The organism is Streptomyces sp. NPDC005931, from assembly GCF_042871235.1.
GTDB lineage: Bacteria > Actinomycetota > Actinomycetes > Streptomycetales > Streptomycetaceae > Streptomyces.
On sequence record NZ_JBIAIG010000002.1, the window covers coordinates 432,476 to 489,017 of the forward strand.

Annotated in this window: 50 protein-coding genes, 1 tRNA gene and 1 pseudogene (2 of these 52 cut by a window edge); 28 read left to right on the forward strand and 24 right to left on the reverse strand. The window is 71.6% G+C overall.

Annotation, left to right across the window (positions count from 1 at the left end; all coding sequences use genetic code 11):
* The 4 genes in view from ACFYOV_RS05950 to ACFYOV_RS05965 are tightly spaced (at most 14 nt apart) and all read left to right on the forward strand, a layout consistent with a single transcriptional unit that may run on beyond the window.
* A protein-coding gene (locus ACFYOV_RS05950) for a hypothetical protein (protein ID WP_184764307.1) crosses the window boundary here: on the forward strand, positions 1-148 show its 3' portion. The gene continues 14 nt to the left of window position 1, outside the view; 148 of the gene's 162 nt are visible here — the last part of the coding sequence; its start codon lies beyond the left edge, outside the window; its stop codon occupies positions 146-148.
* Positions 145-783, forward strand: coding sequence for an aminodeoxychorismate/anthranilate synthase component II (locus ACFYOV_RS05955; RefSeq protein ID WP_389083301.1), 639 nt, complete (start codon positions 145-147; stop codon positions 781-783). Before ACFYOV_RS05950 ends, ACFYOV_RS05955 begins: the two co-directional genes overlap by 4 nt.
* Positions 780-1,922, forward strand: a complete 1,143-nt coding sequence (locus ACFYOV_RS05960) for a class E sortase (RefSeq protein WP_389083303.1) — start codon at positions 780-782, stop codon at positions 1,920-1,922. The genes ACFYOV_RS05955 and ACFYOV_RS05960 overlap by 4 nt, the downstream gene beginning before the upstream one ends.
* Before the next feature lie 14 nt (positions 1,923-1,936).
* Complete coding sequence (locus tag ACFYOV_RS05965) at positions 1,937-2,692, forward strand: class E sortase (protein ID WP_389083306.1); 756 nt, start codon at positions 1,937-1,939, stop codon at positions 2,690-2,692.
* Positions 2,693-2,751: 59 nt separating this feature from the next.
* Here the strand turns inward: ACFYOV_RS05965 and pknB are convergent, their stop codons facing one another.
* From pknB to ACFYOV_RS05995, 6 genes are all read right to left on the reverse strand, one after another.
* The gene (gene pknB, locus ACFYOV_RS05970) at positions 2,752-4,758 is read right to left on the reverse strand and encodes a Stk1 family PASTA domain-containing Ser/Thr kinase (protein WP_389083308.1); all 2,007 of its coding nucleotides are present in this window, start codon (positions 4,756-4,758) and stop codon (positions 2,752-2,754) included.
* 169 nt (positions 4,759-4,927) lie between these two features.
* On the reverse strand, positions 4,928-6,403 hold the full coding sequence (locus ACFYOV_RS05975; protein WP_389083311.1) for a penicillin-binding transpeptidase domain-containing protein: 1,476 nt from the start codon (positions 6,401-6,403) through the stop codon (positions 4,928-4,930).
* Positions 6,400-7,845 (reverse strand): FtsW/RodA/SpoVE family cell cycle protein, encoded by a 1,446-nt coding sequence (locus tag ACFYOV_RS05980; RefSeq protein WP_389083314.1) that lies wholly within the window; start codon positions 7,843-7,845, stop codon positions 6,400-6,402. The genes ACFYOV_RS05975 and ACFYOV_RS05980 overlap by 4 nt, the downstream gene beginning before the upstream one ends.
* 27 nt (positions 7,846-7,872) lie before the next feature.
* Positions 7,873-9,411: a Stp1/IreP family PP2C-type Ser/Thr phosphatase gene (locus tag ACFYOV_RS05985; protein WP_389083316.1), complete on the reverse strand. Its 1,539-nt coding sequence runs from the start codon at positions 9,409-9,411 to the stop codon at positions 7,873-7,875.
* 140 nt (positions 9,412-9,551) lie between these two features.
* Positions 9,552-10,064 (reverse strand): FHA domain-containing protein, encoded by a 513-nt coding sequence (locus tag ACFYOV_RS05990; protein WP_389083319.1) that lies wholly within the window; start codon positions 10,062-10,064, stop codon positions 9,552-9,554.
* A 10-nt stretch (positions 10,065-10,074) separates the two neighbouring features.
* Positions 10,075-10,932, reverse strand: a complete 858-nt coding sequence (locus ACFYOV_RS05995) for an FhaA domain-containing protein (protein WP_389083321.1) — start codon at positions 10,930-10,932, stop codon at positions 10,075-10,077.
* A gap of 532 nt (positions 10,933-11,464) precedes the next feature.
* On the opposite strand from ACFYOV_RS05995, the gene ACFYOV_RS06000 reads away from it, so the two are divergent.
* Positions 11,465-11,548 (forward strand) — tRNA-Leu (locus ACFYOV_RS06000).
* A gap of 211 nt (positions 11,549-11,759) precedes the next feature.
* Here the strand turns inward: ACFYOV_RS06000 and ACFYOV_RS06005 are convergent.
* The 6 genes from ACFYOV_RS06005 to ACFYOV_RS06030 all read right to left on the reverse strand — a co-directional run bounded on the left by ACFYOV_RS06005 (position 11,760) and on the right by ACFYOV_RS06030 (position 17,754).
* Complete coding sequence (locus ACFYOV_RS06005) at positions 11,760-12,284, reverse strand: hypothetical protein (protein WP_389083323.1); 525 nt, start codon at positions 12,282-12,284, stop codon at positions 11,760-11,762.
* Positions 12,242-12,673, reverse strand: coding sequence for a hypothetical protein (locus ACFYOV_RS06010; protein WP_389083326.1), 432 nt, complete (start codon positions 12,671-12,673; stop codon positions 12,242-12,244). Before ACFYOV_RS06010 ends, ACFYOV_RS06005 begins: the two co-directional genes overlap by 43 nt.
* Positions 12,674-12,938: 265 nt before the next feature.
* Entirely contained in the window at positions 12,939-14,000 is a 1,062-nt protein-coding gene (locus ACFYOV_RS06015) for a PucR family transcriptional regulator (protein ID WP_389083329.1), read from the reverse strand.
* A gap of 88 nt (positions 14,001-14,088) precedes the next feature.
* Entirely contained in the window at positions 14,089-15,381 is a 1,293-nt protein-coding gene (locus tag ACFYOV_RS06020) for a hypothetical protein (RefSeq protein WP_389083331.1), read from the reverse strand.
* A gap of 220 nt (positions 15,382-15,601) precedes the next feature.
* The gene (locus ACFYOV_RS06025; RefSeq protein WP_389083333.1) at positions 15,602-17,134 is read right to left on the reverse strand and encodes an SPFH domain-containing protein; all 1,533 of its coding nucleotides are present in this window, start codon (positions 17,132-17,134) and stop codon (positions 15,602-15,604) included.
* Between the two features lie 104 nt (positions 17,135-17,238).
* Complete coding sequence (locus tag ACFYOV_RS06030; RefSeq protein WP_389083336.1) at positions 17,239-17,754, reverse strand: hypothetical protein; 516 nt, start codon at positions 17,752-17,754, stop codon at positions 17,239-17,241.
* Positions 17,755-18,162: 408 nt separating this feature from the next.
* On the opposite strand from ACFYOV_RS06030, the pseudogene ACFYOV_RS06035 reads away from it, so the two are divergent.
* From ACFYOV_RS06035 to ACFYOV_RS06065, 7 genes and pseudogenes are all read left to right on the forward strand, one after another.
* Positions 18,163-19,062 (forward strand): annotated as a pseudogene (locus tag ACFYOV_RS06035) (NAD-binding protein); the annotation flags it as partial.
* Between the two features lie 679 nt (positions 19,063-19,741).
* Positions 19,742-21,274, forward strand: a complete 1,533-nt coding sequence (locus ACFYOV_RS06040) for an alanine/glycine:cation symporter family protein (protein ID WP_389083338.1) — start codon at positions 19,742-19,744, stop codon at positions 21,272-21,274.
* 569 nt (positions 21,275-21,843) lie between these two features.
* On the forward strand, positions 21,844-23,169 hold the full coding sequence (nhaA, locus tag ACFYOV_RS06045; RefSeq protein ID WP_389083340.1) for a Na+/H+ antiporter NhaA: 1,326 nt from the start codon (positions 21,844-21,846) through the stop codon (positions 23,167-23,169).
* Between the two features lie 576 nt (positions 23,170-23,745).
* Complete coding sequence (locus ACFYOV_RS06050) at positions 23,746-24,144, forward strand: hypothetical protein (protein WP_389083342.1); 399 nt, start codon at positions 23,746-23,748, stop codon at positions 24,142-24,144.
* Complete coding sequence (locus ACFYOV_RS06055) at positions 24,132-24,611, forward strand: hypothetical protein (RefSeq protein ID WP_389083345.1); 480 nt, start codon at positions 24,132-24,134, stop codon at positions 24,609-24,611. Before ACFYOV_RS06050 ends, ACFYOV_RS06055 begins: the two co-directional genes overlap by 13 nt.
* 199 nt (positions 24,612-24,810) lie before the next feature.
* On the forward strand, positions 24,811-26,190 hold the full coding sequence (locus ACFYOV_RS06060) for a TrkH family potassium uptake protein (protein WP_389083347.1): 1,380 nt from the start codon (positions 24,811-24,813) through the stop codon (positions 26,188-26,190).
* The gene (locus ACFYOV_RS06065) at positions 26,183-26,902 is read left to right on the forward strand and encodes a potassium channel family protein (RefSeq protein ID WP_389083349.1); all 720 of its coding nucleotides are present in this window, start codon (positions 26,183-26,185) and stop codon (positions 26,900-26,902) included. The genes ACFYOV_RS06060 and ACFYOV_RS06065 overlap by 8 nt, the downstream gene beginning before the upstream one ends.
* 302 nt (positions 26,903-27,204) lie before the next feature.
* Here ACFYOV_RS06065 and ACFYOV_RS06070 read toward each other — a convergent pair whose 3' ends face one another.
* The 3 genes from ACFYOV_RS06070 to ACFYOV_RS06080 all read right to left on the reverse strand — a co-directional run bounded on the left by ACFYOV_RS06070 (position 27,205) and on the right by ACFYOV_RS06080 (position 29,787).
* On the reverse strand, positions 27,205-27,570 hold the full coding sequence (locus ACFYOV_RS06070) for a hypothetical protein (protein ID WP_389083351.1): 366 nt from the start codon (positions 27,568-27,570) through the stop codon (positions 27,205-27,207).
* Between the two features lie 286 nt (positions 27,571-27,856).
* Entirely contained in the window at positions 27,857-28,792 is a 936-nt protein-coding gene (locus ACFYOV_RS06075) for an NAD-dependent epimerase/dehydratase family protein (protein WP_389083353.1), read from the reverse strand.
* Positions 28,789-29,787 (reverse strand): ScbA/BarX family gamma-butyrolactone biosynthesis protein, encoded by a 999-nt coding sequence (locus ACFYOV_RS06080; RefSeq protein ID WP_389083355.1) that lies wholly within the window; start codon positions 29,785-29,787, stop codon positions 28,789-28,791. Before ACFYOV_RS06080 ends, ACFYOV_RS06075 begins: the two co-directional genes overlap by 4 nt.
* A gap of 224 nt (positions 29,788-30,011) precedes the next feature.
* Here ACFYOV_RS06080 and ACFYOV_RS06085 point away from each other — a divergent pair, with 224 nt between their 5' ends.
* From ACFYOV_RS06085 to ACFYOV_RS06100, 4 genes are all read left to right on the forward strand, one after another.
* The gene (locus ACFYOV_RS06085) at positions 30,012-30,677 is read left to right on the forward strand and encodes a ScbR family autoregulator-binding transcription factor (protein ID WP_389083357.1); all 666 of its coding nucleotides are present in this window, start codon (positions 30,012-30,014) and stop codon (positions 30,675-30,677) included.
* 357 nt (positions 30,678-31,034) lie between these two features.
* On the forward strand, positions 31,035-32,474 hold the full coding sequence (locus ACFYOV_RS06090) for a DUF2252 domain-containing protein (protein ID WP_389083358.1): 1,440 nt from the start codon (positions 31,035-31,037) through the stop codon (positions 32,472-32,474).
* Between the two features lie 323 nt (positions 32,475-32,797).
* The gene (locus ACFYOV_RS06095; protein ID WP_389083360.1) at positions 32,798-33,640 is read left to right on the forward strand and encodes a hypothetical protein; all 843 of its coding nucleotides are present in this window, start codon (positions 32,798-32,800) and stop codon (positions 33,638-33,640) included.
* Positions 33,641-33,867: 227 nt separating this feature from the next.
* Positions 33,868-34,197 carry a rhodanese-like domain-containing protein gene (locus tag ACFYOV_RS06100; protein ID WP_389084078.1) on the forward strand — a complete coding sequence of 110 codons (330 nt, stop codon included), beginning with the start codon at positions 33,868-33,870 and terminating at the stop codon, positions 34,195-34,197.
* A 69-nt stretch (positions 34,198-34,266) separates the two neighbouring features.
* Here the strand turns inward: ACFYOV_RS06100 and ACFYOV_RS06105 are convergent, their stop codons facing one another.
* The 5 genes from ACFYOV_RS06105 to paaA are packed head-to-tail and all read right to left on the reverse strand — an operon-like array spanning position 34,267 to position 37,883.
* A complete protein-coding gene (locus ACFYOV_RS06105) occupies positions 34,267-35,325 on the reverse strand; it encodes a 2Fe-2S iron-sulfur cluster-binding protein (RefSeq protein ID WP_389083362.1) in 1,059 nt (352 codons plus the stop codon).
* Entirely contained in the window at positions 35,325-35,864 is a 540-nt protein-coding gene (gene paaD / locus ACFYOV_RS06110) for a 1,2-phenylacetyl-CoA epoxidase subunit PaaD (RefSeq protein WP_389083365.1), read from the reverse strand. Before paaD ends, ACFYOV_RS06105 begins: the two co-directional genes overlap by 1 nt.
* A complete protein-coding gene (paaC, locus tag ACFYOV_RS06115; RefSeq protein WP_389083367.1) occupies positions 35,858-36,592 on the reverse strand; it encodes a 1,2-phenylacetyl-CoA epoxidase subunit PaaC in 735 nt (244 codons plus the stop codon). The genes paaD and paaC overlap by 7 nt, the downstream gene beginning before the upstream one ends.
* Positions 36,589-36,876, reverse strand: a complete 288-nt coding sequence (gene paaB, locus ACFYOV_RS06120) for a 1,2-phenylacetyl-CoA epoxidase subunit PaaB (protein WP_389083369.1) — start codon at positions 36,874-36,876, stop codon at positions 36,589-36,591. The genes paaC and paaB overlap by 4 nt, the downstream gene beginning before the upstream one ends.
* Positions 36,873-37,883 carry a 1,2-phenylacetyl-CoA epoxidase subunit PaaA gene (paaA, locus tag ACFYOV_RS06125; RefSeq protein ID WP_389083371.1) on the reverse strand — a complete coding sequence of 337 codons (1,011 nt, stop codon included), beginning with the start codon at positions 37,881-37,883 and terminating at the stop codon, positions 36,873-36,875. The genes paaB and paaA overlap by 4 nt, the downstream gene beginning before the upstream one ends.
* A gap of 546 nt (positions 37,884-38,429) precedes the next feature.
* Here paaA and ACFYOV_RS06130 point away from each other — a divergent pair.
* The 3 genes from ACFYOV_RS06130 to ACFYOV_RS06140 are packed head-to-tail and all read left to right on the forward strand — an operon-like array spanning position 38,430 to position 41,444.
* Positions 38,430-39,317 (forward strand): DUF5819 family protein, encoded by an 888-nt coding sequence (locus ACFYOV_RS06130; protein WP_389084080.1) that lies wholly within the window; start codon positions 38,430-38,432, stop codon positions 39,315-39,317.
* Positions 39,314-40,561, forward strand: a complete 1,248-nt coding sequence (locus ACFYOV_RS06135) for an HTTM domain-containing protein (RefSeq protein ID WP_389083374.1) — start codon at positions 39,314-39,316, stop codon at positions 40,559-40,561. Before ACFYOV_RS06130 ends, ACFYOV_RS06135 begins: the two co-directional genes overlap by 4 nt.
* Positions 40,562-40,571: 10 nt before the next feature.
* On the forward strand, positions 40,572-41,444 hold the full coding sequence (locus ACFYOV_RS06140) for a TrmH family RNA methyltransferase (protein WP_389083376.1): 873 nt from the start codon (positions 40,572-40,574) through the stop codon (positions 41,442-41,444).
* 59 nt (positions 41,445-41,503) lie between these two features.
* On the opposite strand, the gene paaN is transcribed toward ACFYOV_RS06140, so the two are convergent.
* Positions 41,504-43,195, reverse strand: coding sequence for a phenylacetic acid degradation protein PaaN (gene paaN, locus ACFYOV_RS06145; RefSeq protein ID WP_389083379.1), 1,692 nt, complete (start codon positions 43,193-43,195; stop codon positions 41,504-41,506).
* Positions 43,196-43,354: 159 nt separating this feature from the next.
* On the opposite strand from paaN, the gene ACFYOV_RS06150 reads away from it, so the two are divergent.
* Positions 43,355-44,890: a 3-hydroxyacyl-CoA dehydrogenase gene (locus ACFYOV_RS06150; protein ID WP_389083381.1), complete on the forward strand. Its 1,536-nt coding sequence runs from the start codon at positions 43,355-43,357 to the stop codon at positions 44,888-44,890.
* Complete coding sequence (locus tag ACFYOV_RS06155; protein ID WP_389083384.1) at positions 44,887-45,477, forward strand: TetR/AcrR family transcriptional regulator; 591 nt, start codon at positions 44,887-44,889, stop codon at positions 45,475-45,477. The genes ACFYOV_RS06150 and ACFYOV_RS06155 overlap by 4 nt, the downstream gene beginning before the upstream one ends.
* Before the next feature lie 263 nt (positions 45,478-45,740).
* On the opposite strand, the gene ACFYOV_RS06160 is transcribed toward ACFYOV_RS06155, so the two are convergent.
* On the reverse strand, positions 45,741-46,223 hold the full coding sequence (locus ACFYOV_RS06160) for an Lrp/AsnC family transcriptional regulator (RefSeq protein WP_389084082.1): 483 nt from the start codon (positions 46,221-46,223) through the stop codon (positions 45,741-45,743).
* A gap of 188 nt (positions 46,224-46,411) precedes the next feature.
* Between ACFYOV_RS06160 and pdhA the strand changes: the two genes are divergently transcribed.
* The 6 genes from pdhA to ACFYOV_RS06190 all read left to right on the forward strand — a co-directional run bounded on the left by pdhA (position 46,412) and on the right by ACFYOV_RS06190 (position 53,599).
* Positions 46,412-47,554 carry a pyruvate dehydrogenase (acetyl-transferring) E1 component subunit alpha gene (pdhA, locus tag ACFYOV_RS06165; protein WP_389083386.1) on the forward strand — a complete coding sequence of 381 codons (1,143 nt, stop codon included), beginning with the start codon at positions 46,412-46,414 and terminating at the stop codon, positions 47,552-47,554.
* Complete coding sequence (locus tag ACFYOV_RS06170) at positions 47,551-48,555, forward strand: alpha-ketoacid dehydrogenase subunit beta (protein WP_389083388.1); 1,005 nt, start codon at positions 47,551-47,553, stop codon at positions 48,553-48,555. Before pdhA ends, ACFYOV_RS06170 begins: the two co-directional genes overlap by 4 nt.
* On the forward strand, positions 48,555-49,979 hold the full coding sequence (locus tag ACFYOV_RS06175) for a dihydrolipoamide acetyltransferase family protein (RefSeq protein WP_389083391.1): 1,425 nt from the start codon (positions 48,555-48,557) through the stop codon (positions 49,977-49,979). The genes ACFYOV_RS06170 and ACFYOV_RS06175 overlap by 1 nt, the downstream gene beginning before the upstream one ends.
* 73 nt (positions 49,980-50,052) lie before the next feature.
* Entirely contained in the window at positions 50,053-51,024 is a 972-nt protein-coding gene (locus ACFYOV_RS06180) for an NTP transferase domain-containing protein (protein ID WP_389083393.1), read from the forward strand.
* On the forward strand, positions 51,024-52,505 hold the full coding sequence (locus ACFYOV_RS06185) for a molybdopterin molybdotransferase MoeA (RefSeq protein WP_389083396.1): 1,482 nt from the start codon (positions 51,024-51,026) through the stop codon (positions 52,503-52,505). The genes ACFYOV_RS06180 and ACFYOV_RS06185 overlap by 1 nt, the downstream gene beginning before the upstream one ends.
* On the forward strand, positions 52,502-53,599 hold the full coding sequence (locus ACFYOV_RS06190; RefSeq protein WP_389083398.1) for a potassium channel family protein: 1,098 nt from the start codon (positions 52,502-52,504) through the stop codon (positions 53,597-53,599). Before ACFYOV_RS06185 ends, ACFYOV_RS06190 begins: the two co-directional genes overlap by 4 nt.
* 34 nt (positions 53,600-53,633) lie before the next feature.
* Here ACFYOV_RS06190 and ACFYOV_RS06195 read toward each other — a convergent pair whose 3' ends face one another.
* Both ACFYOV_RS06195 and ACFYOV_RS06200 read right to left on the reverse strand, forming a co-directional pair.
* Positions 53,634-54,482 (reverse strand): ABC transporter permease, encoded by an 849-nt coding sequence (locus tag ACFYOV_RS06195; RefSeq protein ID WP_389083402.1) that lies wholly within the window; start codon positions 54,480-54,482, stop codon positions 53,634-53,636.
* Positions 54,479-55,513, reverse strand: coding sequence for an ATP-binding cassette domain-containing protein (locus ACFYOV_RS06200; protein ID WP_389083404.1), 1,035 nt, complete (start codon positions 55,511-55,513; stop codon positions 54,479-54,481). Before ACFYOV_RS06200 ends, ACFYOV_RS06195 begins: the two co-directional genes overlap by 4 nt.
* A 211-nt stretch (positions 55,514-55,724) precedes the next feature.
* Between ACFYOV_RS06200 and ACFYOV_RS06205 the strand changes: the two genes are divergently transcribed.
* Positions 55,725-56,542, forward strand: partial view of an NAD(P)H-quinone oxidoreductase gene (locus tag ACFYOV_RS06205; protein WP_389083407.1) — the 5' portion only. The gene runs 166 nt beyond the window's last position; only the first 818 of its 984 coding nucleotides appear in the window; the start codon lies at positions 55,725-55,727; its stop codon lies off the right edge, out of view.

Here is a 56,542-nt window from a genome sequence, read left to right on the forward strand (position 1 = left end):
CTGGCGGCATCTGCCGGGGAACGGATGGGTGCGGGCACTCATCTCGCTCGTGCTGATCATCGCTGTGGTCTACATCCTGTTCCAGTACGTCTTCCCGTGGGCCGAGCCGCTGCTGCCCTTCAACGATGTGACGGTGGACAACCAGTGAGCGCACGCATTCTCGTCGTCGACAACTACGACAGCTTCGTCTTCAACCTGGTCCAGTACCTGTACCAGCTGGGCGCCGAGTGCGAGGTGCTGCGCAACGACGAGGTGTCGACGGCACACGCACAGGACGGATTCGACGGCGTGCTGCTGTCCCCCGGCCCCGGGACCCCCGAGGAGGCCGGCGTCTGCGTGGACATGGTGCGGCACTGCGCGTCGACCGGGGTGCCGGTCTTCGGTGTCTGCCTCGGCATGCAGTCGATGCAGGTGGCCTACGGCGGGGTCGTGAACCGCGCCCCCGAGCTGCTGCACGGCAAGACCTCCCCGGTCGAGCACGAGGGCAAGGGCGTCTTCACGGGCCTCCCTACACCGTTCACGGCGACCCGCTACCACTCGCTCGCCGCCGAACCGGCCACCGTACCGGCCGAGCTGGAGGTGACCGCCCGGACGCCCGACGGCATCGTGATGGGCCTGCGCCATCGCGAACTGCCGGTGGAGGGCGTGCAGTTCCACCCCGAGTCGGTGCTGACCGAACACGGACACCGGATGCTGGCCAACTGGCTGGTGGAGTGCGGCGACCAGGACGCGGTGGCGAGGTCGGCGGGGCTCGCCCCGGTGGTGGGCAGGTCCACGGCGTGACCGCGCTGCGCCCCGAGCGCGAGTCCGGCGCGGATGTCCACGGCGGCGTCGGCGACCAGGGCACCTCGTACGGAAGCGGGCCGTACGGGGCACCGGGTGCGTTCAGGGAGCGGCAGGGCGTGGAGGCGTACACGGACTGGGGAGGCGCCGAGCCGCGCACCCCGTACCCGCCGGACCAGGGGCGGGGGACGACCGCGCCCGAGCCTGTCCCGGACGACGAGACGGTCGCCCTGCGGATCCCCGACCCGCCCCGGAGCGTCGCGCGTGCGGCACCCGCACCGGCACCCGGAGGACGGGCGGAGCGCAGGAAGGCCGCGAAGAGGCGTCAGGGGCGCCGTGGAGGCTCGCACAAGTCCTCCCGGGCGGCGGGGGCCCCCGGGACGGCAGTGGGCGGTGAGGGGGCGCCAGGAGCGTCCGGCGCGCCCCTGTCGCGCGTGGAGGCCCGTCGGCAGGCCCGGGCGCGCAGACCCGGCCCCGCAGTCGTCGCGAGCCGGGCGATCGGCGAGGTGTTCATCACCACCGGTGTGCTGATGCTGCTCTTCGTCACCTACCAGTTGTGGTGGACGAACGTCCGGGCGCAGGCCCAGGCAGGCAAGGAGGCCAGTGACCTCCAGAACGACTGGGCGAACGGCAAGCGCAACCCGGGCGCCTTCGAGCCGGGGCAGGGCTTCGCCCTGCTGCACATCCCCACGCTGGACGTGGTGGTGCCGATCGCCGAGGGCATCAGCAGCAAGAAGGTCCTCGACCGGGGCATGGTGGGCCACTACGCGGAGGGCGCGCTCAAGACGGCGATGCCGGACGCGAAGACCGGCAACTTCGGGCTGGCGGGCCACCGCAACACCCACGGGGAGCCCTTCCGGTACATCAACCGGCTGGAGCCGGGCGACCCGATCGTGGTGGAGACGCAGGACAAGTACTTCGTCTACAAGATGGCGTCGATGCTGCCGGTGACCTCGCCGAGCAATGTGAGCGTCCTCGAGCCCGTCCCGAAGGGCTCGGGCTTCACCGCACCGGGCCGCTACATCACGCTGACCACCTGCACGCCGGAGTTCACCAGCAAGTACCGCTTGATCGTCTGGGGCAAGATGGTCGAGGAACGGCCGCGCAGCAAGGGCAAGCCGGATGCGCTCGTCAGTTAAGGGCGGATGAAAACGTGGCAGCGACCACCGACGACACCGAACAGCACACCGGCAGGCGCGGTTCCCCGCCGCCCCGGACAGGCCGGCGCATGGGCCCGGTCGCCATGGTGGTCAGCTTCTTCGGGGAACTCCTCATCACCGCGGGCCTGGTGCTGGGCCTGTTCGTCGTCTACTCGCTGTGGTGGACGAACGTCCTCGCCGACCGGGCTGCGGACAAGCAGGCGGACAAGGTCCGCGACCACTGGGCCCGGGAGACCGACGGCGACGGACCGGCGTCCTTCGACAGCAAGGACGGCATCGGCTTCCTGCACGTGCCCGCCATGAGCGGCGAGGAGATCCTCGTCGAGAAGGGCACGACCATGAGGGTCCTCAACGACGGCGTGGCCGGCTATTACACGGACCCGGTCAAGGCGGCCCTCCCCACGTCCGGCAAGAAGGGCAACTTCTCCCTCGCGGCGCACCGGGACGGGCACGGGGCCAAGTTCCACGGCATCCACAGGATCGAGAGGGGCGACGCGATCGTCTTCGAGACGAAGGACAGGTGGTACGTCTACAAGACCTACGCGATCCTTCCCGAGACCTCGAAGTACAACGTCAACGTCCTCCTGCCGGTCCCGAAGGAATCGGGCCGGAAGAAGGCGGGGCACTACATCACCCTGACGACCTGCACGCCGGTGTACACGAGCAGGTACCGCTACGTCGTATGGGGCGAACTGGTCCGTACGGAGAAGGTGGACGACCGGCGGACGCCGCCGAAGGAACTGCGCTGACGGAAGAGTCCCGGAACCCCAAGGGTCCCGGGACTCACTCCCCGCGGAGCGCAGGAGGCTCAGTCCTCGCGCGACTCGCCCGTGAGGCCGCCGAAGATGCCGCCGTCGCCGCCCCCGCCGTTGCCGCCCTGGTCGGCGGTGAACAGGGTGACCGCCGTGCCCTTCTGGACCTGGGTGCCCTGGGGCGGGTTGGAACCGAAGACGCGGGAGTTGGGATCCTGCGAGCCGGCCACGCTGCCCACGCTCAGTCCGGCCTCCTGGAGCATCTTCTGGGCGTCCTTGAGGGTCTGGCCGTTGACGTTCGGGACCGCGACCTGCTCGTCCTGCTGCTTGGCCTTGCCGATCTGGATGGTCACCGGCGAGTTCTTGGCGAGCTGGGAGCCGGCCGGCGGGTCCGTGCCGACGACCTTGCCGGCCAGGTTCGGGTTGTCCGTCTCCACCTCGACGCAGTTGCCGACCAGTTCGTTGGCCGTCATCTGGGCCTTGGCCTCGTCACAGGTCTTGGTGCTGACGTCGGGCACGGTGGACTTCGCCGCCGCCTTGGCGATGATGAGGGTGATCGTCGATCCCTTCTCCACCTCGTCGCCCGTGGTCGGGTTCTGCTCGAGCACGGTGTTCGCCTCCTCGGGAGACTCACGGGTCTCCGTCCGGACCTCGAACGCGTACTTGTCGCCCTCCAGCTTCGCCTTGGCCTCGTCCAGGCTCAGGCCGGTCACGCTGGGCACTGTCACCTTCGGCGCCCCGGTGGACACCACCAGGTTGACGGTGGATCCCTTCTTGACCTCGGTGTTGGGCTTGGGGTCCTGGTCGCAGATCTTGCCCTTGCTCTCGGTCTCGCAGGGCTTCTGGGTGAACTCCACCTGCAGGTCGCCATTCTCGGCGAGCCGCGTGGCGTTGGCCTTCGTCTCACCGATGAAGTTCGGGGTCGCGACGGTGTCGTTGCCCACGCCGCCGTCACCGCTGAACGCCCAGCGGCCGATCAGGATGGCGCCGATCAGCACCAGGACGCCCGCCACGACCAGCAATATCGTCGAGGTGTTGTTCTTCCGCTGGCGGCGGCGGTCGGGGCGGTCGTCATAGCCGTAGCCGCCGCCGTCCGGGTTCATGGGCGGGAGCATCGACGTCGGTGCCCCGGCACCCGCGTCCGAGCGCAACGCGGTCGTCGGCTGGTCGTCGGGGTAGCCGCCATAGGCCGCGGCCCCCATCGCGGCGGTGGCCGCGACCGGCTGGCCGTCGAGGCAGGCCTCGATGTCGGCGCGCATCTCGTCGGCCGACTGGTACCGGTAGTCCGGGTCCTTGACCAGCGCCTTCAACACGATCGCGTCCATCTCGGGCGTGATCTCGGGGTCGAAGACGCTCGGCGCCTGCGGTTCCTCCCGCACGTGCTGGTAGGCGACCGCGACCGGAGAGTCGCCCACGAACGGCGGGCGCACGGTCAGCAGCTCGTACAGCAGGCAGCCGGTGGAGTACAGGTCGGAGCGGGCGTCGACCTGCTCGCCCTTGGCCTGCTCGGGCGAGAGGTACTGGGCGGTGCCGATGACGGCGGCCGTCTGCGTCATCGTCATGCCGGAGTCGCCCATGGCGCGGGCGATGCCGAAGTCCATCACCTTGACCTGGCCGTTGCGCGTCAGCATGACGTTGGCCGGCTTGATGTCGCGGTGGACGATGCCGTTGCGGTGGGCGTACTCCAGGCCCTGGAGGATGCCGATGGTCATCTCCATGGACCGCTCCGGCAGCAGCTTGCGGCCGCTGTGCAGGAGCTCACGGAGCGTGGAGCCGTCGACGTACTCCATGACGATGTACGGGATGGAGACCCCGTCGATGTAGTCCTCGCCCGTGTCGTAGACCGCGACGATCGCGGGATGGTTGAGCGAGGCGGCCGACTGGGCCTCCCGGCGGAACCGGGCCTGGAAGGACGGGTCGCGCGCGAGATCGGCGCGCAGCGTCTTCACTGCCACGGTGCGGCCGAGGCGGGTGTCGTGCGCGAGGTAGACCTCCGCCATGCCACCGCGACCGAGCACCTGGCCCAGTTCGTACCGGCCGCCGAGGCGACGCGGCTCTTCCATAGCTACCTACCAGCCCTCTCCGTCGGTCCCGGGCGGCACGCTCGTGCCGCCGGAGGCTGCCGTCCGGGCCTACCGTACCCGGCTCGCTTTGTATGACCTGGCCAAGTACGTCAGCCGATACAGGACCGGTACCGCAACGTGCACCGATGTGAAGCAGACGTGATCCGGGTCACTGCTTGCCCTTGATGACCGCCTCCATCACGCTCTTCGCGATCGGTGCCGCGAGGCCACCGCCGGAGATGTCGTCACGGTTGGCGTTCTGGTCCTCGACCACGACCGCGACGGCGACCGGCGAGCTGCCGTCCTCCGCCTTGGCGTAGGAGATGAACCAGGCGTACGGCTTCTCGCTGTTGTCCACACCGTGCTGGGCGGTACCGGTCTTGCCGCCCACCGTCACGCCGTCGATCCGCGCGTTCCGGCCGGTGCCCTCGTTGACGACGGTCTCCATCATGTCCTGGAGGATCTGGGCGTTCTCCGGCGACATCGGCCGGCTCAGCGTCTCCGGCTCGGTCTTCTCGATCGGATTGAAGTCGCGGCCCTGGAGCTCGTCCACCATGTACGGCTTCATCAGCTCACCGTCGTTGGCGACGGCCGCGGCGACCATGGCCATCTGGAGCGGGGTCGCGGCGGTGTTGAACTGGCCGATGGAGGACAGCGCCGTCTGCGACTTGTCCATGTCGTCGGAGAAGACGGAGGCGGTGGCGCGGACCGGAGTGAACTGCTCGGAGTTGAACCCGAACTTCTCGGCCTGCTCCAGCATCTTGTCGTTCTCCAGGTCGGCGCCGACCTTGCCGAACACGGTGTTGCAGGAGTAGCGCAGGGCGATCCGCAGCGAGGCGTCCTCGCACGGGATGTTGCCCTCGTTCTTCAGGGGCGTCCTGGTGCCGGGCATGATCCACGGCAGCGGGGTCTCCGTCTTCTCGTCTGCGGACTTGTAGAGACCGTTCTCCAGGGCCGCGGCCGCGGTGACCACCTTGAAGGTGGAGCCCGGCGGGTAGGCCTCGCGCAGCGCCCGGTTGAGCATCGGGTCGTCCGTGTTGTTCTTCTTCTGGAGCTTCTGCCACGCCTTGCTGTCCGTCGAGGTCGAGTTCCCCGCGAAGGAGCCGGGGTCGTACGACGGGTAGGAGGCCAGGGCGAGGATCTTGCCGGTCTTCGGCTCCAGCGCGACGACAGCGCCCTTGCCGCGCGACTCAAGGCCCTCGTAGGCGGCCTTCTGCGCGGCGGCGTCGAGCGTGGTGACGACGTTGCCGCCCTGCTTCTTCTTGCCCGTGATCATGTCGAGGGTGTTGTCGAAGAACAGCCGGTCGTCGTTGCCGGTGAGTATGCCGTCCTCGAGGTTCTCCAGCTGGGTCGCGCCGAACGCCTGTGAGGCGTAGCCGGTCACGGGCGCCCACATGGGGCCGTTCTTGTAGGTGCGCTTGTACCTGTAGTCGCCGCTGGTGTTCTCGACGGAGCCGGTGATCGCCTTGCCCTCGACGATGATGTCGCCGCGCGGGGTGGCGTAGCGCTCGATGGAGACGCGGCGGTTGTGGGGGTCGGTCCGGAGACTGTCGGCCTTGGCGTACTGCAGCCAGTTGTCACGGATGAGGAGCGTCAGGACGAGGAGGCCACAGAAGATCGCGATCCGGCGCAGGGGCTTGTTCACGGGCGGACCACCTGGGTCATCTCGGCGTCGGGGTTGGCGGGGGCGGGCGCGGGCCGGCGCGCGGTGTCGCTGATTCTGATGAGGATGCCGATCAGCGCCCAGTTGGCGATGACGGACGAACCGCCGTAGGCCACGAACGGCAGCGTCATACCGGTCAGCGGGATGAGGCCCATGACACCGCCGGCCACGACGAAGACCTGGAGGGCGAAGGCGCCGGACAGGCCGACGGCCAGCAGCTTGCCGAACGGGTCCCGGGCCGCGAGCGACGTGCGGATGCCCCGCTCGATGATCAGGCCGTACAGCAGCAGGATCGCCATGACGCCCGCCAGGCCCAGCTCCTCGCCGAAGGTGGCGAGGATGAAGTCGGAGTTGGCGGCGAAGCCGATCAGGTCGGAGTTGCCCTGGCCGAGGCCGGTGCCGAGGGTGCCGCCGGAGCCGAAGGCCCACAGGGCCTGCATGGCCTGCTCGGAGTGGACGATGCCGTCCTGGACGCCCGCGCGGGAGAGCTCGTACTCCCGCATCGGGTCGAGCCAGGCCTGCACACGCGTCTGAATGTGCGGCTCGAAGCTCGCCACGCCGACGGCGCCGACCGCGGACATCAGCAGACCGAAGACGATCCAACTGGTCCGCTCGGTGGCGACGTACAGCATGATGACGAACATTCCGAAGAACAGCAGGGACGTACCGAGGTCGGTCTCGAAGACAAGGATGAGGATCGAGAGCGCCCACACGACGAGGATCGGGCCGAGGTCGCGCCCGCGCGGCAGGTACAGGCCCATGAAGCGGCGGCTGGCCAGGGCCAGGGCGTCCCGCTTCACCATGAGGTAGCCGGCGAAGAAGACCGCGAGGACGATCTTCGCGAACTCACCGGGCTGGAGGGTGCCGAGACCGGGGATCTTGATCCAGATCTTGGCGCCGTAGATGTTCGCGCCGAGTCCGGGGACGAGCGGAAGGATCAGCAGGAAGAGGGCTCCGGCCATGGAGATGTAGGTGTAGCGCTGGAGGACGCGGTGGTCCTTCAGGAACAGCAGCACGGCCACCAGCAGGCCCACGCCCATCGCCGAGTAGAGCAGCTGGCGCGGCGCCGCCTCCACGAAGGTACTGCTCGCCTGGAGCCGCTTGGACTGGTCCAGGCGCCAGATGACGACCAGACCGACGCCGTTGAGCAGAGTCGCCAGCGGCAGCAGCAACGGGTCCGCGTACGGAGCGAACTTCCGCACCACGAGATGCCCCACCCCGGCCATCAGGCCCAGCCCGAGCCCGTACGCGAGCAGGCCCGACGGTACGGAGCCGTCGATGGCCAGGCCCACGTTGGCGTACGCGAAGACCGGGATGACGACGGCGAAGACGAGGAGGGCCAGCTCGGTGTTGCGGCGGCTCGGCGCCCCGATCGCGCCGATCGTGGACGTGTGGTGCGTCGACGGATTGGTTGAACTGCTCATCGTGTGACAGGGCCTCTCACGGCTTGCCTACTGCTTACCGCACAGCGAGACGACCTTCTGCTCTTCCTCCGAGAGGCTGGGGCCGGGGCTGGGAGTGGGTGCGGTCGTGGACGGGGTCTGCTGGGGCGCCTTCGTCGTATCCGAGGGGTTCGGCGTCGGCGTGGCCTTGGACGCGAAGGAGGCGGGAGTGGTTCCGGTGGTGCCTCCGGCCTCGCCCTCGCCGGTCTGCGCGTTCTTCTCGCTCTCGGCGGCGCGCCGCTCGGCCTCCTTCCTGCACGCGGAGGCCTGCACCGACAGTTCCTCGATCTTCGCCCGGGCGCCCTTCAGGTCGCCCTCTGCGATGGTCGCCTCGACCAGCTTGCGCTGGTAGGGCGGGAGGTACTTGAGTTCGATCTCGGGGTGGTCCTTCTCGACATCCGAGAGCGACACCCAGGCCAGGTCCTGGCTGATGCCCCGGTACAGCGCAACGTGCTCGCCGTTGGTGCCGACGTAGTACTGCGTCTGCGTCCAGCGCCAGCCGCCGTACAGGCCGCCGCCGATGACGGCGAGGACCAGCAGGCCGTAGGCGGACCTCTTGAGCCACCTGCGGCGCTTGCCGGGCTTCTCGAAGTCCTCGTCGGCGTAGCCGAAGCCGTCGGTCGGGATGAAGCCGGTCACGTCGCCGCTGCCGGGCGGGCCGAACTCGCCCCCGCCGCCACCCGGTGCGCGCCGGCGGCCGAGGCCGGAGGCGCGGCCGGCCGGGGTCTGCATGATGCCGTTGTCGTGCAGCTGGCTCTGGTTCTCGGCGACGGCGCCGACCACGACCGGGGTGTCGGACAGCTGCCCGGCCAGGGTGTCCCCGGTGTCGAGGTCCAGGACGTCGGCGACGATCACGGTGATGTTGTCCGGACCACCGCCGCGCAGCGCCAGCTCGATCAGGTTCTGGACGGTCTCCTCGGGGCCCTGGTAGCTCGCCAGGGCCTCCTCGAGGGTCTGGTGGGAGACCACGCCGGACAGGCCGTCGGAGCAGATCAGGTACCGGTCGCCGGGCCGCACCTCGCGGATGGACAGGTCGGGCTCGACGTGTTCGCCGCTGCCGAGGGCCCGCATGAGCAGGGACCGCTGCGGGTGCGTGGTCGCCTCCTCCTCGGTGATGCGGCCCTCGTCGACCAGGCGCTGCACCCAGGTGTGGTCCTGGGTGATCTGGGTGAGGACGCCGTCGCGCAGGAGGTAGGCCCGGGAGTCGCCGACGTGCACCAGGCCGAGGCGCTGGCCGGTCCACAGCAGGGCGGTCAGGGTGGTGCCCATGCCCTCGAGCTGGGGGTCCTCCTCGACCATCATGCGCAGCTGGTCGTTGGCCCGCTGGACGGCCGCGCCGAGCGAGGTGAGCAGGTCGGAGCCGGGGACGTCGTCGTCGAGCGCGACGATCGTGGAGATCGCCTCGGAGGAGGCGACCTCGCCGGCCGCGGCGCCGCCCATGCCGTCGGCGATGGCGAGCAGGCGCGGACCGGCGTAACCGGAGTCCTCGTTGCCCTCCCGGATCATCCCCTTGTGCGATCCGGCGGCGAAGCGCAGGGACAGACTCATGCGCACCTCGCCTGTCGGCTCCGGGTACAGCCGGTCGTGTCGAGCCACACTGCCCACCCTCCGGTCGGGAGCGCGCCGGGACCCTGGGTGGGGACCCCCACTGCGTGCTCGCTCCGCTCGCGCTCATTCATGACGTGGCACTACTTCCGCAGCTCGATGACGGTCTTGCCGATGCGGATCGGCGCACCCAGCGCAATCGGTGTGGGGGTCGTCAGCCGGGTCCGGTCCAGGTAGGTGCCGTTCGTGGAGCCCAGGTCCTCGACGATCCACTGGCCGTCGCGGTCCGGGTAGATCCTGGCATGGCGGCTGGAGGCGTAGTCGTCGTCCAGCACGATCGTGCTGTCGTGCGCCCGGCCCAGGGTGATGGTCTGGCCCTGGAGGGCGACGGTGGTGCCGGTGAGCGTGCCTTCGGTCACGACCAGCTTGGTGGGGGTGTTACGGCCCCGGCGGCCACCGCCTCCGGACTGCTGGCGCTGCTGCGGCGGTGCCTGACGGGCGGCCTGCTGCGGCCGGCCCGCGTCCCGTCGCGAGCCGCGCTGGGTGACCCGAGTCCCGAACAGGTCGCTCCGGATGACCTGCACGGCCACGATCACGAACAGCCACAGAACGGCCAGGAACCCCAGCCGCATGACCGTGAGGGTCAGCTCTGACATTGCCCCCGCTTCACCCTTCGGCTTGCCTATAGATAACGGTGGTGCTGCCCACGACGATCCGCGAGCCGTCGCGGAGCGTAGCGCGGGTGGTGTGCTGCCCGTCCACCACGATGCCGTTGGTGGATCCGAGATCCTGGATCGTCGAGGGCGTTCCGGTCCGGATCTCGCAGTGCCGGCGGGAGACGCCGGGGTCGTCGATCCGCACGTCGGCGTCGGTGCTGCGGCCCAGCACCAGCGTCGCGCGGGAGATCTGGTGGCGGGTGCCGTTGATCTCGATCCAGTAGCGGGTGCGCCCGCTGGACGCGGGCGTGGCGGGGGGCCGCTGGCCGCCCGCGGGCTGCGGGTAGCCGTAGCCGCCGGGGCGGCCGCCGGGCGGCGGCGCGGCCGGCATGGGCGGGGCGCCCGCGGAACCGGCCGGCGGGTAGCCGTAGCCGCCGGGACGCCCGGCCGGCGGGGCTCCGCCGGGGCCGCCGGGTGCGGGTGCCTGGCTGCTGGAGGAGGCGAGCGTACGGCTGCGCACCCGGTACAGACCGGTGTCGAGGTCCTCCGCCTTCTCCAGGTGCACCTTGATGGGGCCCATGAAGGTGTACCGCTGCTGCTTGGCGTAGTCGCGCACCATGCCGGCGAGCTCGTCGCCGAGCTGGCCGGAGTACGGGCTGAGCCGCTCGAAGTCGGGCGCGCTCAGCTCGACGATGAAGTCGTTGGGGACGACGGTGCGGTCGCGGTTCCAGATGGTCGCGTTGTTGTCGCACTCCCGCTGAAGCGCTCCCGCGATCTCCACGGGCTGCACCTCGGACTTGAACACCTTCGCGAAGGTGCCGTTGACCAGACCTTCGAGACGCTGCTCGAACTTCTTCAGGACTCCCATGGGGCACCTCCTCCGTAGCTGCCGTCCTGTGTACTGCCCCGTGCACCGTCGTGTGCACCGTTTACCTGGTACTGCTTACAGATCGTATCCACGCGCCGGTCGATCGGCCGGTTCCCCCTTGTCCGCCCGGGCCGGCGGGGTTGCCGACGCCGGACGAGGTTCCCTGCGGGGGCCCCTTCGAACTCCCCTGGCCGGGCTCGTGCGCGTAGTCCTGCCATGGATCGTAGAGGGGGCCGCGGACCAGTGTCCCGCACCCGGCTGTGGACCCGGACCGGCTCCTGGGGAGACGGGGGCGACCGGTACGAGGTTGATACGTGAAGCGGTTCTCGTCGATACGTGACGGATACGTTCCGGGGGCCGCCGGAGTTCCGCCGGGCCCCGGAGGGACGTCGGCGGGCGGGGGTGCTGCTCGGACGGGGGTCGGCTCCGGGGCCGGAACAAGGGATGTGAATCGAGCCCGACCAGCGTGCTAATGTTCTGGGTGTCGGAAGGCGCCGGACCCCAGCGGGACGGGGCCGAGGACACACCCAATGCGCGGGTGGCGGAATAGGCAGACGCGCTGGATTCAGGTTCCAGTGCCCGCAAGGGCGTGGGGGTTCAACTCCCCCCTCGCGCACAGAGGAGCACCGACGAAAGTGCTCTAGCTGCACCGACGGAATGGGCGGCATCGCGATGGCGATGCCGCCCATTCCTGTTTCTGCGGTGTGATGTCTGTCTCTGGGCAGGGTGAAGCGGACCGTCGGCGGCTGAGGGCCGCCGGCGGTCCGCGTTCGTTTTGTGGGTCTTGCTTGAGCAGCTCTCGGGGCGCGCGCTCTGTGAGGAACGTCTCAGCGTTGGGCGATGTGGCCCTTGGGGGTCCGTGTGCCCAGCGGCTTGGTCCTGCGGCGGCGGGTGGGCCGGCGGCGGGGCGGTTCGCTGCCCAGGGCGATGCCGTCGGCCCAGGAGGCGAGCTTGCGGCGGTTGGCGTGGGCGAGCTGGAAGGCCAGGAGGAGGGTCTGGGCCGCGATGCCGCGGACGCGGCGGGTGCCGCCGTCTTCGAGGCGTTCCTGGAGGCGGTCCTTGGCGAAGCCGTTGATGCCTTCGACACTGTTGCGGAGCCGGAAGTAAACCCGTTGCCAGGCTTCCGAGCCGTGGAGGGGCTGCCAGAGGTTGGCGCCGGCTTCCGGAGGGACGGTGACGGTGCGCTGGAAACAGCACGGCGGTGAGCCGGCCGGGTTCGGGGCGGGGTCGACGAGGGGCAGGTGGATGCCGCGGCCGAGCGTGCGGGGCTTGAGGGGGCACTGCGCGCGGTTGGCCTCTGCCGGGCACATCACGCGGCGGTGACCTTCGGCGTCGGGGCGTTGCTTGGGCATGAACACGTAGTTCGTCCGGGCGCGGATGGGGTCGATCCAGGTCGGTCACCGGCCAGGTAACCGCGGGGGAAGCGGTTGTCGACGTGCTGGGGGGCCTCGACGGCGACCTGGCCGGGGCGGTGGCTTGGCTTGTCGACCGAGAAGGCCACGATCAGGGCGGGGATCACGTCGGGACTGGCGGAACCGTCGGGCAACGGGGCGCCGTGGCGCTCGGGGTCGCGGGCGACGACGAGGGAGGCGTCGTAGCCGAAGAGGCGCTTCTTGATCCTCTCGGTCTTCTTCTCGCCGTTGGTCTTCTGCCTGCCGCCGGCAGCCTCGATCGGGGCCAGACCGGCCAGGGCGACGTCGGGAACGCTGATCGGCGCCGCGATTCTTCTTGCCGGCCTCATCGTCATGATGATGGGTCAGCTCACCGGGGGCAGGCGGAAGGGCGGCGGCACACCGTGAACCCTGTCCGAGCGGTCATGTTCGGAGCCTGGGTACAGTCCGCCCGCCGTCCGCCAGGGACAGCGGGCGGCAACGGCCGTCCGCACTTGGGGGGAGTTGGCTGGTTCCCCATCGGCATCAGTCAAATCGCTCCGCCCCTTGCACGCAACGACCCAGGCACCGGAGCGGTCACATGATCGTCCGGACAGCTCCTGGTCGGCACCCAGGTCAGACCTCGTTGCCGGGCCAGCCCAGCAACCGGGCGCCGATGACGGCGGTCTGCAGGGTGTAACGGTGAACGGGGTCGGCCGGGTTGGTGCCGGTGAGCTTGTGGATGCGCTCCAGGCGGTAGGTCAGGGCCCGCACGCTCAGGCGCAGGCGGCGTGCCGCCTCGGCGGCGATGCATCCGGAGTCGAAGTACGTGGTGAGGGTGTCGAGGAGGGGCTGGGCGCCGCCGCGGGCGGTCTGGAGCGGGCCGAGGGCACTATGCACGAGGTCGGCCATGGCCTGCCGGTCGCGGGTGAGGACGGGGTAGACGAGCAGGTCGGCGGCGCGCAGCACGGGCTCCTCCAGTTCCATGCGGTCCGCCAGGTCGAGGGCGTTGAGGGCTTCCTCGTAGGAGTGGACGACCCCGCCGGCGCCGGGGTGGGCGCGGCCGAGGGCGACCCGGCCACCGTCGGTGGCCGCGTGTGCCTGCTTGGCGAAGTACACGAGTACGTCGTCCTGGTCGCCGGGTGCGATGCAGACCAGGCGGCTGTCCTTGGTGGTGAGCAGGATGCGGCGCTCTCCGAACCGGGCGACCAGGGCGCTCTCCACCTGCCGGGTCGCCGGGTGCGTGTCGTCGACCGGCGTGGTGCCCTGGGCGACGGCGACCGCGTGGGCGCGGGAGAGGAGCAGGCCGAAGCGTTCCGCCCGTTCGGCCAGGCGACCCAGGTCACTTCGGCCGTAGAGCAGGTCGTCGATGAACTCCCGCCGCGCGGCCTCTTCCCGCCTCACCGCGAGTTTCTGGGACCGTTCGTATCCTTCGGCGAAGGCGTCCACCGCCTGCTCCACGGCGGCGAGCACACGGTCGGCTCCGACGGTCGAAAGGGCGGGCGAGAGCTCGCGGGCCGCAGACAGATGCCGGCGGACCAGAAGACGCAGTCCCAGGCCCGCCTCCGCGGCGCGTTCTCCCCGGGCGCGCAGGGACTCCAGCTCGTTCCGGGTGAGGCGGCGGCCCGTGGCACAGACGTCGGCAAGGATCCCGGCATAGCCCTCGAGGTACTCGTCGGGTATGGCTGACCGCGTCACGCGACCTCCTCGATGTTGTTGCTCCGCCAACGTTCCCCGCGCACAGCGGACCAGAGTGACAGACGTCCGGCCGGACCCGCTTCACACCTCACCGAATGCCGCCCGCGCCTCGTTGCTGACCCCGGCCCATCAGGGCAGCGAAGTAGTCGCGCTCCCGCTGGTCGTCGAGGTTCACGCGCTCGTATGGATACCGCGGCCACAGCGGACGGCCATCGATCCATGGCACGACAGTGGGCACACTGTCCCACCAGCCGCGCAGCTCCAGGGCGCCGACCGGCGGCGGCATGCCCTGCCAGGGGTGTTTCGGATCGCCGGGAGGGTTGACCTCCAGGGAGGCTTCCGGCAGATCTTCGGGACCGCCGTGAGCGGGAAACAGGACGAGGACCAGCCCGTCGTCAAAGCCAGGGAGAAGGACGTAGCGCTTGGGCACGGGAGCGGGCGCTCGGGCAGCGCGGTGCAACGCCTTCACGACAGGCACCGCCCGCAGCGCAAGCCGCCCCCACCGAAGCGCGTAGCCCGTGGACAGGATTCCGGCGAGCAACGGGATGTGGTTCTGAAGGTCTCTCGCCCAGAGCCACCACAGCAGCAGCATCACCGCGGAGAACACCGCGTTGACCGCCGCAGGCCGTACCTGCGAGATCGCCAGCAGTACGCGGACCCGCCACCAGGGCACGGACCGGGCATCGGGCCCTTTGCGCGCAAGACGTCCGTCCGTGTCGGGACGGCTGAAACGTCGGGCGGCTTCGGCCAGCGACGCGTACGACAGGTTCGGGCCCTGGGCTTGGTCTGCCGGCTCGAGCACGGCGAGCTGCGGCTGTGGTGGTGTCGGTCTGTCCAGCAGCCCGTGCCGGACGGCGGCTTCCGCGTCGCGGCGACGCGCGTGCTCGGATCGCGTGGGGCGCACCCGGACCAGCTGCTTCCCACCCGGTGGCGCGATGACCCCGCCGGTTCGGGGATCTCCGGCCCACCACAGCACTCCTCGGGGTCCGGGGTCGGCCAGGTGGTACCGCGGCGCCACGGTGCACACGGACAGCGGAATCAGAGATCCATCCGCCGGATGGCGCAGCACCGCCCGTGGCGGTCCCTGGCTCGCCGGGATGGCGACCGCACTGCAGGCCGTCCAGGCATGCGCGGCCACGACACGCCCGATACGGCGGGAGTTGACGAGCGCGGCCACCCCGACGGCGCCGGCGATGGGACCGCAGCCGACACAGAACACGGCGAGTGCGCGGAGCCAGGCGATGCCGGCTTCGTCCGCGCCCGGCCCGACGGTCAGCCCGACGACGAGGGCCGTGATGCCGGTACCGAGCCAGTACCAGGCCCGCCGACGGTGGTCGGCGACCGCGTGCGTGGTCGCGGGGAGGGCGAGAGCGGTCGTCATGTGCGTGCCGGGGGTGTGTCAGGCATGCGGGCACCGTCGCTTCACCATGTCTTCTGGTCCGGAGGTTGTCGCGCCGGGCTGCTCGGGAGGGCTTCGGCGCGGAACCGGAGGAGCGGTCAGCGGTCGCTGAAGGGACCGGCAGCGCCGTCTGCCGCAGATCGCCCCAGGACGGGGCCCGGCGGCTCGATGCCGCGCGGGCCCCTGTGCCGGCTGCCTGCTCTCAGCCGATCTGGATCTTTCCGTTGGCCTCGGCGGCGGACGGTGTGGTCGAGGGCTGGACGTCGCCGTTGCGCTGCGTGATGCTCTTCAGCAGCTCGGCGAGGTCGACTCCCGTGGTCGAGCTGAGGAGTTCGACGCCCTGGGCCACGTTGTCGGCGACGGTACGGGAGAGCCGGCTCGCGCCGTCGGTGGAGATGACCGTCATCTTGTCCACCGCGCTGAGCGGCTCCGATGCCTTCGCGACCACCTGCGGCAGCACCTCGACGAGCATCTGCAGCACGGCGGCGTCGCCGTACTGGGCGAAGGCGTCGGCCTTCTTCCGCATCGCCTCGGCCTCGGCCGCACCCTTGGCGCCGATCGCCGCCGCCTCGGCCTCGCCCTCCAGCCGCACCGCCTCGGCGATCGCCGCACGACGGGACCGCTCTGCCTCACCCTGCTTGAGGCCCTCGATCGCGTGCGCCTCGGCCAGCGCGCTGCGCTGCTGCTTCTCGCCCTCACCCGTGAGCCGGGACCGCTCGGCCTCCGCCTGCGCTGCCGCGATGCCGGCGGCCCTGTCCGCCTCGGCCTGCTTGACCCGGGCCACGCGCCTGGCCTCGGCCTCCTGCTCGGCGGCGTAGCGCTGGGCGTCGGCGGGCTTGCGGACCTGGGTGTCGAGCTGGCGGTCGGTCAGCGCGGCCTGCCGCTCGGCGACCTTCTCCTGCTGGGTGAGGATCTCCTGCTGCCGGGCCGCCTCGGCGAGCGGGCCGGCGGCGGCCGCGCGGGCGGCGGCCTCGTCGGTCTCGGCCTTGATCTCGGCCTGCTTCAGGTAGAAGGTCCGCTGCGCGACCGCGATCTCCTCTTCCGCCTTCAGCCGTGCCTGCTCGGCGGCCCGCCGGGCGACGGCTTCGGCGATGTCGGCCTCCTGCTTGGCGCGTGCGGCTTCCGGCCGGCCGAGGTCCTCCAGGTAGGAGCCCTCGGTGGTGATGTCCTGGATCTGGAACGCGTCCAGCACCAGGCCCTGCCCGGAAAGGCTCGCTTCGGCCTCCTCGGCGACCTGCCCGGCGAAGGCGGCCCGGTCGCGGATGATGTCCTCCACCGACATCCGGCCCACGATCGCGCGCAGGGCGCCGGAGAGCACCTCCTGGGTGAAGCCGACGATGCCGTCCTGCTGCATCAGGAACCGCTGGGCGGCGGCCCGGATGGCGTCCTCGCTGCCGCCGACCTTGACGATGGCGACGCCCTCCAGGTTGGCCTTCACCCCGCGCAGCGTGACCGCGCCGCGCACCGCGACCGGGATGTGCCGGGAGGACAGGTCCAGGGTGAACTTCTGCTGCACGAACGGCACGACGAAGACCCCGCCGCCGACCACGACCTTCTGGCCGCTGTTGTCGGTGAACACCCGCCCGGTCTCCGGGTCGGTGGACTTCTTGCCGCGCCGCCCGGTGACGATGAACGCCTCACTCGGACCGGCGACCTTGTACCGGCTGACCACGACCAGCGCGATCAGCACGAGGAGTACGAAGACTCCTCCCACCGCGATGGCAACAGAACTCATGGTGTTGTCCCCTCAGCCCTCCCTGAGGACGGCATGCGGTAAGAGATGTGTGGATGAGAACGGCACCTCGGCCGGGTGCCGGAAAGGAGGACCGTTTCGCCGGGTCAGCGTTCGACCGGGCGGACGGACACAGCCGACTGCGACAGCGCCTGCTCGACCCAGACGTCGGCTCCCCGGCCCACGGCAACCGGGCTCCTGGCCGCGAACTTCCTCGGCTGCCCGGCCACGTGCACCAGCACCTCGCCGTAGCCCTCGGCGGGGATCGCGGTCACCACCGAGCCGGACGCGCCGATCAAGTCGGCGTCACGCGGAGCGGCGCCCGAGGAGTCATGCACCAGAGCCCGGCTGAGCCGGTAGGCGTACCAGCCGGTGAGGACACCGGCCGGTACTCCGATCACCGTGGCTCCCACCGGGCCCAGCCCGGTTGTCCCCATGATGATCGCCCCGGAGAAACCGAGCATCGACAAGAACCCGGCGATCACGGGCAGCGACAGCAGTCCGTCGAGCAGACCCTCGATCACGGCGACTCCGTCGAGCAGTCCCTCCAGTACGCCGTCAAGAACGAATGACAGGGCAAGGAGGACGACCCCCGCTATGCCGAGCCCGAGAAACCAGGCCATCCGCGCACACCGCCTCTCCTTGCCCTTCCCCCGTTGTGGCAGGCATCGTCACATGCGGACACCGGACGGGACATTGCCTGATCCCGGCAATTTTTACGCGGCTTCAATGCCGCACCCCGAACAGTTGGACGGCCGGCGGGTGAAGCCGTGCCGATGCCCTGTGACGCTGCGTCAAGGACCTGTACCGTTCCCAGCGGTGTGCCGGGAAGTCTGGTCGGCGATCTTGACGGAAGAAGGCGGAGAGGCTTCGCCGAACGGGGGTCCCGACGTGGTGCTCGTGACGGTCTTAAGAAGCGCTGGTGGCGCGGTACGTGCCCCTGCGCGGCGTCTCCTCCGCCTGAGCCGGGTGTGGCCTACGGCATGATCACGTCCCCTCAGCCCGCGCTCGGCGTGCCGCGTCCTGGCCACATGATCGTGTGCGGGGACGACGCGCTCGCCGAGCGGCTGGCCGCCGAGCTCGCCACGGTGTACCGGGAGCGGGTCACGCTCGCCGTACCGTCCTTGCCGCGGCCCGGCGCGAGCACCGGAAGGGCGCGCGCCGCCGCGCTGCTCGGCCGGATACAGGCCGCCATGAACCGCACGGAGGGATCGGCCGATTCGGGCGCGTCCGGCACAGCCCGCATCGTCGAGACCGCCGTCCTCGACGAAGCCGCACTGGCCGAGATGGGAGTGCGTGAGGCCGCCGCGTTGGCGCTCGTGCATGACGACGACGAGACCAACATCCACGCCGCGCTGGCCGCCCGTCGTCTCAACCCCCGGCTGCGCCTGGTCATCCGGCTCTACAACCGCAAGCTCGGACAGCACCTGGAAGAACTCCTCGACCAGGCCGCCACCCTCGCCGTCCCCGGCCTGGACCCCGAGGCGCTGGACACCTCCACCACCGTTCTGTGGGACGCCGACACCGCGGCACCCGTGCTCGCGGCGACCGCCGTCGCGGGCACCAGCAAGGTCGTCCAGGCCGACGGACTGCTGCTGCGTGCCGTGGAACGCACTCCACCCGGCCACGGCCGGGTCGCCGATCCAGGGCTGTGCACCCTGGCCCTGCTGTCGTCTACCACCAACGATCCGGCTGGAGCGGAAGGTTCGGACGCCAGCGGCCGGGAGGCGCCGATTCTGCTGCCGGACGACGACACGGTCGCGGGCGCCACCGGGCGTGGCACGGTGGTCCTCGAAACGGTCACGCACACCTCTTCCGGTTCCGCACCGCGTCGGCTGGTGGGGCGCGGACTGCCGCTCGGCTCGCTGTTCTCGCGCCGACTGCGCTGGTCACTGGCCGGGCTCTTGGGGTGCGTCCTGGGGGTGGCCGTCTATGTCCTACGGCCCGAGGACCGTGTGGTACTCGCCGCGACGCGCCAGGGTCTGGCCGAACTCCTGGGTCGGCAGTCACGGCTGGGGACGCGAACCCCTCAGGCATGAGGTGGGTCGCTTGATGAGCAGTTGATCGTCGAATGTGTCTGTCCGGTTGGTGATCAGCGCTGCGAGGTGGGACAGGACCGAGCCTGCCCAGCACCATCCGCATACGTGCCATGCCCTGCCAGCCATTTCCTGATCGCTTTCGTAGCGCCCGATGCAACGGGTCAGGAGGACGTCCATGACCTCCGCGAGAGATGGCGGAACGTTTACGCCACCGCGGTGACTACGTGTATGCACGTTCATCAGGTGTCCGGTGAACGGATATCCGGTCCCGCATAACGGTCCGATATCGCTCGCTGGCACTTTCGACCGGGACTGTGAGTTATGTGACTTGAGTCACTAAAGGAATTGCAAAGGTCGTGGTACAACTGCGCAACTCCGCAGGTGGCACCGCTCGACGCCACAGTGCGGAGCGGTCGGCATGCACCTGCAGCACGACCCGGGTGATCACTATCCGCATCCACGGGACAGTCCACCCAGCGTCGCCGATCGGACAACGGCGTTCGTTCAGAGACCGCACATCGACCGGCGGCACTTCCCCGTGTCCCGGGCTCGCACCATCGAGGTAGCAACTGTGTCACTCGACTCCGTCACCCAGAACGTCGACGAAGCCGTCAGCGATTTCTTCGAACCGATAGCCAAGTGGCTGGGGGAAATCGTCTTCTACGCGGTTCCAGTCGGCGGAACGGATCTTCCCCTCATCGTCGCCTGGCTCGTCGTCGCCGGTCTCGTCTTCACCGGCTGGTTCGGGTTCGTGCAGGTCCGCAAGTTCAGACTCGCGCTCGACGTGGTGCGCGGGAAGTACGACGAGAAGGGGTCGGCGGGCGAGGTCAACCACTTCCAGGCCCTGACCGCCGCCGTCTCCGGCACGGTCGGCCTCGGAAACATCGCCGGTGTGGCCGTCGCCGTCTCCATCGGCGGCCCTGGCGCCACGTTCTGGATGATCCTGTGCGGCCTGCTCGGCATGGCCACCAAGTTCGTCGAGGTCACCCTCGGCGTGAAGTACCGCGAGGTGCACGCAGACGGCACCGTCTCCGGCGGCCCGATGCACTACCTGCCCAAGGGCCTCAAGGACCGCTTCGGCAGCGGCGGCGCCAAGCTCGGCAAGGTGCTCGCCGTCCTCGCCTCGATCATGGTCCTCTTCTTCGGCCTGTTCGGCGGCAACCTGTTCCAGACCAACCAGAGCTACGCGCAGGTCTCCTCGACCTTCGGCGGCGAGGACGGCTTCCTGGCCTCCTCCGCCGGTGCCGTCCTCTTCGGCCTGGTCGTCTCCGCGCTGGTCGGCCTGGTGCTGCTTGGCGGCATCCGCTCCATCGCCTCAGTCACCAGCCGACTGGTGCCCGCGATGGCCGCCATCTACATCGTGGCCTGCCTGGTCGTCATCCTGGGCAACGTCACCGCGGTGCCAGACGCGTTCCAGACCATCCTGCAGGGTGCCTTCGAGGCCGACGGCGTCGCCGGCGGTGTGCTCGGTGCCCTGATCATCGGTTTCCAGCGCGCCGCATTCTCCAACGAGGCCGGTCTCGGCTCCGCTCCGATCGCCCACTCCGCGGTCAAGACCAACCACCCCGCGAGTGAGGGTCTGGTCGCCCTGCTGGAGCCGTTCATCGACACGGTCGTCATCTGCACCATGACCGCTCTGACCATCGTCATCGCCAACCCGGCCAGTTGGGCCGAGGCCCGCGCCGGCGAGAGCATCGGCGGCGTCACCATCACCTCCGATGCCTTCGCGACCGTACTGCCCTGGTTCCCGGCCGTGCTCACCGTCGCGGTGCTGCTGTTCGCCTTCTCCACCATCCTGACGTGGGGCTACTACGGCCTCAAGGCCTGGTCGTACCTGTTCGGCAAGAGCAAGGCCAGCGAGACCGTCTTCAAGGTCGTCTGGAGCCTGTTCGTGGTCCTGGGCGCCCTGATGTCTCTCGACTCGCTGATCAGCCTGGCCGACTCCGCGCTCTTCCTGTTGTCGGTCTTCAACATCATCGGCCTGTACCTGCTGGCCCCGGTCGTCAAGCGCGAGCTCGGCTCCTTCCTGGAGTTCGTCCGCGCCCGCAACACCGGCCAGATCAGGGACGACGAAGACCAGGAGTCGGTGAAGACCACCGTCTGACCGCCCCCCCGGCGGCCCGGCTCCTGTACGGGCCCGTACCCACCTCGCGCCTTGGTGGGTACGGGCCCGCACGCCTGCCGCCAACGACCGCTCGCCGAGTTCCTCGGCCCCTCGCGCCGCCGGTCCAGGTGACCGATGGCCGGGGCACCGTGACCCCCGTGCAGCGGGATCCACGGTCGGCAGGCCCACCGGCAGCAAGGCGATCAACCCCCGCGGCGACAAAGACCATGGGCAGGGACAACGGCCGCCTGGACATCAGCCGGGGCAGCGGGCCGCCCCCAGGCCCACACAGAGGTAGAGCACGTCCGAGAGCGTCACCACCTCGGCCTCCTGCCCGGGGACCACTCCGGGCCACGCGTGTACCCCGTCCGCACCGGTGCCCCGCCCGAGTCCGTCACCGAGCCCGCTGCCTGCCCGTTTGCGGCCCTCGAGGTGGGGGTGGGCCGACGGGTCGGCTCCGGTTAGTGTGTGAAGAACGCGTCAAGAAGGGCGCGGGGTGTGCCGGGAAGTCTGGTCGGCGTCCGTGGGGCCGTGTGCCCGTTTCGCCGATACCCCGGAGGTTTGCCGCCTTGGCCGCAACCCCACCCCGAACCCCGTTCCTCGGTCTCCTCTCCTGGCCCGAACGGCAGGCAGTGGCCCGGGCCCTGCGTACCGAGACGGTGGGCGGTCTCGTCCTGCTGGCCGCCGCGGTGGTCGCGCTCGTGTGGGCGAACACTCCGCTCGGCACCGCGTACACCACGATCCGCGACTTCCACTTCGGAATCCCCGCACTGGGACTGGACCTCTCGGTCGGCCACTGGACCTCCGACGGACTCTTGACCGTCTTCTTTCTGGTCGCTGGGATCGAGCTGAAGCGGGAACTCGTCGTCGGCTCGCTGCGCACCCCGGCGACGGCGGCGCTGCCCGTCATCGCCGCCGTGTGCGGCATGGCCGTGCCCGCCGCCTTCTACGCCGTCACGGTCGCGGCCGGCGGCGGCAGCATGGACGGCTGGGCGGTACCGATGGCCACCGACATCGCCTTCGCCCTGGCGGTCCTGGCGGTCATGTCCACCCACCTGCCGACCGCCCTGCGGGCCTTCCTGCTGACCCTCGCGGTGGTCGACGACCTCGGCGCGATCTTGATCATCGCCCTCTTCTTCACTTCGGACCTCAACTACTGGGCGCTGGCGGGAGCGCTTGCCGGGCTGATCGTCTTCTACGTCCTGCAGCAGAGGCGGGTGCGGGGCTGGTGGTGGTACGTGCCGCTCGGAGTGGTGATCTGGGCGCTGCTGTACGACGGTGGCATCCACGCCACCGTCGCGGGAGTTGCCATGGGCCTGATCCTCCGCACGGTCCGCGACCGGGACGAAGAGAAATCACCCGCAGAACGCACTGGACATCTGCTGCATCCGCTCTCCGCCGGCGTGTGCGTGCCGCTGTTCGCACTGTTCGCCGCCGGGGTGAGCGTCTCCGGTGACGCACTGGGCAAGGTGTTCACCACCCCCGAGCCTCTCGGCGTGATCGCCGGGCTGGTCGCGGGCAAGATCCTCGGCATCTTCGCCGGAACCTACCTCGCCGCCCGCTTCACCCGCGCGCGGCTCAATCCCGACCTGGCCTGGGCCGATGTCCTCGCCCTGGCGACCCTGGCCGGAATCGGCTTCACGGTCGCCCTGCTCATCGGCGAGCTGGCCTTCCCCGGCACGGCCGTCGGCGAGCACGTCAAAGCCGCCGTCCTGATCGCCTCGCTCGCCGCCGCCCTGCTGGCCGCCCTGCTCCTGCGCCGCAGGAACACTGTCTACCGGCGCCTGTACGAGGAGGAGAGCCTCGACGCGGACGCCGACGGCATCCCGGACATCTACCAAAGCGACACTCCCACCCTCACCGCAGCACGACCCCAGGACGAGCAGGCGGACTGATGGCCACCGAAGCCTCCTGCCGGCACCCGCGATCGTCAGGGCGGTCCTGGGTATCGGGACCGCGCTCGGCGAACTCCGCCATCCGGGCAGTGCCCGCCAAGAGTGGGCCTTCGCCACCGACCGCAAGGCCGTGGCCGCCGGAGCCACAGCCACAGCCACAGCGGCAGCGGCAGCGGCCAGCATCTTGCTCGGCTGGGGCCAGATCGGTGTCGCCGCAGTGGCCTGGGCGCTCGTCGTCGGCGTGCTCACCGCCCAGTTGTTCCACCGAGCCGCACCCCGCCCGTAAGCGCGCGGGTGACCGGTGACGGCAGCCGTTCATGGTCGGTCAGCAGGAACCAGTGAACGTGCGGCGAGCAGGCCTGGGGGCACGGCCGGCGGTGGTGTCGCAGTAGGTGGGTAACCACCAGCAGGGTGGGCGCGTCGGTTGGGGACGGCGCCGCCGGCCGGCGATCGGTACGACAGCTTTCCCGGAACAGGGCGCATCTCGGGTGGGCTCCGAGGCCGAGCGGGGGTGACGGCCCGGGCGGACGGGTGACACGGCAGGCTGGAACCGCTGCGCCCGGACGAGGAGGTTGTATGGACTGGCTGGTCTCGCTGATCGGTGCCGCCATGGTTCTGGTCATCCTGAGGGACCTGTTCCACACGCTGTGGCATCCGACCCGGCATGGAGGCCTGAGCCGGATCGTGATGACGGGACTGTGGCGGCTGCTCTCCCCGGGCCGTGCGGTTCGGGGGGCAGCGGGGCTGGTCGGGCCGCTCGGCATGGTCGGTGTGGTGGTGATGTGGGCCAGTGGAGTGGCCGTGGGCTGGGCCCTGGTGTACTGGCCGCACTTGCCGGAGGGGTTCGCCTTTTCCAGCTCGTTGGAGCCGGCCGAGCACGCGGGGCCGGTAGACGCCCTCTACATCTCCCTGGTGATCGTCGCCACGCTCGGCCTGGGCGACATCGCCCCGCGGAGGGCTGGTTGCGCGTTGTAGCACCTCTTGAAGCCCTGGTGGGTTTCGCGTTGCTGACCGCAACCGTCTCCTGGGTCCTCGGCATCTATCCCGCGCTGGCGCGGCGCCGGACGCTGGCACTGCGGATCTGCCACCTGCGCCGGGCCGGTCTGATGGCGCGGCAGCTGGAATCCGATGCCGGGGCCGCGGTGCTGGACGGACTCGCTTGTGACATCACCCGGGTCTGTGTGGACTTCGCCCAGTACCCCGAGTCCTATTACTTCCACGACGGTCCCGGCGACACCTCGCTGGCCCGGACGATCGGCTTCGCCGCCGACCTGGCCGAGCAGGCGCGGCGGGCGGAGCACGCGGGTGTCCGCCTCGCGGCTTCGGTGCTCGCCGCAGCACTCGACGACCTCGCCGCTGTACTCGACGACCGCTTTCTGCACACGCGGGGCACCGCGCAGCAGATCCTGGCCGCCTACGCGCACGATCACGGAAGTCGCTGAGCCTGAAGATCTGCGCGACCCACCGGCATGGGCACCGGCACGTACGGCTGCCTGGGCCGGGCGCGTGGCGGCGCGTCGGCATCGCATGGGGCATGCTCACCAGGTGCGACTCACGGGTAGGGTGTGCGGCCGGGATATGAGCGCCTGACGCCGGTGGGTGAAGACAGTGACCGTCGGGCACACGGGGGGAGAAACAGCCATGGCGGGCCTGGCGACGCGGCTGCGGTCATGGTTGTCGGTGCTGATCGCCCACCCCGCTCGCGCGGTTGTCCTGGCGTTCGCGGTGGTGGTTCTACTCGGTGCTGTGTTGCTGTCCCTCCCGTTCGCCGCGGAGCGGGGTTCCTCGCCCGGTTTCGTGACCGCGCTGTTCACGGCCACCTCGGCGGTGTGCGTGACGGGTCTGGCCGTGGTGGACACCGGAACGTACTGGAGCGGCTTCGGTGAGGGCGTGATCCTCGCCCTGATCCAGGTCGGCGGGTTCGGCATCATGACCCTGGCGTCACTGCTGGCGGTGTTGATCTCGGGCCGGCTGCGGCTGCGCATGCAGTTGACCGCACAGGCGGAGACCAAGAGCCTCGGCATCGGTGACGTACGGCGCGTCCTGCTCGGTGTGGCCGGTACCACGCTGATCGTGGAACTCGCGGTGGGCGCGGTGCTGTCGCTGCGCTTCCGGTACGGCTACGGCGAGGACATCGGCAGCGCCGTGTACCTCGGCTACTTCCACGCCGTGTCGGCGTTCAACAACGCCGGTTTCGGGCTGCACGCCGACAGCCTCACCCGCTACGCCCAGGACCCCTGGGTGACCCTGCCCGTCGCCGCCGCGGTGATCCTGGGAGGCCTCGGCTTCCCGGTACTGCTGGAACTCATGCGCCACCGCCGTCGGCGCCGTACGACGGGGCTCCGCACATGGAGCCTGCACGCCAAACTCACCCTGAGCACCACCGTCGTCCTGCTCGTCGGCGGAACGCTGTTGACCTGCCTGTTGGAGTGGACCAACCCCGGCACCCTCGGCCCGCACACCACGGCGGGCAAGATCCTCGACGGCTTCTTTCACTCCGCCATGAGCCGCACGGCCGGCTTCAATGCGATCGACGTCGGCGCGCTGCACTCCTCGACGCTGCTGATGACGTGCGTGCTGATGTTCATCGGCGGAGGCAGCGCCGGAACCGCGGGCGGGATCAAGGTCACCACCTTCGCGGTGCTGCTCGCCGCGATCCTTGCCGAAGTGCGGGGCGAGCCCACCTCCACGGTGCTGGGCCGCCGCCTGGCACCGCACGCGCTGCGCCAGGCCCTGACGGTGGCGCTGCTCGGGGTGGGCCTCGTCATGGGCTCGACGCTCGTCCTGCTCACGCTCACCGACGAGCCCATGGACGCGGTGCTGTTCGAGACCGTGTCCGCCTTCGCCACCGTCGGCCTGTCCACCGGTATCACCGCCGACCTGCCAGCGGCCGGGCAACTGCTTTTGGTCGTCCTGATGTTCGTCGGCCGCCTCGGCCCCATCACGCTCGTCTCGGCCCTCGCCCTGCGCGAGCGCACCCGCCGTTACGACCTGCCAGAGGAGCGACCCGTCATTGGTTAACAAACTGCATGCCCTGCGCCGTCGCCACCGCAGGCGCCCGACGGAGACCGACGCACGTGGCGGTGACCAGCGCGTCGCCGTCATCGGGCTCGGCCGCTTCGGCTCCTCGCTGGCCAGCGAGCTGATGCGGCGCGGCTGGGACGTCCTCGGCATCGACACCGACGCCCGGCTTGTCCAGAAGTACAGCGACGGGCTCACCCACGCCGCCGTCGCCGACTGCACTGACCCGGAGGTGCTGCGCCAGCTCGGCGTGCACGAGTTCACCAGCGCTGTCGTCGCCATCGGCACCGACATCGAGGCGTCCATCCTGGTCAGTTCCAACCTGCTGGAGTCCGAGGTGCCCAACATCTGGGCCAAGGCCATCAGCCGCCAGCACGGCCAGATCCTCGAGCGCCTCGGTGTGCACCATGTCGTCCTGCCCGAGCACGAGATGGGTGAGCGCGTCGCCCACCTGGTCACCGGACGGATGCTGGACTTCATCGAGTTCGACGACGACTACGCCCTGGTGAAAACTGTCGCCCCGGACATCGCCACCGGCATCCCGCTGGGCCAGAGCCAGGTCCGCAGCCGGTACGGCATCACCGTGGTCGGCATCAAACGACCGGGAGAGGGCTTCACCTACGCCACCGCCGAGACGGTCGTCCAGAAGGGCGACGTCATCGTCGTCACCGGCAAGACCCGCGCGGTGGAGGCGTTCGCCGAGCTCAGCTGAAGCCCCGTTCCGGGGACACTTGTCCGCGCGACAGAGTTTGAGGTCCGTGTTCACGAAGAGGTGCACGAATGCACCGCCAGCAGATCAGCCCGGTCGCCGTCCCGTCCGTCCACGAGATCGATCTACGACGTCGTAGCGGATCACCGCCGCTCGACCGCGCCGGCGAACCGGCGGGGCCTGACGGCACACACGGGCACCACGAATGGTTTTCACCACGGATCCGGTCTGTCGGCCGCCCCGCCCCAATGCTCAGGGCGGCAGCCGCTCCGGCCCGCCGCACGACCCAGCAGCCCTTGCCCTGTTCACCGCTCAGCGGACCGCCCCAGGCTTTTGATCTTCCCGAACGGGTAGGCACCCACGGTCACCACGGCCAAGCCGTAGAGGGCGAGTACCACAAGTCCCCAGGTGCCGACCGTTCGGCCACCGCCGCTGATGATGACCGTGCCGATCGGCACCAACGGAGCGAAGCTGAGCACCGCGGACCCGGTGCACCAGAAGGCCACCATGTCGTTCGCCCGTTTCCTCAGCTCCGGGTCGGACTTCACCTCCGCAGGGACCTCGTACCCGTCGGACCGGTCACAGACCTTGCCCCGGTACCCGGTGTGTGCGGCCAGCGAACCGGCCACGCCCAGCAGGAGGAAACAGCCGAAGATGAAGATGTAGGCCATGGATGCCCCAGGATTCGCGCGGTGCCGATCAACGTCAGCGGATGTACTTGATGATGAAGGCGATCACCATGTTGACGGCCTTGTTTTCTTGACCCAGCCCGGTTCAGGAACTTCCAGACGACGCCCCCGATCTCGCCCCTGAGACAGCCGATGACGGCGTTCCTGTGGCCGTCGTCGAGTGGCTGCTTCGAGCAAGGAAACCGGTCGGTCGGTTCGTATGGGGAAGGCTTTCGGGTGAGGGCGGGGCCTCAGCCCGTGGCTGGGAAGGACCGTACTGCCTCAGGCCTCAGCCGGTGGTCACGAAGGACCGGTACCAGGTCGCCGCGCGGGGGAACGTCTGGGTGAAGCCCTCGCCGGGGGAGCAGTCCAGGTCCTTCCAGAAGCCGTCGTCCGCGAACCAGTGATCGACGGTGAGCATGTCGAGGTGATGCGTCGCGCGGGGGGATCCCGCGGCACGCGCGCGGGCGGTGGCGGGGTCCACCGCCGCGCCCCCGCCCGGCCGTTCGACCCGTTCGCAGACCGCGGCGAGCAGTTCCGGGGCGGGGACCGGGTCCGGATGGTTGACGTAGTACGTGCCGGGGCCGTGCGACGGGGACAGCGCCGCGGCGACGACGGCACGGCCCAGGGTGTCGACGTCGATCATCGACTGGAGCGACGCGCAGCCCGTGACGGTCGCGGAGAGCTCCCGCAGGAGGCCGAGCAGTCCGGGGATCATCCAACGGTCGCCCTCGCCGTGCACCAGGTGCGGGCGCAGGACCAGGCCACCCGCGTCGAGGACGTGCCCTTCGGCCGCCGCGCGGGTGCGGCTGGCGGCGGACACGGGGGCGATCGGGGCCTCACCGGGGCGCACGCCGTGGAAGGGGCCCCTGCCGTGGACGGCGGCCGTGCTCACGTACACGATCCGGCGCACACCGCTCCGGACGGCTTCCTCCACCAGGGCCTTCGTGCCCAGGTCGTTGACCGCTGCGAGCCCCTGCGGTTCCCCGGCGACCCGGGAGGCGCAGTGGACGAGGACGTCGACGCCGGTGCAACTTCCGCGCAGGGCAAGGGGGTCGGCGAGGTCGCCGGGCACGGTCGCAGCGGACGGCGGCCCGTCGGGTGACGTGACCGGTCCTCGCCGGGACATCAAGCGGACGTTCACGTCGGCGCGTTGGCGTGCCGCTTCCGCGACGCGGCTGCCGATGAAGCCCGTCGCACCGGTGATCAGGAGGTTCGTGCTCACTTCTGGGACGGTACCGGGGCCGGGGGTGCGCTGGTGAGGGTGGCGGTGAAGACGTGTTCGTCCTGCTGGCGTCCCGTCACCCGGACCGTGACCTCGCCCTCGCCCTTGTCGAGCACGTCGGCCTCGATCCAGCAGGGGCTGTCCAGTTCGGTGTAGCGGCGGAAGGAGACGGCCATGTCGGACGGCAGGAAGGGCCGGGTGCCGGACGCCGCGGTCGCCGCCTGGCGGGCCGCCTCGAACAGGACCATGCCGGGGACGTGGTCGTTGGGCCGGGGGAAGAGCACCGGGTGGCCGGTGTCGACGCGCAGCCGCCACAGGCCCGGTCGGTCGGCGGGGGCGAGCACGACGTCCTCCGCGCGGCCGCGGCCCACCGACTCGGGCGGGACCCCCGGTAACAGGGGTATTCGGGTGCCGACGGCGGCCAACTGGCGCTCCCGCAGGCGACGGTAGGCGGCCGGAGAGGTGCAGCCCGTGCTGCCGGTGCCCCGGGCGACCAGTCGTCCCGCGCGGTGGAACTCCATCGTCGTGCGCATGCTGTTCAGCCCGCGGCCGCGGCGGCGCACCTCGGAGCAGACGACGTCGACGGTGACCGGCTCCCCCGCGTCGGCCCGCAGCAGGGCGTACGGGTCGCCACCGACCTCCATGTCCCACATGACGAAGTGGGTGTCCAAGGGGGCGCCGAACTCCGCGTGGGCCAGGGCCATCGAGGTCTGCCGCAACGTTTCGCCCACGATCATCGGATCCTGGTGCAGATCGTCGACGGGGCCGAAGAAGCAGTGGTCGTCGGGCCAGCCGGCGGTGACGCGGAAACGGTGGTCGGAGATTCGGACCCACTCCAAGGGGAAGACGTCCGACGGGCGCGGGCGGTGGGCGAGTTCCGGGGTGACGCGCCGGCGGGGACCGCCCGACGGGGCGGTTTCCGGCGCGGTGACTTCCGGGGCGTCGTCCGTGGTTCTGTTTGCGAGCGCGCCCCGCTGTCCGGTCTGATCCTCCATGGGTGCGCTCGAGGGACCTGTCTGCGGCATGGGGAACCCCTGGGATCGACAACCTGGCTCCGGTCGGCTTGCCCCTAAGATACGGACGAGCCGGTTTCTTTCAAAGGGTGATCCACATCGAGTGGTCCACACCACTGGAGACGAGCCCACGCGCCCGCGCGCCCGCACGACATGGCGACCGCACGGCGACTTCACGGCGACCCACGAAAGGGCAGGAGGCACCCATGGCGCGACAGGAGCGCGCGATCCGCACCCGGCGGACCATCCTGGAGGCGGCCGCGGCCGTCTTCGACGAGCGCGGCTACACCTCGGCGACCATCGGAGAGATCCTCGAGCGGGCCGGGGTGACCAAGGGTGCGCTGTACTTCCACTTCGGCTCCAAGGAGGAGCTGGCGCTCGGCGTCTTCGAGGAGCAGCTGGCGATCTCCCTGCCCCCGCAGTCCAGCAAGCTGCAGGAACTCGTCGACTCCGGCCTGGTGCTGGCCCTGCGGCTGCGCACCGAGCCGCTGGTGCGGGCGAGCGTCGGACTGGCCCTGGACCAGGGCGCGCTGGGGCTGGACCGGACCCCGGCCTTCCGGATGTGGATCGACCAGACCACCAGGACCCTGGCCGAGGCGAAGGCGGGCGGCGAACTGCTGCCCCACGTCGACGTGACCGAGACGGCGGAACTGCTGGTCGCGAGCTTCTCGGGGGTGCAGCTGCTGTCGCAGTTGCGCTGTCAACGGCAGGATCTCGAGCACCGGGTCGTCGTGCTGTTCCACCACTTGTTGCCGGGCGTCGCAGTACCGGCGGTGCTGGCCCGGCTGGACATCTCGGAGCACCGGGCCGACCGGGTCCTCGCGGAGAGCCGGCTGGAGGCGGTGCCGGAGAGTGTGGCGGAGGCGGGGTGAGCGTGGCTGGGCGGAGGCCGGCGCGGCGAGGCGGGCGCGTCGACGCCGGCCTGGCGACGCGGGGGCTGGGCGACGGGGCGTGGTGATGCGGGGGCTGGGTGACACCAGCGTGGTGATGCGGGGGCGGTGACACCAGCGTGGTGGTACGGGGGCGGTGACGCGGGCGGGGTGTTGCGGGGGCGGTGACGCGGGGCGGAGGGCGCGGTTTCTTCCACAGGCGGGGCGTTGTCCACAGGGTCTGACGACTTTCGGCCACCGGTTGTACGGTCGGCACGTGGATGTCCTGCGCCGACGGCCTCGGTGCGGGACCGACAGTCGTGACGATGCGCGGGTGCGCGTGCGGGGGAGGCGGTTGCGGTGACCGATGTCGTGGGGGGATCGGAGCGGGCGGAGCGGGGCTCCGCGGGCGGGACGCGGCGGGTGCCGCACGTGCCGGGGTTTGCCCGGTGGCCGGTGGCCGACTCGTCCCGGCAGGAGGGCAAGGCCCTGCGCAGGCACGTTCCGCGCGGCGGGCACGCCGCGTTCGAGCCGGACGCCTCCCGGCCCGACGCGGTGAGCGCGGTCGAGGAGTCCAGCCGCGGCCGGCTGCCCGAGCTGACCCCGATCCGGGTGGGCAGGATGGCGGCGACGCCCTTCGCCTTCCTCCGCGGATCGGCCGGCCTCATGGCCCACGACCTCGCCCGCACCCCCGTGACCGGCATCGGGGCCCAGATATGCGGCGACGCCCACGCGGCGAATTTCGGCCTCTACGGCGACGCACGCGGCGGACTGGTCATCGACTTGAACGACTTCGACGAGACGGTTCGGGGCCCCTGGGAGTGGGACCTGAAGCGGCTCGCGGCCTCGCTGGTGCTCGCGGGCCGGGAGGCCGGCGCCGACGAGGACACGTGCCGGGCTGCCGCCTACGACGCGGTCGGCGCCTACCGCCGCACCATGCGGCTGCTGGCCAGGATGCCGGTGCTGGACGCGTGGAACGCCATCGCGGACGAGGAACTGGTCTCCCACACCGACGCCCATGATCTGCTCGGCACGCTGGAACGGGTCTCCGAGAAGGCCCGCGCCAACACCAGCGGCCGGTTCGCCGCCAAGTCGACCGAGCGGACGGAGGACGGCGGACGCCGTTTCGTGGACGCCCCGCCGGTGCTGCGCCGCGTCCCCGACGACGAGGCCGCCGCGGTCGCGGCGTCGCTGGAGCACTACCTCGGCACGCTCCCCGAGGACCGCCTTCCCCTGCTGGCCCGCCACGCGGTGATCGACGTGGCGTTCCGCGTCGTGGGCACGGGCAGCGTGGGCACGCGTTCGTACGTCGTGCTGCTGCTGGACCACCGGGGCGAACCGCTGGTGCTCCAGGTGAAGGAGGCCCGCCCCTCGGCGCTGGTCCGGCACCTGCCGACGGCCGGTTTCGAGGTCCCGGCGACCGACCACGAGGGCCGGCGCGTGGTCCTCGGGCAGAAGCGGATGCAGGTCGTCAGCGACAGCCTGCTCGGCTGGACGACGGTCGACGGTCGGCCCTACCAGGTACGGCAGTTCCGCAACCGCAAGGGCAGCGTGGACCCGGCGGCCCTGGCGGCCGACCAGGTCGACGACTACGCCCGGATGACCGGTGCGCTGCTGGCCCGCGCCCACTCGCACAGCGCGGACCCCCGCCTGATCGCGGGTTACTGCGGCAAGAACGACGAACTGGACGAGGCGATGGCGGCCTTCGCCCTCGCCTACGCCGATCGCACGGAGGCCGATCACGCGGATCTGGTGACCGCGGTGCGGGCGGGGCGGATCGCGGCGGAGATGGGCGTCTGAAGGAGCGGGCGGAGGCTCCGTGCAGACCGGGGCCCGTTCGAAGGGGGGCGATGGGGGGGAGGGGCGTGAGTCGGGCGGAAAGTCCGCGCGCCACCAGGACACGAGTCGGGGTGGAGTCCGCGCGGAAGGAGCCCCATGGTCCGTCGGCCGGCGGGGCGGTCGGCGCGGTGCCTGCAAGGGGCGGACCGGCCCCGGTGCAGTGCGGTGGTCGCCGCCGTGTGCTCGCGGGTCGATCGGCCGGGCGTTCCGGCGTCCAGGCCGGGCGTCCCCGGACCACCTCGGGGCGGCCGTGAGGGGACGTTCGGGTGGCCTACGCTGTTCGGATGACGACCTCGGAAGGTGAGCAGGGCGGTGGCGGCGCCGGTGCGGAGCGGGTGCCGTCCGACGGTGGTGCGACACGGCCCGAGGAGCGGCTGGAGCAGGCCGTACGGGCCGCGGAGCAGGCGCTGATCGAGTTCGAGATCGCCGTGGAGACCTTCCGCGTCGAGGTGGAGAACTTCTCGCGGCTGCACGAGCAGAAGCTCGGCCCGATGTACGCCCGCCTGGAGGAGCTGGATGCGCAGATCCTCGAGGCCAGGGCCGCCCGCACCGGCGATCCCGAGGACCGGCGCCGGGCCGACGAGGCGCGGGCCCGCCTGATGCCGATCCCCGGCGTCGAGGACCTGCTGGGTGGCTGGATGAGCGACGAGGGCCTCTTCCCCGAGGCCGCGGCCATGCTCACGGACCAGCCGGTCCGGCCCCCGCAGCGGGTGCGCCCGAGCGAGGAGGCCCGCAAGCTCTACCGCGAGCTCGCCCGCAGGGCCCACCCGGACCTGGCGCAGGAGGACGAGGAACGCCGCCGACGCGAGGAGTTCCTCACCCGCGTCAACACCGCCTACGCCCGTGGTGACGAGGTGGCGCTGCGCGCACTCGCCGAGGAATGGGCCGCCGGCCCGGAACTCCAGCGCGGCCCGAGCCCCAGCGAGGAGCTCTACGCCCGCCTCGAATGGCTCGCCCGGCGCAAGGAGCTGCTCACCCTGGTCGCGAAGGACCTGGAGGAGAGCGCCATCGGCGCCATGCTGAGGCTGGCCCCGGACGACCCCGACCGGCTCCTGGAGGAGATCGCCGAGCAGCTGCGCGGCCAGGTCACCCAGCGCGAGGCCGAGCTGGCGACCTTGCTGGCCTAGGCTCCGTGTGCATTCCGCCGCAGACGCGGGGCGACGGGGCGCCGTCGCCTCCCTGCGTCCTGATCCGCACGGCGGCGGGCCCGCAGGGCCGCCCGGCGAGCGGGCCGCCCGGTGTCCGCCGCTCCAGCAAGATCCGGGGCATCCGGGGCGGCACGGGCCGGGCGGTGAGGCCGGCCGGGGCCGGTGCTGCTTCGGGTAGCGTCGGACGCATGACTTTTGGAGCTGGTGTGCCCACGGTCGCGGTCGCGGACCTCAAGGACGGCGACTTCCTGCTGGACGTCCGAGAGAACGACGAGTGGAAGGCAGGGCACGCGGAAGGGGCGCTGCACATCCCCATCAGCGAGTTCGTGGCCCGCTACGGCGAGCTGACCGAGGCCGCCCCGCAGGACGGCCGGGTGCATGTGATCTGCCGCTCCGGCGCACGCTCGGCCCAGGTCACGATGTATCTGGCGCAGCAGGGCATCGACGCGGTGAACGTCGACGGCGGCATGCAGGTGTGGGAGGCCGTCGGCCGCCCCGTGGTCACCGACGACGGACAGCCGGGGCACGTTCTCTAGCGCCTCGTCCCGGCCCGGGACGGATGTCGTCCCGGGCCGGGAAGACATCCGGCCCGGGGCTCCCTGCCGTCAGCGGTCGAAGTCCAGCTCCACCCGCTCGGTGAGTGGGTGCGACTGGCAGGCGAGGACGTACCCCGCCTCGGTCTCCTCCGACTCCAGGGCGAAATTGCGGTCCATGCGCACCTCGCCGGAGACCAGGAAGGCCCGGCACGTGCCGCAGACCCCGCCCTTGCAGGCGTAGGGGGCGTCGGGGCGGTTGCGCAGCACGGTGTCCAGAAGGCTCTCACCGGCCTGGACCGGCCAGGTGCCGCCACGCCCGTCGAGGCGGGCGGTGACCGTGCTGTGCGCTGGGGCCGGTGCCGGGGAGGCGAGTGCCGTGCCGGCGTCCACGTGGAAGATCTCCTCGTGGATGCGGGACCGGACGACGCCGAGGTCACGCAGTGCCCGCTCGGCTCCCTGGACCAGTCCGTACGGTCCGCACAGGAACCAGCCGTCCACCCGGCCGACGGGCAGCAGCGCCGGAAGCAGCCCGGTCAGCCGGTCGCGGTCGAGCCGGCCGGAGGGCAGGCCGGCCTGCTGCTCCTCGCGGGAGAGCACCGTCACCAGCTGGAGCCGCTCGGGGTAGCGGTCCTTCAGGTCGGCGACCTCTTCCAGGAACATCGTGGAGGCGGTCGTGCGGTCGCTGCGGATGAGGCAGAAGCGGGCCCGGGGCTCGCGGGCGAGGAGCGTCGAGACGATCGACAGCACCGGGGTGATGCCGCTGCCGCCGACGACCGCGGCGTACAGGCCGGGGGCGGGCTGGAGCGTGAAGCGGCCGGCCGGGATCATGACCTCCAGCTCGTCGCCGAGGTTGATTTCCTTGAGCGCATAGGTCGAGAACGCGCCGCCCTCGACCAGCCGCACCCCCACCCGCAGGGTGCCCGGCCCCTCCCCGTCGGGTGCCGGGGAGCAGATGGAGTAGGTGCGCCGGATCTCCTCACCGTCGACCGTGCGCCGCAGGGCGAGGTGCTGGCCGGGGGCGTGGCGGTACTCCTCCCGCAGGTCCGGGGGGACGGCGAGGGTGAGGGCGACGGAGTCGTCGGTGAGCCGGTCGACCGCGGCCACCCGGAGCCGGTGGAAACGCGCCATCACAACTCCTTGAAGTGGTCGAACGGTTCACGGCAGGTCAGGCACCGGCGCAGCGCCTTGCACGCCGTGGACGAGAAGCGGCTGAGCAGCTCCGTCTCGGCGGATCCGCAGTGCGGGCAGCGGACGGGGGGCAGCTGCTCGTCGCCGGGGGCGACCTGGGTGCGGGCCGGTCCGAGCGTCACCGGAACGGGCCCGGAGTCCCGGCGCACGCGCGGCGGGGCGATGCCGAACTCCCTCAGCTTGCGCCGCCCCTCGTCCGTGATGTCGTCCGTCGACCAGGCGGGGGCGAGCACCCGGCGGACGGTGACCTCGCGCACGCCGTGCTCGCGCAGCACCCGCTCTATGTCCATGGACATCGCCTCGACGGCCGGGCAGCCGGTGTACGTGGGGGTCAGTTCGACCTCGACCGTGTCCGTGCCGCGCGCGTGCACCGCGCGCACCACACCCAGCTCGCGCAGGGTCAGCGCGGGCAGTTCGGGGTCGGGCACCGAACCGGCGAGCTCCAGCAGTTCCGCCTCCAGCGGTGTCGCCGTCACCATGTCGCCCCCGGGTGGCTGCGGTGCAGGTGCTGCATCTCGGCGAGCATCAGGCCGAAGGGCTCGGTGTGCAGGCCCTGGCGGCCCACGCCCGCCGCCCAGGCTCCCGTGCGCGGACCCTCGGGCACCGTGAGGGTGGCCCGGTCCAGCACCTCGCGGATCTGCTGCAGCCAGGACGTCTCCAGGCGCGCCCAGTCCACCTCGAGTCCCTCGACCGGCTGGAACATCTCGCCGGTGAACCGCCACAGCGCGTCCACGGCCCGCTGCATGCGCGCGTGGCTGGCGTCGGTGCCGTCGCCGAGCCGCAGAGTCCACTGCTCGGCGTGGTCGCGGTGGTAGGCGACCTCCTTGACCGCCTTGGCGGCCAGGGGGGCGAACGGACCGTCGCCCGAGGCCAGTTCGGCGTGCAGCAGCTGCTGGTAGGTGGAGAAGTACAGCTGGCGGGCGATGGTGTGGGCGAAGTCGCCGTTGGGCTGTTCCACCAGCTGGAGGTTGCGGAAGGCGCGCTCCTCGCGCAGGAACGCCAGCTCGTCCTCGTCACCGGCCATCGACAGCAGGACCCGGGCCTGGCCCAGCAGGTCGAGGGCGATGTTGGCGAGGGCGACCTCCTCCTCCAGCACGGGGGCGTGACCGGCCCACTCGCCCAGGCGGTGGGAGAGCACCAGTGCGTCGTCGCCCAGGGCCAGGGCGGCCGTGGCGGGCACGGTGTCCTCGGCGGGTGTGGTGGTCACAGGTGCTGCACCCCCTCGGGGATGTCGTAGAACGTGGGGTGCCGGTAGGGCTTGTCGGCGGCCGGCTCGAAGAACGGGTCCTTCTCGTCGGGCGAGGAGGCGGTGATCGCGGACGACGGCACCACCCAGATCGAGACACCCTCGCCGCGCCGGGTGTACAGATCGCGCGCGTTGCGCAGGGCCAGTTCGGCGTCCGGGGCGTGCAGGCTGCCGGCGTGGGTGTGGGAGAGGCCGCGGCGTGAGCGCACGAAGACCTCCCACAGAGGCCAGTCGGTGGTGGTCATGCGTGTGCCCCTTCGTACTCACCGGTGTGCTTGGCCGCGTAGGCCGCGGCGGCCTCCCTGACCCAGGCGCCGTCCTCGTGCGCCTGCCTGCGGCGGGACAGTCGCTGCTCGTTGCAGGGGCCGTTGCCCTTGAGGACCTCCCAGAACTCCGTCCAGTCGATCGGGCCGAAGTCGTGGTGCCCCCGCTCCTCGTTCCACTTCAGGTCCGGGTCGGGAAGGGTCAGGCCGAGCGACTCGGCCTGGGGGACGCAGATGTCGACGAAGCGCTGGCGCAGTTCGTCGTTCGAATGCCGCTTGATCTTCCAGGCCATCGACTGCGCGGAGTGCTGGGACTCGTCGTCGGGCGGGCCGAACATCATCAGGGACGGCCACCACCAGCGGTCCACCGCGTCCTGTGCCATCGCGTGCTGTTCGGGGGTGCCGCGGCTCAGGGCCAGCAGCAGCTCGTATCCCTGGCGCTGGTGGAAGGACTCCTCCTTGCAGATGCGGACCATCGCCCGCGCGTACGGTCCGTAGGAACAGCGGCACAGGGGCACCTGGTTGGTGATCGCGGCGCCGTCCACCAGCCAGCCGATGGCGCCGACGTCGGCCCATGTCAGCGTCGGGTAGTTGAAGATCGAGGAGTACTTCTGGCGGCCGGAGTGCAGCTTGTCCAGCAGCTCCTCGCGGTCGACGCCGAGCGTCTCGGCGGCGCTGTAGAGGTACAGGCCGTGCCCGGCCTCGTCCTGCACCTTGGCCATCAGGATCGCCTTGCGGCGCAGCGAGGGAGCGCGCGTGATCCAGTTGGCCTCCGGCTGCATGCCGATGATCTCGGAGTGCGCGTGCTGGGCGATCTGGCGCACGAGGGTGGCGCGGTAGGCGTCCGGCATCCAGTCGCGCGGCTCGATCCGCTCGTCGGCGGCCACGGCCGCGTCGAAGGCGCGCTCCAGCTCGTCGGCGTCGCCGGTGCCGTCCGGTGCGTCGTACGTCTGGCCACGTGCCGTGTCGCGCGCGGCTGCTGTCGCCATGTGGTCCCCCTTGACCTGGGCTTCCTTCGGAGCACGCTCCCGACCGATCGTTCGGTTCGTGCGGTTCCATGGTGTGACGGGCACCGCAAGGTGTCAACCGCTGTGGATAACCTGCGGGGGGCCGCCCGTGGACGCCGGTCGCCGCCTGTGGACAACAGGGAGGGAGCCCGGGTGTGGTGACGGCCACTGCCCCGGGCGGCGGTCGGGACTGTGCCGGATCGCCGGGGCTGAGTACCGTTCCGGTGCGACGGGGCAGAGCGGGGCGTGGACGGTGCACACCGCCGCGGCCGGGCGGAGACGGCGACGGAACCGGGATCGGGGGCAAGGGGCGGAATGGACGCGCACGACGAGGGCTCCCGCGCCCGCCACGGCCCCGGCCCCGAGCGGCCGACCAGTCCCGCCGGACAGAACCACCAGGCCCACCAGGCCCACCAGGCCCACCAGGCCCACCGGGCCGGGCCGGCCGACTCGCCGCCGCCGACCGCCTCGACCCACCGGACCGGACCGTCGGAACCGGCCGGCTCGGCCGAGCGACCGGAGTCCGCTCTGCCGTCGCGGCCGTCCGGGCCCGCCCTCCCGTCGCGGCCGTCCGGGCCCGCCCTCCCGTCGCGGCCGTCCGGGCCCGCCCTCCCGTCGCGGCCGTCCGGGCCCGCCCTCCCGTCGCGGCCGGCCAAGCCCACCGAACCGTGTCCGCCGAGCCAGTTCGGTGACCCGTCCCGGTCGGCCGAGCCCACCCAACCGTGTCCGCCGAGCGAGTTCGGCGACCCGTCCCGGCCGTCCGAGCCCCGCACCGGTGTGGCCGCGCTCTCGCTGCGCCATCAGATCGGGGCCGCGGTGGCCCTGGCCCTCGTGGCGGCAGCGGTCTGCGTGCATCTCGGGATGACGTTCCTGCACGTCGCGCCCTCGAACACGGTCTCCAAGGAGCACGGCGCGGTGATCGAGGACTGGATCTACCCGGAGTTCGAACAGAACTGGAAGCTGTTCGCGCCGAACCCGTTGCAGCAGAACATCGCCGTGCAGGTGCGCGCCGACATCCGGACGGGTGACGGGGGAGCGCGGACCACCGGCTGGTACGACCTGTCCGCCGAGGACGGCCGCGCCATCGACGGAAATCCCCTGCCCAGTCACACCCAGCAGAACGAACTGCGCCGCGCCTGGGACTTCTTCGTCGCCTCCCACGATGCGGACAACCGACCGATGGGCCTGCGGGGCGCGCTGTCCGAGACGTATCTGCGCCGGATCATGGTGCTGCGCCTGGACCGGGCGGACGCCGCGGGACCGGGCGGCCTCGTCGAGCGCGTACAGGTGCGCTCCCGCACGTCCAACGTGCCCGCACCCGAGTGGAGCCGGGAGCGGATCTCCACCACGCCGGTGTACCGCACGCTGCCCTGGTGGCCGGTGCCGGAGGACGAGGCCCGGGGAGGCGTCGGGTGAACCGCTTCTCGCTCGCGGTATCGCGCGTCATCGCGCGGGTCGCCGACTGCGCCCTCGGCCCGTACCAGACCGCCGTGATCCGCGTCGGTTTCAGCGCCACCTGGCTGCTGTTCCTGCTGCGCGAGTTCCCCCACCGCCACGAGTTGTACGGCCCCGGCGGCCCCTGGAACACGGATCTCGCCGAGCAGTTGGTGGGGATGAACGGTGCCTTCACGGTGCTGCTGTGGTTCGACGGCCGGGGCTGGTTCGAGGTCTGCTACGGGCTCGCGATGCTGTCCGGCGTCCTGCTGCTGCTCGGCTGGCGCACCCGGACCATGTCGGTGCTGTTCATGGTGGGCGTGCTCTCGCTGCAGAACCGCAGCATCTTCATGGGCGACGGCGGCGACAACGTCCTGCACCTGATGTCGGTCTACCTCGTGTTCACGCGCTGCGGTCACGTCTGGTCGCTGGACGCGCGCCGGGAGCGGCGCACACGGGAGGCACGCGCGCGTGGGGAGCTGCCGCGGGACCGGGTCGGGCAGGCGCTGTGGGGGGTGCTGGGCCTCCTGCTGCTCGTGGTGACCGCGGCGGGCCGACTGGACGGCGACCGGCTGATCCCGGTGCTGCTGTGGACGACGTGGGCGGCGCAGGCCCTCTGGTGGCTGGTGGGCCGCCGCACGCGGGCCGGGCAGGCCCGGGTCCTGCTGGACGTCGTGGCGAACATCGTGCACAACGGCGCACTGCTGGTGATCATGGCCGAGGCGTGTCTGATCTACGCCACGGCCGGCTGGTACAAGGTCCAGGGCTCCCGCTGGCAGGACGGCACGGCGGTCTACTATCCGCTGCAACTGGAGTACTTCTCGCCCTGGCCGGGCCTCGCCGACCTGCTCTCCGCGAGCGGCACCGTCGTGATGCTGGTGACCTACGGGACGGTCGCGGTGCAGGTCGCCTTCCCGTTCACGCTGTTCAACCGGCGGGTCAAGAACGTCCTGCTGGCCGTCATGATGACCGAGCACGCGGTGATCGCGGTCGTCCTCGGCCTGCCCTTCTTCTCACTGGCGATGATCGCGGCCGACGCGGTCTTCCTGCCGACGTCCTTCCTGCGGCGCCTGGGGAACGGGGTGGCACGCGCGCGTGGCCGCCTGCGCCCGCACGGAGGCGGAACGCCCACCGTGCCCGGGCCACGGCCCGGGGAGCCGGGCCCCGGCGGGGATCCCCGGACGGTGGTTCCCACGCCCCGGGAGACGCCGAGCGGCCGCACGTAGGCTTCACCGCATGACCGCGCCCGACCCCGACCCCGCGACGACCGCCTCCGACCTCGGTCCCGCGACGACCGCCTCCGACCTCGGTCCCGCGAAGACGACCCCAGGCCTCGCTCGTGCGACGACGGCGCCCGAACCCGCCGATGCCGTCGCCGTCTGGCGCCGTCTGGCCGGCACGGCCGTCCTGCTCGACGGCTTCCACGCCCTCAAGCACGCGGTGCGCTTCGGTGCGCGGGTCGAGGTGGCCGTCACCGCCGACCGGGCCGCCGCACTCGCCCTGGCCGACGAACTGGCGCCGGACGTGCGGGAGACGCTGGCGGAGCTGCTGACCGAGGTGCCGCACGGGACGTACGCGTCGCTGGTGGCACGCCCGCACCCCACGGCCGTGGCCGCGCTGGCCGAACGGCCCGCCCGCGCGGGCAACCTAGAGCGGCTGGCGCACACCCCGCGCACCGCCCCCGTGGTGGTGCTCGACAACCCTCGCAACCTGGGCAACGCGGGCGCCGTGATCCGGCTGGCCGCCGGTTTCGGGGCGACCGGGGTCGTCACCACCGGCACGCTCGACCCCTGGCATCCCACGGTCGTGCGCGGCGGGGCCGGGCTGCACTTCGCCACCGCCGTGGAACGGCTCGGCGTCGACGAACTGCCGCCCGGGCCGCTGTTCGCGCTCGACCCCGAGGGCGAGGACATCCGCTCGCTGACGCTGCCGGACGACGCGCTGCTCGCCTTCGGGTCCGAGCGCAGCGGGCTGTCGCCCGCACTGCGCACCCGGGCGGACCACCTGGTGGCGCTGCCGATGCGCCCCCAGGTCTCCAGCTACAACCTCGCCACCAGCGTGGCGATGACGCTGTACCACTGGAGTGCCACCGGGGGCGCGTCCGCCTAGACCCGCCGGGCCCTGCTGCCGCCCGAGCCGCCGCTGGACCTGCCGAGCCCCTCCCTGCCCTATGCCTCGCGGCGCACCTCGACCACCCGGAAGCGGTTGGCGACGAAGGCGCCGTCGCACAGGGCCGCGTTGGCCGCCGGGTTGCCGCCGGAACCGTGGAAGTCGGAGAAGGCGGCCGTCTGGTTGACGTACACCCCGCCGGTGAGGTTGAGGGAGAGCTGGGCGGCCTCCTCCAGGCAGACCTCGCGCACCGACGCCTCGACCTCCGTCGAGGTCGTGTACGCGCCGACGGTCATGGCGCCCTTCTCCCGGATGGTGCGCCGCAGCAGCTCGACCGCGTCGCCGGGCGAGTCGACCGCGACGGCGAACGAGACCGGGCCGAAGCACTCGCTCATGTACGCCGCCTCGGCGTCCGGCTTGGCGCCGTCCAGCTTCACGAGCACCGGGGTGCGGACCACCGCGCCCGGGAACTCCGGGTTGGCCACCTCGCGAGAGGCGAGGGCGACCTCGCCGAGGCCGGCGGCGGCCTCGAGGCGGGCCTTGACGTCCGGGTTGACGATGGCGCCGAGCAGGGCGTTGGCGCGCGAGTCGTCGCCCAGCAGGCCGTCGATCGCCTTCGCGAGGTCGGCGGTGACCTCGTCGTAGGACCTGGGGCCCTGGTCGGTGGTGATGCCGTCGCGCGGGATCAGCAGGTTCTGCGGGGTGGTGCACATCTGCCCGCTGTAGAGCGACAGGGAGAACGCCAGGTTGGCGAGCATCCCCCGGTAGTCGTCCGTGGACTCCACGACGACCGTGTTGACACCGGCCTTCTCCGTGTAGACCTGCGCCTGGCGCGCGTTGGCCTCCAGCCAGTCGCCGAACTCGGTGGAACCGGTGTAGTCGATGATCCGGATCTCCGGGCGCGTCGCGAGCGTCTTGGCGATGCCCTCGCCGGGTCGCTCGGCGGCCAGCGCCACCAGGTTCGGGTCGAAGCCGGCCTCGGTGAGCACCTGGCGCGCCACCTGCACCGTGAGCGCCAGCGGCAGCACCGCGCGGGGGTGGGGCTTGACCAGGACCGCGTTCCCGGTGGCGAGGGAGGCGAACAGGCCCGGGTAGCCGTTCCACGTCGGGAAGGTGTTGCAGCCGATGACCAGGCCGATGCCGCGCGGGACGGGGGTGAAGTGCTTGGTCAGCGCCAGTGGGTCGCGCTTGCCCTGGGGCTTGGTCCACTCCGCGGTCTCGGGTGTGCGGACCTGCTCCACGTATGCATAGGCGACCGCCTCCAGGCCGCGGTCCTGCGCGTGCGGGCCGCCCGCCTGGAACGCCATCATGAACGCCTGCCCGGAGGTGTGCATGACCGCGTGCGCGAACTCGTGGGTCCGGTCGCTGATCCGCTTGAGGATCTCCAGGCAGACCACCGCGCGCCCTTCCGCGCCCGCGTCCCGCCACGCCCGCATCCCGGCCCGCATGGCGGGCAGCAGCACGTCGAGTTCGGCGTGCGGATAGCTCACGCCCAGCTCGATGCCGTACGGGGAGACCTCGCCGTCGACCCAGCCGTCCGTGCCCGGCTGGCCGAGGTCGAGGCGGGTGCCGAGCAGGGCGTCGAAGGCGGCCTTGCCCGCGGCCATGTCCAGGCTGCCGTTCTCCCCGTAGGCCTTGGGGTGCTCCGGGTGCGGGGACCAGTACGCGCGCGTGCGGATCGCTTCGAGCGCCTGGTCCAGGGTGGGCCGGTGGCGGGCGATCAGCTCGTGCGCCGTGAGTTCGGCGGCCATGGGGGACCAACTCCTCGTCTGGAGAACTCTTCGTCGAGTTCATGACCTGGGCATGAAGATGGGCAGGAATGGGTGGTCAGAGTTAGAGTAACCGAACGATCGGTCGGTTCAAGGGGTCCGCCGCATCTGTGGAAAGCCCCGTGCGGGAGGATCGCGCACATGACAGCACTCGACCTCAGCAGCCCCGTGGCGGTCGTCGGCACCGGCACCATGGGCCAGGGAATCGCCCAGGTCGCGCTGGTCGCCGGGCACACCGTGCGGCTGTACGACGCCGCCCCGGGCCGCGCCCGCGAGGCGGCCGACGCGATCGGTGCCCGGCTCGACCGGCTCGTGGAGAAGGAGCGGCTCGCCCCGGCCGACCGGGACGCGGCGCGTGCCCGCCTGCTGCCCGCAGCGGACCTGTCCGAACTTGGAGACTGCGGACTGGTCGTCGAGGCGGTCCTGGAACGCCTGGACGTCAAGCAGGAGTTGTTCCGCGCGCTGGAGGACGTCGTCTCCGGCGACTGCCTGCTCGCCACCAACACCTCCTCCCTGTCGGTCACCGCCATCGGCGGCGCCCTGCGCCGGCCCGGCCGCTTCGTGGGCCTGCACTTCTTCAACCCCGCGCCACTGCTGCCGCTCGTGGAGGTCGTGACCGGGCACGCCACGGAGGCGGTCCACGCCACGCGCGCGTACGAGACCGCCCGTGCCTGGGGCAAGAAGCCGGTCGCCTGCGCCGACACCCCCGGGTTCGTCGTCAACCGCATCGCCCGGCCCTTCTACGCGGAGGCGTTCGAGCTCCACGAGACGCGCGTGGCCGACCCCGCCACCATCGACGCGGTGCTCCGCGAGGCGGGCGGCTTCCGCATGGGCGCCTTCGAACTCACCGACCTGATCGGGCAGGACGTCAACGAGGCGGTGACCCGCTCGGTCTGGGAGTCCTTCTTCCAGGACGCCCGCTTCCGGCCATCCCTGGCCCAGCGCCGCCTGGTCGAGTCGGGCCGGCTCGGCCGCAAGTCGGGGCACGGCTGGTACCCGTACGGGGAGGGGGCGCGGCGGCCCGAGCCGAGCACCGCGGACAAGGAGGACCGGCCGGCGTACGTCACCGTGGTCGGTGACCTCGGCGCCGCCGCCGAACTGACGGGGATGATCGCCGAGTCGGGCGTGGAGATGCGCCTCGAGGACGGGGAGCCGGGTGAGGCCGGGTACCTGCGGCTGCCGGGCGGCGGCAAGGTCGGCCTGGTCGGGAGCGTGTTCTTCGTGGACGACGAGGGCCGCGCCGACTTCGTCGCCTTCGACGTGTCCGCCGACTACCGCGCGGCCGGCCGGGTCGCCCTCGCCGCCGACCCGGACGCCTCCGCCGAGACCCTCGCCGGGGCCACCGGGCTCTTCCAGGCGCTCGGCAAGAGCGTCACCGTCCTCGACGACGACCCCTTGTCCGGCATGGTCGTCGGTCGGACCGTGGCCCGGATCATCGACCTCGCGCACGACGCGGTGGCGCGGGGCGTGGCCACCGAGGAGGACGTCGACACCGCGATGCGGCTGGGCGTCAACCACCCCCTCGGCCCCTTCGAGTGGAGCCGTCGGCTCGGCCCGGGCTGGGCGTACTCCCTGCTGGAGGACCTCCACCGGGTCGATCCGTCCGGCCGTTGCGCACCGTCCCTCGCGCTGTGGCGCCACGCGCACGCCGCCGAGCAGCGGGAGACCACCCCATGACCACCGCCCGGCGCGACACCTACACCCCGGAGACGCTGCTGTCCGTCGCCGTGCGGGTCTTCAACGAGCGCGGCTACGACGGCACCTCCATGGAGCACCTTTCCAAGGCGGCCGGGATCTCCAAGTCGTCGATCTACCACCACGTGGCCGGCAAGGAGGAGCTGCTGCGCCGCGCGGTGAGCCGGGCGCTGGACGGACTCTTCGGCATCCTCGACGAGGAGCACGCGCGCGTGGGGAAGGCCGTGGAGCGCCTGGAGCACGTCGTACGGCGCACGGTCGAGGTGCTGATCGCCGAACTGCCGTACGTGACGCTGCTGCTGCGGGTGCGCGGCAACACGGACACCGAACGGTGGGCCCTGGAGCGGCGCCGCGAGTTCGACCACCGGGTGGCCGGGCTGCTGAAGGCCGCGGCGGCCGAGGGGGACGTGCGCCCCGACATAGAGGTTCGGCTGGCGACCCGGCTGGTCTTCGGCATGGTCAACTCGATCGCCGAGTGGTACCGCCCCGACGGGCGCGGCATGAACGAGCGCGAGGTCGCCGACGCGGTCGTCCGGCTGGCCTTCGGGGGGCTGCGCCGGTCCTCCTGAGGGTGGGGAGGCGGGTGCGGGTGTGCCCTTCCGGCCCGCCCGGTCCCGCGCCCTCTCGGCTCCGCCTTGGTGGTCGTGCGCCCACGCCCGGCCTGGCTTTTTGGTGGTCGTGCGCGCCCGGCCGCGCCTTCCTGGTCGCCCGAGCGCGCCCGGCCTCGCTACTTGCCCGTCGTCCGCACCCGGCCGCGCCTCTGATAGCCGCGCCTCCTTGTCGCCCGAGCGCGCCCGGCCCTCCGGGAGGGCCGCCTCCCCGGCCGCCCGCCTCAGCCCTGCGGCTCCAGGTCCTCCTCCTCGAACACCAGCAGCGTGCGGGTGCTGAGCACCTCGGGGATGGCCTGGAGTCGGGTGAGCACCAGCTCGCGCAGCGCCCGGTTGTCCGGCGTGTGCACCAGCAGCAGCACGTCGAAGTCCCCGCCCACCAGGGCGATATGGGAGGCGCCGGGGAGCTGCCGCAGTTGCTCGCGGACCGTGCGCCAGGAGTTCTGCACGATCTTGAGGGTGATGTACGCCGACGTCCCGTGCCCCGCCCGCTCGTGGTCGACGCGCGCCCCGAAGCCGCGGATGACACCGTCCTCCACCAACCGGTTGATGCGCGCGTAGGCGTTCGCGCGGGAGACGTGGACGCGTTCGGCGACCGACCGGATCGAGGAGCGGCCGTCCGCCTGGAGCATGCGCAGAATGTCCTGGTCGATGGCGTCCAGCGGTCGCGGCGGCTGAGGCTCGCTCCCCTCCGTGCCCTCGGCCATTTGTTCAGATGCCACGCGCCCCCGCCTCCCTACGATGGACGTCCTGCGTCCATCCCATGCTGTGGAGAACCGTTTGTCCACAGCCTGGCGCCACCCGTAGCCAAAATGTGCCGGCGACCGAACAATCGGTTGGTGAGGCGCGTCACAGACGCCGCGCCTCCTAGCCGCTCCCACGAGGAGGTGCCGTCATGACGGTCATGGAGCAGCGGGGCGCGTACCGGCCGACCCCGCCGCCCGCCTGGACGCCCCGCACCGACCCCGCGCCGCTGCTGCCGGACGCGGAGCCGTATCGCGTGCTCGGCACCGAGGCGGCCGCCAAGGCCGACCCGGAGCTGATGCGCCGGCTGTACGCGGAGCTGGTGAAGGGCCGCCGCTACAACGCACAGGCGACCGCACTCACCAAGCAGGGCCGTCTCGCGGTCTACCCCTCCAGCACCGGCCAGGAGGCCTGCGAGATCGCCGCCGCGCTGGTCCTCGAGGAGCGCGACTGGCTCTTCCCGAGCTACCGCGACACCCTCGCCGTGGTCGCCCGAGGCGTGGCCCCCGTCGAGGCCCTCACCCTGCTGCGCGGCGACTGGCACACCGGCTACGACCCCTACGAGCACCGGGTCGCTCCGCTCAGCACCCCGCTGGCCACCCAGCTGCCGCACGCCGTCGGGCTCGCCCACGCGGCCCGCCTCAAGGGCGACGACGTGGTGGCCCTGGCCATGGTCGGCGACGGCGGCACCAGCGAGGGCGACTTCCACGAGGCGCTGAACTTCGCCGCCGTCTGGCAGGCCCCGGTCGTCTTCCTGGTCCAGAACAACGGCTTCGCCATCTCCGTCCCGCTCGCCAAGCAGACCGCTGCCCCGTCGCTGGCCCACAAGGCCGTCGGCTACGGCATGCCCGGCCGCCTGGTCGACGGCAACGACGCCGCCGCCGTGCACGAGGTGCTCGCCGACGCCGTACGGCACGCCCGCGCGGGCGGTGGCCCCACCCTCGTCGAAGCGATCACGTACCGCGTGGAGGCGCACACCAACGCCGACGACGCGACCCGCTACCGCGGTGACGCCGAGGTCGAGACCTGGAAGCGGCACGACCCCGTCACGCTGCTGGAGCAGGAGCTCACCGGGCGCGGTCTGCTCGACGCGGACGGCATCGAGGCGGCCCGGCAGGAGGCCGAGACCATGGCCGCCGCCCTGCGCGAGCACATGAACCGCGACGCCGAGCTCGACCCCATGGACCTCTTCGCCCACGTCTACGCCGAGCCCACCCCCCAGCTGCTGGAGCAGCGGGCACAGTTGCGGGCCGAACTGGACGCCGAGGACGAGTCGGAAGGGGCGCAGCGATGACCACCGTCGCCTTCAAGCCGGCCACCATGGCACAGGCCCTCACCCGCGCACTGCGCGACGCCATGGCGGCCGACCCGTCGGTGCACGTGATGGGCGAGGACGTCGGCACCCTCGGCGGTGTCTTCCGGATCACCGACGGGCTCGCCAAGGAGTTCGGCGAGGACCGCTGCACGGACACGCCGCTGGCCGAGGCGGGGATCCTCGGGACGGCCGTCGGCATGGCGATGTACGGGCTGCGCCCGGTCGTGGAGATGCAGTTCGACGCGTTCGCCTACCCGGCGTTCGAGCAGCTCGTCTCCCACGTCGCGAAGATGCGCAACCGCACGCGCGGCAAGATGCCGCTGCCCCTCACCATCCGCGTCCCCTACGGCGGCGGCATCGGCGGCGTCGAGCACCACAGCGACTCCTCCGAGGCGTACTACATGGCGACCCCGGGCCTGCACGTCGTCACGCCCGCCACCGTCCCCGACGCCTACGGGCTGCTGCGCGCCGCCATCGCCTCCGACGACCCGGTCGTCTTCCTGGAGCCCAAGCGGCTCTACTGGTCGAAGGACTCCTGGAACCCGCAGGAGCCCGCGACCGTTGAACCGATAGGCCGCGCGGTGGTGCGGCGCTCCGGCCGGAGCGCCACGCTCATCACGTACGGGCCGTCCGTACCCGTCTGCATGGAGGCGGCCGAGGCGGCCCGGGCCGAGGGCTGGGACCTCGAAATCGTCGATCTGCGCTCCCTGGTGCCGTTCGACGACGAGACGGTGTGCGCCTCGGTGCGGCGGACGGGGCGCGCGGTCGTCGTCCACGAGTCGGGTGGCTTCGGCGGCCCGGGCGGGGAGATCGCGGCCCGGATCACGGAGCGCTGCTTCCACCACCTGGAAGCGCCGGTGCTGCGTGTGGCCGGGTTCGACCTGCCGTATCCGCCGCCGATGCTGGAGCGCCACCACCTGCCCGGCGTGGACCGGATCCTGGACGCCGTGGGGCGCCTGCAGTGGGAGGCCGAGAGCTGATGGCACAGGTGCTGGAGTTCAAGCTCCCCGACCTGGGTGAGGGGCTCACCGAGGCGGAGATCGTGCGCTGGCTGGTGGAGGTCGGCGATGTCGTCGCCGTCGACCAGCCGGTCGTCGAGGTCGAGACGGCCAAGGCGATGGTGGAGGTGCCCTGCCCCTACGGCGGCGTGGTCACGGCCCGCTACGGCGACGAGGGCACGGAGCTGCCCGTGGGCGCCCCGCTGCTGACGGTGGCGGTCGGCGAACCGGCGGGGAGCGCGGGTGCCGCGACGGCCGAGGGCACGCGCGGCCAGGACCAGGCGGCCACCGAGGGCTCCGGCAACGTCCTGGTCGGCTACGGCACCTCCGAGGCCCCGGCCCGGCGCCGCCGGGTGCGCCCGGGCACCGTCGCGCCCCAGGCCGGCGCGACCGCCGGCGGCAAGGGCACGGCCACCGCGGCGAACGGCAGTCGCACGGCGGCCGCCGGTGACGGCCGGACCGCGGCCGCCGGCCCGGTGGACGGTCCCGTCCCGGTGATCTCGCCCCTGGTGCGAAGGCTGGCCCGGCAGAACGGCCTGGACCTGCGGGAGATGACCGGCTCCGGACCCGACGGACTGATCCTGCGGGCGGACGTGGAGTACGCGCTGCGTGCTGCCGCCGCCCAGGGCCAGACGCCCGCCGCGCGGGCGGGGTCGCCGGCCACCGCGGCCCCGCAGCCGGCGCACGCCACGGCGTCCGCCGCTCCGCGGACCGCGCACGTCACCCGCGTCCCCCTCAAGGGCATCCGCGGGGCCGTCGCCGACAAGCTGTCCCGCAGCCGCCGCGAGATACCGGACGCGACCTGCTGGGTGGACGCCGACGCGACCGAGCTGATGCGGGCACGGGCCGCGATGAACGCGGCCGGCGGGCCGAAGATCTCCGTGCTCGCCCTGTTGGCGCGGATCTGCACCGCCGCGCTGGCCCGTTTCCCTGAGCTCAACTCCTCCGTCGACACGGAGGCCCGGGAGATCGTCCGCCACGAGCAGGTGCACATCGGGTTCGCCGCCCAGACCGACCGGGGCCTCGTCGTCCCCGTCGTCCGGGACGCGCACGCGCGGGACGCCGAGTCGCTGACCGCGGAGTTCGCCCGGCTGACCGAGGCGGCCCGGGCCGGCACGCTCACGCCCGCCCAACTCACCGGTGGCACGTTCACGCTGAACAACTACGGCGTCTTCGGCGTCGACGGCTCCACTCCGATCATCAACCACCCGGAGGCGGCCATGCTCGGCGTCGGCCGGATCGTCCCCAAGCCGTGGGTGCACGAGGGGGAGCTGGCGGTACGCCAGGTCGTCCAGCTCTCGCTCACCTTCGACCACCGGGTGTGCGACGGCGGCACGGCGGGCGGCTTCCTGCGGTACGTGGCGGACTGCGTGGAACAACCGGCGGTGCTGCTGCGCACCCTGTGATTCCGGCCTCTTCCCGGTACCTCCCGGCCCCCCGCGTTCTCCGTGATCGCGGGGGGCACGCATACTCAGGGGTGTGACCGAGTACGAGCGCCCCTTCGAAGGGGGCGACTCCGCGTACGACGCCGTCGTGCTCGCCGGTGGTGGCGCGCGCCGACTGGGCGGCGCAGACAAGCCCGGCGTGAGCGTCGGCGGTCGGGCGCTGCTCGACCGGGTGCTCGCGGCCTGCGCCGGGGCCCGGACCACCGTCGTCGTCGCCGACCCCCGGCCCACCGGGCGCCCCGTCGTCTGGGCGCGCGAGGAACCGCCGGGCGGCGGGCCGCTCGCCGCGCTCGAGGCCGGTCTGCGGCACACCACCGCCGACCGTGTCGTGCTGCTCTCGGCCGACCTGCCGTTCCTCGACGAGCGCACCGTCCGGGTGCTCTTGACCGCGCTGCGCGTCAGCACGGCCGACGGGGCCGTGCTGACCGACGCGGACGGCCGGGACCAGCCGCTCGTGGCCGCGTACCGGACGGCGTCCCTGCGCGCCGGACTCGCCGCGCTCACGGGTGGACACGGCGCCCCGGGCGGGCTGGGCGGGCTTCCGCTGCGCCGGCTGACGGGCTCGCTCGATCTCACCCGTATCTCCGACCCGGTGGCGTCCTTCGACTGCGACACCTGGGACGACATCGCCCTTGCCAGGGCACGCATCAGGGAGCATGGGAACGTGTTGGATGAATGGATTTCCGCAGTCAAGGACGAGCTGGGCCTCGATCTGGACGTCGACACCGGCGTGCTGCTCGACCTCGCCCGTGACGCCGCCCACGGCGTGGCCCGGCCCGCGGCCCCGCTGACCACGTTCCTCGTCGGTTACGCGGCCGCGCGGGCCGGCGGCGGCCCGGAGGCCGTGGTCGAGGCCGCCCGCAAGGCCGCGGCACTCGCCCTGCGCTGGGCCGACGAGGACACCGCCGACACGCCCGGAACCACCGGCGCGAAGACCGCGCCGTCCGAGGACACCCGGGCCGACGCCGCCCCCGGCGCGACGCCCGAAACCCGCCCGGACGCCTGATGGCCGCGCACGCCACCCGGGCCGGCGAGGACGCCGACGACCTCGACGTCGACGAGGCCCTCGCCCTCGTGAAGGAAGACCGCGGCCGCGATCCCGGCCACCCCCTCGGCCACCACCCGCCCGCCGGGCCACGGGAGGCCGGGCCCACCTCCGCCACGTCCCCCAAGGACCCGCGCACCATGTCCCCGAAGGACCGGTCCCCCGAGGGCGAGCGCTCCGGCGCCCCTCGCGACCCGCACCGCAGGGCGGCCACGCCCTGGACCGAGGCCCGGAGCATCGCCGAACGTGCCGCCCGGCAGCGCGACGGCGGCCGTACGGCCCGCCGCCCCCCGGTCCAGGTGCCCCTCGACGCGGCCCTGGGTCTCACCCTGGCCGCCCCCCTCACCGCCCTCACCGACCTGCCCTCCTTCGACACCTCCGCGATGGACGGCTGGGCGGTGTCCGGACCCGGCCCCTGGGACGTGCGCGAGGAGGGCGTCCTCGCCGGGCACACCGCGCACGCGCCGCTCACCGACGGCGAGGCCGTCCGCATCGCGACCGGCGCCAGGATCCCCCTGGACACCACCGCAGTGCTGCGCAGCGAGCACGGCCGCACCGACGGAAACGGCCGTCTGCACGCCGCCGTCCCCCGGGCCACGGGCACCACCACGGTCGCGCACGGCCAGGACATCCGCCCCCGCGGCCAGGAGTGCCGCAGCGGCGACCAGTTGCTGCCCGTCGGCACCCAGGTGACCCCGGCCGTGCTGGGCCTGGCCGCGGCGGCCGGGTACGACACGCTCACCGCCGTGCCCCGCCCCCGCGCCGACGTCCTGGTCCTCGGCGACGAGCTGCTCACCGAGGGCCTGCCGCGCGAGGGCCTGATCCGGGACGCGCTCGGCCCGATGCTGCCTCCGTGGCTGCGCGCACTCGGCGCCGAGGTGACCTCCGTCCGCCGGGTCCGCGACGACGCCGAGGCGCTGTACGAGGCGATCACGGCATCCGGTGCCGATGTCGTCGTCACCACCGGCGGCACAGCGGCCGGGCCGGTCGACCACGTCCACCCCACCCTGCGCCGCATCGGCGCCGAACTCCTCGTGGACGGCGTACAGGTGCGTCCCGGCCACCCCATGCTGCTGGCCCGCACCAAAGAGAACCAGCACCTCGTCGGCCTGCCCGGCAACCCCCTCGCCGCCGTCTCGGGACTGCTCACCCTCGCCGAGCCCCTGCTGCGCACCCTGGGGGCCCGGCCGGCCACCGAGCCGTACCGGGTACCGCTGCGGGACGGGGTGCAGGGGCACCCGCACGACACCCGGCTGGTCCCGGTCACCCTGCGCGGCGACCACGCGCTGCCGCTGCTCTACAACGGCCCGGCCATGCTGCGCGGCGTGGCGGCGGCCGACGCGCTCGCCGTCGTTCCGCCGGGCGGAACACGGCCGGGGCAGGAGGCCGAACTGTTGGACCTGCCCTGGGCATCAGCGGGAATCGGGGTGTGTTTCACGTGAAACTTCCGGGTCAGGACGCCATCGCCCGTCAGGCGGACGAACATCTGGTGACCCATGTGGTCAAGCTGCCGCGGAAGATGGTGGAGCACCCGATCCGCCAGGTCACCAAGCGGCTCTCCATCGCTCTCGTGGTTCTCGCGGTGACCGCGATGATCGTCTACCTCGACCGCGACGGGTACAACGACAACTCCGACGGCGCGGTCGATCTCCTCGACGCCTTCTACTACGCGACCGTCACGCTCTCCACCACCGGGTACGGCGACATCACTCCGGTCAGCGACGCCGCCCGGCTCACCAATATCTTCGTCATCACGCCGTTGCGTGTGCTGTTCCTGATCATCCTGGTCGGCACCACCCTCGAGGCACTCACCGAACGCACCCGGGAGGAGTGGCGACTGAACCGCTGGAGGTCCACGTTGCGCGATCACACCGTTGTCATCGGCTTCGGCACCAAGGGCAGGTCGGCGATCAAGACGGTCTGCGCGACCGGGGTCAAGAAGGAACAGGTCGTCGTGGTCGACCCCAGCGGCAAGGCGGTCGACGCCGCGACGGCCGACGGGTACGCGGGCGTGGTCGGGGACGCGACGCGCAGCGAGGTCCTCAAGCGGGCCGAGGTGCACAAGGCGCGGCAGATCATCATCGCGACCCAGCGCGACGACACGGCCGTCCTCGTGACGCTGACGGCCCGGCAGCTCAACCGCGGCGCCAAGATCGTGGCCGCGGTGCGCGAGGAGGAGAACGCGCCGCTGCTGAAGCAGTCGGGTGCCGACGCGGTCATCACCAGCGCGAGCGCGGCCGGCCGGCTGCTGGGCCTGTCCGTGCTCAGCCCTTCGGCGGGCATGGTGATGGAGGACCTCATCCAGCAGGGCACGGGGCTCGACATTGTGGAGCGTCCCGTCATAAAGGCCGAGGTGGGCAAGACCCCGCGGGAGGCGGACGACCTCGTGGTGAGCGTCGTCCGCGGGCACCGGGTGCTCGGCTACGACGATCCGGCCGTCGGCACCCTGGAGCTGACGGATCGGCTGATCACGATCGTGCGGGCGACGCCGGGCACAAAGGTCCTGCCCGACGTCCGTCCGCTCCCCCGCCCCTGACCGCCGGGCGCCCGGCGGTCAGGGTTGCCGGGCGCTACTTGCGGTTGTAGAGCCGCATCGTGACCGGCCCGAAGACCAGCACGAACAGGGCCGCCCAGCCGAGCGTCCAGGCGATCTCGTCGGCTGGCCAGTCGCCCGCCATCAGTCCGCGCACCGCGGACGCGAGATGGGTGACGGGGCTGTTGTTGACGAACGCCTGGAGCCAGCCCGGCATGGTCCGGGGGTCGACGAAGACGTTGGAGAGGAAGGTGAGCGGGAAGATCACCATCATGCTGACGCCCATCACCGACTTCTCGGTGCGCAGCAGCAGCCCGAACATCGTCCAGATCCACGAGAACGCGAACGAGAAGACCACCAGCAGCGCGATCCCGGCGAGCACTCCGGCGACGCCGCCGTCCGGGCGGTAGCCGAGGATCAGGCCGACGGTGAGCATCACGACGGACGCGATGGTGTAGCGCAGGGCGTCGCCGAGCAGATAGCCGACCATGGTGGACGGCCGCCAGATGGGCAGGCTGCGGAACCGGTCGAAGACGCCCTTCTCGATGTCGGTGTTGACCGAGACGCCGGTGTACATCGTGATCATCACGACCGACATCACGAGGATGCCCGGCAGCAGGAACTGGATGTACTTCTCCGGCGAGCCGGCCAGCGCCCCGCCGAACAGGTACGTGTACATCAGCACCATCATGATCGGGAACGCGGTGACGTCGAAGAGCTGCTCCGGCACGTGCTTGATCTTCAGGATCGCCCGCCAGCCGAAGGTCAGCGAGGCGGACCAGGCGCTGGGGCGCGGTGGGCGCTCCTTGGCGACCAGCAGTTCGGCGAGGGAGTCGGTGCGGACCGGGGCGAGCTCGGTGCTCTCGGTGGTCGTCGCGGTGCTCATGCCGCCACCTCGTCCTTCGGGTCGTGGGAGTCGTCGTGGGTGTGCGCGGAGTCGGACGCGTGGGTGTCGTGGCCGGTGAGGGCGAGGAACACCTCGTCCAGGCTGGGCTGGCCGAGGGAGAAGTTGTCCACGGTGACACCGGCCCGGGCCAGCTCGCCGAGGGCGCGGGCGGCCTGCTCGGCGGCGGTGTCGTCGCTCGCGGCCGTGCCGAGGCGGGCGGTGAGGGCAACCGGGTCGGGTTCGGGCTGCACCTGGGCGTCGAGGGTGGTGCGCAGGAGTTCGGCGGCGAGGGGGCGCTGGTCCGGGTCCCGTAGCCGCAGATGGACGGAGCCGGCGCCGACGGACGCCTTCAGCTCGCCCTTGGTGCCCTCGGCGATCACCTTGCCGCGGTCGATGACGGCGATGCGGGAGGCGAGCTGGTCGGCCTCGTCCAGGTACTGGGTCGTCAGCAGGACGGTGGTGCCCTGAGCGACCACGGCGCGGACGATGTCCCAGACCTGGTTGCGGCTGCGCGGGTCGAGGCCGGTCGTCGGTTCGTCGAGGAACAGCAGGTCTGGGGTGTTGAGGATGGACGCGGCGATGTCGATGCGGCGCCGCATGCCGCCCGAGTAGTGCTTGACCTGCTTCCCTGCGGCGTCCGTGAGGCCGAAGGCCTCGAGGAGCTGGGCGGCGCGGGTGCGGGCGGCGGGCTTGCGGTGTCCGAGGAGGCGGGCCAGCAGGACCAGGTTCTCGGTGCCGGTGAGGTCCTCGTCCACGGAGGCGTACTGGCCGGTGAGGCTCACCCGGCCGCGCACCTCGTCGGCCTCGCGCACGATGTCGTGCCCGAAGACGTGGGCCTCGCCGCCGTCGGGGCGCAGGAGGGTGGCGAGCATCTTCACGGTGGTGGTCTTGCCGGCGCCGTTGGGGCCGAGGACGCCGTACACCGTCCCGGCCGGCACGGCGAGGTCGACCCCGTCGACGGCCCGGGTCTCACCGAAGGTCTTGACCAGGCCCGCGGTCTCGATCGCCAGGCCGGACGTCTTGGTGCTCATGCTGGGGTCCTTCCGCATGCGTGGGCTACGCAGGGGAGACCTTCACCGTCCCGCAAACTCATCGCTCCCGCACCCGGATTTCTCACGGATCGGCCCCCCGGAGGGGGAGCCGGGCCGTGCCCCGGGCGGTGGCGGGAAGGAGCGCGTCAGGGGGCAGTGGTAGACGTGACCCCCGGCCGGGTGCTGTGAGGTCAGGAGTAGCGTCGGGCGCATGTATGCGATCACGATTGCTGAACCCGGTGGGCCCGAGGCGCTGGTGTGGGCCGAGGTGGACGATCCCGTGCCCGGGGAGGGCGAGGTGCTGGTGGAGGTGACGGCGGGAGCCGTCAACCGGGCCGACATCCTTCAGCGGCAGGGGTTCTACGCGCCGCCGCCCGGTGTGTCGCCGTACCCGGGGCTGGAGTGCTCCGGGCGGATCGCCGCGCTCGGGCCCGGGGTGGGCGGATGGTCGGTCGGGGACGAGGTCTGCGCACTGCTCTCGGGCGGTGGTTACGCGGAGAAGGTCGCCGTTCCGGCCGGGCAGCTGCTGCCCGTGCCCGAGGGACTCGACGTGAAGTCGGCCGCGGCGCTCCCGGAGGTCGTCAGCACGGTCTGGTCGAACGTCTTCATGATCGCCCACCTTCGCCCCGGCGAGACCCTGCTCGTGCACGGCGGCTCCAGCGGCATCGGCACGATGGCGATCCAGCTCGCCAAGGCCGTCGGCGCCCGGGTCGCCGTCACCGCGGGCACCAAGGAGAAGCTCGAGCGCTGCGCCGACCTGGGCGCCGACATCCTCGTCAACTACCGTGAGCAGGACTTCGTCGAGGAGGTGCGGCGGGCCACGGACGGCGCCGGCGCGGACGTCGTCCTCGACAACATGGGCGCCAAGTACCTGGACCGCAACATCCGCGCCCTCGCGGTCAACGGCCGGCTCGCGATCATCGGCCTCCAGGGCGGTGTCAAGGGCGAGCTGGACATCAACGCCCTGCTGCGCAAGCGGGCCGCCATCAGCGCCACCTCGCTGCGGGCCCGGCCGCTCGAGGAGAAGGC

Coding starts and splice junctions, on each gene's coding strand:
- pknB (WP_389083308.1), bottom strand. CDS start 4,758: ATGGAAGAGCCGCGTCGCCTCGGCGGCCGGTACGAACTGGGCCAGGTG.
- ACFYOV_RS05980 (WP_389083314.1), bottom strand. CDS start 7,845: ATGAGCAGTTCAACCAATCCGTCGACGCACCACACGTCCACGATCGGC.
- ACFYOV_RS05985 (WP_389083316.1), bottom strand. CDS start 9,411: ATGAGTCTGTCCCTGCGCTTCGCCGCCGGATCGCACAAGGGGATGATC.
- ACFYOV_RS05990 (WP_389083319.1), bottom strand. CDS start 10,064: ATGTCAGAGCTGACCCTCACGGTCATGCGGCTGGGGTTCCTGGCCGTT.
- ACFYOV_RS05995 (WP_389083321.1), bottom strand. CDS start 10,932: ATGGGAGTCCTGAAGAAGTTCGAGCAGCGTCTCGAAGGTCTGGTCAAC.
- ACFYOV_RS06005 (WP_389083323.1), bottom strand. CDS start 12,284: ATGCCCAAGCAACGCCCCGACGCCGAAGGTCACCGCCGCGTGATGTGC.
- ACFYOV_RS06010 (WP_389083326.1), bottom strand. CDS start 12,673: ATGAGGCCGGCAAGAAGAATCGCGGCGCCGATCAGCGTTCCCGACGTC.
- ACFYOV_RS06020 (WP_389083331.1), bottom strand. CDS start 15,381: ATGACGACCGCTCTCGCCCTCCCCGCGACCACGCACGCGGTCGCCGAC.
- ACFYOV_RS06025 (WP_389083333.1), bottom strand. CDS start 17,134: ATGAGTTCTGTTGCCATCGCGGTGGGAGGAGTCTTCGTACTCCTCGTG.
- ACFYOV_RS06030 (WP_389083336.1), bottom strand. CDS start 17,754: ATGGCCTGGTTTCTCGGGCTCGGCATAGCGGGGGTCGTCCTCCTTGCC.
- ACFYOV_RS06050 (WP_389083342.1), top strand. CDS start 23,746: ATGGACTGGCTGGTCTCGCTGATCGGTGCCGCCATGGTTCTGGTCATC.
- ACFYOV_RS06060 (WP_389083347.1), top strand. CDS start 24,811: ATGGCGGGCCTGGCGACGCGGCTGCGGTCATGGTTGTCGGTGCTGATC.
- ACFYOV_RS06070 (WP_389083351.1), bottom strand. CDS start 27,570: ATGGCCTACATCTTCATCTTCGGCTGTTTCCTCCTGCTGGGCGTGGCC.
- ACFYOV_RS06080 (WP_389083355.1), bottom strand. CDS start 29,787: ATGGAGGATCAGACCGGACAGCGGGGCGCGCTCGCAAACAGAACCACG.
- ACFYOV_RS06085 (WP_389083357.1), top strand. CDS start 30,012: ATGGCGCGACAGGAGCGCGCGATCCGCACCCGGCGGACCATCCTGGAG.
- ACFYOV_RS06095 (WP_389083360.1), top strand. CDS start 32,798: ATGACGACCTCGGAAGGTGAGCAGGGCGGTGGCGGCGCCGGTGCGGAG.
- ACFYOV_RS06105 (WP_389083362.1), bottom strand. CDS start 35,325: ATGGCGCGTTTCCACCGGCTCCGGGTGGCCGCGGTCGACCGGCTCACC.
- paaD (WP_389083365.1), bottom strand. CDS start 35,864: ATGGTGACGGCGACACCGCTGGAGGCGGAACTGCTGGAGCTCGCCGGT.
- paaB (WP_389083369.1), bottom strand. CDS start 36,876: ATGACCACCACCGACTGGCCTCTGTGGGAGGTCTTCGTGCGCTCACGC.
- paaA (WP_389083371.1), bottom strand. CDS start 37,883: ATGGCGACAGCAGCCGCGCGCGACACGGCACGTGGCCAGACGTACGAC.
- ACFYOV_RS06140 (WP_389083376.1), top strand. CDS start 40,572: ATGACCGCGCCCGACCCCGACCCCGCGACGACCGCCTCCGACCTCGGT.
- paaN (WP_389083379.1), bottom strand. CDS start 43,195: ATGGCCGCCGAACTCACGGCGCACGAGCTGATCGCCCGCCACCGGCCC.
- ACFYOV_RS06150 (WP_389083381.1), top strand. CDS start 43,355: ATGACAGCACTCGACCTCAGCAGCCCCGTGGCGGTCGTCGGCACCGGC.
- ACFYOV_RS06155 (WP_389083384.1), top strand. CDS start 44,887: ATGACCACCGCCCGGCGCGACACCTACACCCCGGAGACGCTGCTGTCC.
- ACFYOV_RS06160 (WP_389084082.1), bottom strand. CDS start 46,223: ATGGCCGAGGGCACGGAGGGGAGCGAGCCTCAGCCGCCGCGACCGCTG.
- pdhA (WP_389083386.1), top strand. CDS start 46,412: ATGACGGTCATGGAGCAGCGGGGCGCGTACCGGCCGACCCCGCCGCCC.
- ACFYOV_RS06170 (WP_389083388.1), top strand. CDS start 47,551: ATGACCACCGTCGCCTTCAAGCCGGCCACCATGGCACAGGCCCTCACC.
- ACFYOV_RS06175 (WP_389083391.1), top strand. CDS start 48,555: ATGGCACAGGTGCTGGAGTTCAAGCTCCCCGACCTGGGTGAGGGGCTC.
- ACFYOV_RS06185 (WP_389083396.1), top strand. CDS start 51,024: ATGGCCGCGCACGCCACCCGGGCCGGCGAGGACGCCGACGACCTCGAC.
- ACFYOV_RS06195 (WP_389083402.1), bottom strand. CDS start 54,482: ATGAGCACCGCGACGACCACCGAGAGCACCGAGCTCGCCCCGGTCCGC.
- ACFYOV_RS06200 (WP_389083404.1), bottom strand. CDS start 55,513: ATGAGCACCAAGACGTCCGGCCTGGCGATCGAGACCGCGGGCCTGGTC.